The following is a 57,671-nucleotide window of genomic DNA, read 5'->3' as shown; positions in this document are numbered from 1 at the left end:
TCCAAACCCCTGATCGAGTGGCTGAGGGCAGACCCGGAAACGCCGCGAAGCGCGGCGGCCTTTCGGAACCCCCCCGCACGCGCGATCGCGACGAAAGTTTCAAGGTCGGCCAGATCGGCCCGCGTTGATACCATGAGTTATGGATACTCGCACTTGTACTGAAAAAGATCGCCCTTGCCGGCGCCGACCTTGCTTCAGGCCGGCCGGCACCTTCAATCCTTATTTAACTGGCCCTGTATTTGGTATGTGATGGCCGAGGAAGCAGTCAAAAATTTGACCTAGTGATCCATGTTGGATCCTGCGAAGGACGGCGGAGATGGCCCGGTCGCTGAAAAACGAAAACGTCCGGGATTAGATCGTCATGCAATGAAGATCTTCGTGTCCACAGCCACGAGAGACGGCACCGGTTGGTTCCGCGAGGCGGTCTAACAGTCCCGGAGGTTCTAGTTCTGAGCTCTCGAAAACGCGGGCTACCAGTCCTGCCGGGTTGGATGGACGAAATGTCGTTGATCGTGATCTCCGGGGGCTGGTCTAGTGCATAGACCACGGCTTCAGCCACCGACGACGGCGGAATACCCTGCTTGTTGAGCTCTCCGGCGATCTTTCTGCCCGTCTCGTCATGAACCTTGTCGGCCCAGCCGGTATCGATCACGCCAGGGCTGATCATAGACACTTGGATCCCGCTACCCACGCCCACCTCCTTCCTGAGGCTTTCGGTAATACCGCGTATGAAGAACTTCGTGGCTCCGTAAACCCCTGCCGCCTCGCCGACATGAACGCCGGCGATAGAGCTCATATTCAGGATGCGGCCGGACCGGCGCTCCAACATCGACGGCAGCACCGCGGCGATCGCATGCAGATAGCCACGCAGGTTGGTATCGATCATCTTGTTCCAATCGCCGACGGCGGCATCCTTCCAATAGGAAAAGAGCATGAGGCCGGCATTGTTGACCAATATATCGACCGGGCCGTACGTCGTTGTGGCGAACGCGACGAGGGCCTTGGTACTCTCAAAATCCGTGGCATCAGCAACCTTGTAGCTGGCAATACCTCCCGAACCGGTGATGTCTTCGACGATCTGACTGAGGCGTTCCTCATTGCGGCCGGCAAGGACGACGCGCGCACCTTTTTCCGCCAATCCTCTGGCGGTCGCCGCTCCAATGCCCGAGGAAGCCCCTGTGACGATGGCGACCTTGTTTTTCAGATGTGACATGACGTGCTCCTTCACTGCGGTTGGGTCAATTCGGCTTGCCGCGCGGCTTTGACGGGCTCGGGGGTCGTCCGGTTTTCCAACACCTGCCGCTTGGTTTTCTGATCTCCGCCGACGATATGGTCGATGCCGTTCATGAGGGCCTCGAAGCCCTGCTTGGCGACGAGCGTCTTGTCGTTTTTTTGTTGGCCACCGAGCTTCGTACCGCCCATTCCAGCGTTCGCGTGGAAGTCGCTGTTGGTGGCGCCCGGAAGGAGTGCCGTCACCGTGACCCCGGTCGAGCGCAACTCCTCGCGCAGAGATTCCGCGACCATGTAACCGAATGCCTTCGACGGGCCGTAAACGGTTTCGTATGGCGTGGGCAGGGTCGCCGAAACCGAGGAGGTGATGAGAATCCTGCCGCGGCCGTTCTTGACCATATGTTGGACGACGCGTTTGGCCATATGGACGGTCCCGGTTACATTGATCGCAAGCAGGCGAAGCTCATCCTCGAGATCGTTATCGACAAAGGCGCCGCCAATACCGATACCGACGTTCAGAGCCGCGGCTTCCAAGGGGCGCCCCAGCCCCTGCGTAAAGGTCCAGAACCTCTCGACGCCATCGTACGTCGAGGCATCCGCTTTGAACGGATATGCTTCGGCATCAAGGCTTCGTAGCGCATCGGCGGCCTCGTTCACCTTGTCGCTTGAGCCTGAAATGGCGACATCGAATCCATTCTTGGCGAATTGTTTGGCAAGCTCGAAGCCTATTCCAGATGAGCCGCCCGTGATCATTGCGAGTGGTTTATTCCCTGTCATGATTTCACTCCTTTGGTTTGGTCAGCACCACGATCGTCTCGAGGCGCTGGTGACCAAATGCCCGTGGAGCCGATTGGTTACATGAGCAAAATTGATCGGGGCGGCGAGTGAAAATCATCCACCGATCTGGCAGGGACCAGGAGTGCGTTACCTTTTTGGTCCCGTCCGCGGTCGAACTGGCCAGGCATTCCCTACGTCACGAAGGCCCTTGAGTGAACACGGCTCATCGGTGCGTGCGATCCCGCTCACTTCAAGTAGCCGTCGCGCTACCCTATTCTTATAGTGCGATCGAACGGTCGTTCGCAGCCCGCGGATATGATCCGACGACCCAAGCGCCCGAGTAGCGTTGATGGACTTCTCTGCGCTGGTGCCATCGGCCGGCACGCTTCTCGGAGAAAAATTCCACGGCGACGGCTTGTCCGGCACACCTTCCAGCGGTGACGGTCCAATGACGGGAAAGACAAAAAATGAGCGAGAGAATGAACAGCGTCGTTGCTCCTGGCCGCGTTGCGGTCATCACGGGAGCTGCGAAGGGCATCGGCTTGGCAATCGCGAGGGCTCTCGCGGCCCGCGGCATGAAGCTCGCGCTGCTGGATCTCGACGCCGACGCACTTGAGGATGTTACTTCGACACTCGACACGGACATCCTGATCGTGAGCGGCGACGTATCAGATTTGTCGGCACTGACCAGGTTGCGGGACGAAACGATTTCGCGGTTTGGCGACGTGGCCGTCCTAGTAAACAACGCGGGCATAACGCAAGGAGCCGGCCCTTGGGACAATCCTGCAAAGTGGCGACGCCAGATCGATGTAAACTTCGGAGGTGTTCTGGCCGCGCAACACGTCTTCGTGCCCTACATGATCGAAGCCGGTCGCCAGTCGGCCGTTGTCAACCTCGGCTCCAAGGAAGGTATTACGACTCCTCCAGGTAACGCCGCATATTCGGTGGCAAAGGCAGCTGTCAAAGTCCTGACCGAACAGCTGTCGCACGAGCTTCTGAAGGAGACGGGAGGTCGTGTTTCGGCTCATCTCCTCGTCCCTGGCTACACGTGGACACCCATGAACATCGCACTCAAGCCGCAGGGCATTGCGAAACCCGATGAGGCATGGACCGCAGAGCAACTGGTGGAATACTTCCTGGTCCGTCTGCTCGACGAGAATTTTTACATCATCTGTCCGGATAACGCGGTTACGTCTGCGATAGATGCCAGACGGATCCGCTGGGCGGCCGATGACATGATTCTGAACCGACCCGCGCTTTCACGTTGGCACCCCGACTGGATGGATAAATTCGCAGCCTGGTTGAAGGCAGGCCACTGACGGTGGAATGTTTGTAGAGGAGAGTAATCCAATGCCCAGACCCTATGTAATCTGTCACATGATGTCGCCGCTGGATGGCCGATTGATCGTCAATGATTGGGCCGAGGCAACCGGCCATTCGGTCGATGAGCTCGTGAAGATCTATGACGGCCTGCATGAGAAGATCGGTGCCGACGCCTGGCTTTCGGGAAGAGCGACGGGAGAAGAGTTCGCGGACGCCGTCGACCGCCCCTATCAAGCAACCGGCACAGCCGCGCGACCGATCCATATCGCCAACCCGGACGCCGGCGAGTTCGCTGTCATCGTGGATAAGGACGGTCGGCTACGCTGGGACAAGAGCGACATTGAGGGAGCTCACCTTGTGGTCCTGACAGGATCTGACGTGGATGATGCTTACCTGGCGGGCCTCACCCAGGCTGGCGTTTCCTATATCGTCTCGGAGAAAGATGGCGTCGATCTGAAAAACGCGCTTGACCTTCTTGGAACCGAGTTCGGTGTGAAGCGCTTGATGCTGGAAGGCGGGGCGCAAACCAATGGCCATTTCTTGAAGGCGGGTCTTGTTGACGAGGTCAGCCTGGTCATCTTCCCTGCGATCGGAGGCAAGTCGAATACACCGGCCATATTCGAGGGCGGCGAGGATGGGCTTGCCGGCAGGGCGAGGCTCACGTTTATCAGCGCCGAAGCCGCTGGCCTCGGCTCCGTGCATCTGAGATATCGCGTTGGACGTCCATAAGAGACGTCCGTAGGAGAAGATTGTGGAAGGGCTCCCTCCTGCCGTCGTCGAAATGATCGTCGAGGAGCAGGGCGCGATACTCCTGAGCAAGCAACCTTGTTTCGAGATCATCGCGCAGCGCAGAGAGCCGGAAGAACTGGCGTAGTCTGCCCGTGGTGTCTCTCCGATTAGGCGGTGTGATGAACGGTATGTGACGCCGACATTAATGCCCGCGGCGGTGACCGCGATATGAGCGTCAAGGCGTTGCTCGAGTGCAGCTCGACAAACAAACAAGGTGAGACGCGTATTGCCGCACGTAACGATGCTCCCCACAAAAATGTCGGGCCTACTACACCTGCTGTCAGGTTTGTCAGGTGCGCGCCATGGTGCTGTTCCGCCCGACTTCCTACCGCGCTCTCGTGGAAGTCCTTGAAGCATAGGCACAAGATTCCTTCTGAGGCTCGATCCGGCCAGAGTGGCATGAGTCTTGAAACTTTCTCGTCGCGCGGCGGCAGCTGTCTTCTCCCGAGAAAGCGCGCGAGTCAAAGTCGAATTGCAGGTGAACGCATGGTGACGCAGTAGAACTTTGTGGATGCGGTTCGACCCGGGGAGAACAAAACTCCGGGCAGAGGTTTGGGAGGGTTGTTTGTCTGTGTCTGACAAAATTGCGATCTTCGGTATGGCGAGCGTTTTTTCGGTCACCCATGCGCTATTCGCAGTCGCTCAAGAGGCCAGGGCCGTGACTAACCCCCTGGCCTATATGCTGCAACCTATCACAAAATCCCAGGGGATGCTGAAAACCTTCGAACAAAGCCGGGAGACATTTCCGGGCGAGGTTCTGCTCGATATGAACGCTACCTATCTCGACCGACAGATCTACAATCCGGCCACGGCGCGCTACGACCACGTTAAACTGCGCGGCTATCAAGACGCCCGCCAGACCGGCTTATCCGGTGCCGACACGCCATTGGTTGGACCGACCATCGATCTACGGCCCGGTCAGACGGTGCGGGTAACGCTTCACAACCTGTTCCCTCAGGATTCCACCTGCGGCATCGGCGGTGGCAGTGCCAATACCCCCCATTGCTTCAACGGTACCAACCTGCATTCGCACGGTCTCTGGGTAAATCCGTCTGGCAATGGCGATAATGTGCTGATCTCAATCCGTCCCGGCGTTTCGTTCCAATATGAATACAACATCGCCGTTGAGCATCCCGCCGGCACCTTCTGGTATCACCCACACCTACACGGATCAACCGCATTGCAGGTGTCGAGTGGCATGTCCGGGGCGTTGATCATCCGTGGCGATCGCATGCCGACACCGACCGAGACTGGCGATATCGACCGCCTATTGAAGCAGCCGGGCGGCTCCGATATCGCCGAACGGGTTTTGGTGCTACAGCAGATTCAATATGCTTGCACCGATAACAATGGCGACATCACTTATGATTGCCAGCCAGGACAGGTGGGCGGCATCGAAAGCTACGATCAGTTCGGACCTGGCAGTTGGCCGGCTTCGGGCCGCTTCACCAGCGTCAACGGCCAGGTGCTTGGTCAGTTGGCATTAGCGGAGGCTGGCTCGGTCGAGCGGTGGCGGATGATACACGCCGGGGTTCGCGACACCATCAATTTCGAAATCCGGCGCAAGACCGGGACGACCGCGTTCCGCACGCTTGCGGCAGCGGACACCGACAGATGGATCGATCAGAATTGCGGCAAGGATACTATTCCGTATGGGGTGGTGGCCCAGGACGGGCTGACAATGGCGCAGGTGCAGATGCGGCAGCAAGCGATCCTGCAACCGGGCTACCGCGTTGACGCGCTGGTGGTGTTGCCAGGAGCGGGTGACTACTGCATCATCGATGGCGCCGCACCGGCAGCGGCCAGCGTCAACCAGGAGGCTCCAAGCCGACGGCTTCTCGGCATAGTCACTGCAGTAGGCGGCCATGCCGTCAATGGCGAGATCGGCACCTATCTGCAGGATTGGCTGATTTCGGCGGCTGAGCGCACGATGTCACAGAATGTCGCCGGCAAGGTTATCGATGACCTCAAGAACGAGATGTCGCTCTCAAGCTTTATTCCCCATCCGGACATCGACGCGGGCGAGGTCACCGGCGAGCAGCAACTGGTGTTTAACATCGATGTGAAACAGCCGGGTGCCACCTTCTTCGAGGTTGACGGCAAACCTTATGATCCCAACCGCATCGACCGGACGTTGCCGCTGAGCGGAGTCGACGAATGGACGCTCCGCTCGGATTTCGTCAGCCACCCATTCCATATCCATGTCAATCCGTTTCAGATCATCAAAATTGTCGATGCGGCCGGCAACGATGTCAGCGCGCTTGGCGCCGATGACGACGGCGATCCGCAATATCCAGGCTTGAAAAATGTCTGGAAGGACACGCTGTGGATCAAGAATCCCGGCACCGATCCGTCGGCGCGCTACACGATCACCGTGCGGACGCACTACCAGCGCTATATCGGCGAGTTCGTTCTGCATTGCCACATCCTCGATCATGAGGACCAGGGCATGATGCAGAACATCAGGATCACCCTGCCGGACGGCCAGGGTGGCACCGTTTCCGGCCATCATTAGGGCGTCGATCGCCATTGGGAGGAACTATGAGCTTCACTGGCACTTGGAGTTATCGCAGCCTGATCAACAATCCCGATTTATCGGTTGATTTCAATGCACTGGAATTTGGCCAGGGAACGCTGGTGCTGACCGAGTTGGCTCGGCGCAAGGTCGGCGGAACCATTGGTGGGCCCGGGTGGTCGCTGGAATTGACCGGTACGGTGCGTCCGGGAGACCCTGTCGAGCTGCAATTCACTGGAAAGGGCGATGTGGCCGGCGAGACCTGGATCTACAGCTATCGCGGCTACATCGTGCCGAACTGGCCGAATGGCGTCGATCAAAGGGACGCCATTGTCGGTAGCATCGTCCGCGACGTCCCGCATTCGCATGGGGTCGCCGCAGCCGGCTACGTTGCCTCCTGGTATGCCGTGCGACAGTGATGCTCCAGCATTTGCCGCAGCTCGAAGACATTCGGATCAACATTCACCGGCCAGGGTCTGGGTCGACGGACCGATGCCTCACATTTGAACCGCGTGCTCTGGCGGTTCAGCGGGATGTGCTGCCCGAACTTGTCGAACACGATCGTCGCCAGCAACTGAGGGCCGATGAAGCCGCGCGGGCGTCGCATGGAACGGTGCGGGAGCCTGACTGATCGCCTCGCAATCGCGGCAGGTAAATTTCTCGCGCACCGTCTCGATCACCTTGAATCGGCGCGGGATATCCTCCAGCGTTTCCGTCACGTCCTCGCCCAGCTTCGACAGCCGCGAGCCGCCACAGCAGGCACATGCCGTCGGCGCTTCGATGACGATGCGTGCGCGCTCGACGTCTTTGGGCCACGCCTTGCGCACTGGACGCTTGCGGGCGAAGGCGCGCACGGACTGCGTTCTGGCCGCGGCCTCTTGGACGCTCAGTTCGTCCTCGGCGGCCTACGCCACGAGCTCTTCGAGCTGCAAATTCCAACTGATCGATCAGCCGCTGCGTGCGCTCGCGGCGCGGCCCGTGCTTCTCGCGCTCCAGCTTGCCGATCAGCAACTGCAAATGCACGTTGAGCGCCTCAATGTTCGACAGCCGCGCCTTCGCGTTGGCCGCTTCCGCCTCAGCTTGCAGCCGCGCAGCAGGTTCGGCCAGCAGCGCCGGATGAGCGCTGGCAAGGTCCGATGGCAGGGTAAGCGGCGGCAATGTCATAACGACATTGAATCAGATTTCTCAACAATCTCAATGTAAAAATTCAGTCAAACCCGGCTGGGGCGCCAGGTTTCCTGCCGTGCGCGCCAGTCAATTCCCTCCAGCGACAACGGATGTTGATGCCCCTCCTGGTGAGGCTGAATGATTCTCAGATCGAGTTGATGAATGGTACGGTTGCGAAGGTCGCGAACCGCGTTGACGACCGCCGGGGAATTTTGGAACAAATATGCTCCGGTTGATTGCTGGTCGATGAGCAGGCGCTTCCGCCTGATTTGAACGTAAATCCAATTGACGGGAATATCGAGCCTGGCGGCAAGTTGTACGGCGCTGAGCAAACTAGGTTCGTGTGTCCATCTGTTGCGCTGTGCCTTTACCTAGATGCCCGCTGCAAGGCGGAGGCGTTGCACAGTGATTGGCAAAACCTTCTCCTCACAATTGGGCGAATGGTGTCCTTTGCGCGTCAGTATTTCAGGCTTCGACATATCCCTGTGTCGCAGACACGGGTATCAGCAAGGTCGATCCACCACGATGTTCAACCTCATACGACGGCGCGAAGTTGCCGCCTCTACGTCCCACCTCACGGATCACATTAAAGGAGCGTCCAAATAACGGATGGCTCGGATCCAGCACCTCGATCTTGTCCGGTGATGATTCGTCAGACTCACAAGCAGGGATATTTCTGTAGACCTTCGAGCAGATAACCGAGCTGCGCCGGTGTGATCACCACCGTGCCGTCAGCGGCTGACGGCCAGATGAAGCGGCCGCGCTCCAGCTTCTTCGTGAACAGACAAGCGCCCTGGCCGTCACGCTAGATAAACCTTCCTCGCTCCAATTTTTTCGTGAACAGGCAGGCCCCCTGGCCATCGTGCCAAACGACCTTGATCAGATCGCCGCGTTTGCCCCAAGGCGGCGCATCCTCGGATGCTTACTTTTGTCCGGAAAGCTTGCCGTTTTGGCCGCATTGAACTCATCAAATAAGGATTTGCGCCGCGCGGACGAGCACGCGGCGCTTTTATTCGGCAGGGAAAGCAGCTTCGTCTAAGCCTTTGGCCATATTCGATGAATTCTTGCTCCACAATCTCTGACGGGCCAGCGCCGGCAGGGCAGAGGAGATTAATCCTTCAAGAGGCTTTTGTTCTCAGTCGTCGGCACGTACTGGAAAGTGTCTTGTCCTTGCTCAATGGCCGGACCGGAGCCGCCTTCGTAAGCGAGGTTCCAGCTCGTGACTATCTCAGTGTTGTTGCCGTTGACCTGTGCGTAGCCGGTCCATCCGGTTGCGGAATTGCAGTTCTCCGTCGAATTGTTCCAGCCGACCGAAAATGCGATGAACGTCCCGTTTACCCTTCCTGTTAGCGGATAGGGCGAGTTCTGGCATCCGGTGCCCTGGGCTCTGTTTACATATTGGCCGGAGACGTTTCCGAACGAGTCGACTTGAATGATCATCGTCGAGCCGGACTGGTTCTGCCAACTGCTGGAAGCCGATGCGATGCTTGAAAAATCCTTGAAGTTGCTTGCATCGAAAGCAAGAGCTGAGGTTGCTACAGCAAACACAAGTGCTGCAACTGCATTAGTACGGATCATGGTTTTTCCTCCTGATGTGCGCCGACCGTCGGCGATCGTACCGAAGGTTGCATATAAACTCGTAATAATCAATCAATCCGAGTAGCAATTTCCCGGGTTGAGAAAACCGAAAGACGGGCCGCGCGTTGCGTGGCGCGGCCCGAGAACGAGCATCAGGAGTGAAGACTTACACGATGCAAATTACGAACGGGATAGCGCAACGCTAATATCTTGACCATCATTGGAACGGACAAACTGCATGGCCGCAACCCCGAGAGCTACCTCACGGACGTCCTAACCCAGATCAAAGATTAACCGGTAGATAGGCTTGAAGACCTGTTGCCGTGGAATATGCTTCCGACGGTCTCCACTGCGCAAAAGGCCGCCTGATGGCTCGTTCGATGCATATCTGCACGATCGAAGACGTGGCCACCATGACCGGCGAGAACCTCGAACTGCTCAGAGAGATCGTATCCATCCGAGCAGGGCCGCGGGATTTTGGGCGCCGCGCGTAGTAACTTCGGTTCATGGAGATCGGATCGAACTGCACGGAGATCGGGTGAGAATCGGCGCCGACGGTACGCCATCACATGACCGCGACAGACCCGATCATCCGCCAACACTTGCCGATCGTGCATGAGGCGATGCATCACGTCACCCATATGACCGTGCGCAACCGCGGCACCTTCGGCGGCAGCGTCGCGCATGCGGATCCAGCGACCGAGATGCCGATGATGACACGGTTCCTCGGTGGGACGGTCATCGCCTCCTCTCAGCGCGGCAGACGCGAAATACCTGCAGCCGATTTTTTTGTCGGATCGCTGGTCAACTCGTTGGAACCGGACGAGTTTGTAATTCGCGTCGAGCTCGACGCGATGAGACCGGATGCCGGATGGGGATTTGAGGAGTTTGCAAAACGCCACGGGGACTTCGCACTCGCTTGCTTTGCGACGACGCTGCATTGTGTAGATGGCAGGGCGTCTGACGTTCGCGTTGGCATGATGGGCGTTGGTGAAACCCCGCTGCGGCTTGAAGAGATCGAGGGCATCATCGAGGGGACGGATGTTTCCGAGCCGGTTCTCGATACGGTGGCGGATCGCCTGGCTGGAATCCTCACGCCCAACACGGATATCCATGCCTCTGCAGATTACCGCAGGCATCTCTCAGGCGTCCTTGCCAAACGGGCCCTTCGCGCCGCCTGGAGCCGCGCGAACCACGAAAGGCTTCAAGCAAGATGAGTGAGAAGACGATCACCGTCAGCGTCAACGAAGCGTATATGACGCGCACGATCGAAGCACGAACGCTGCTGAGCCACTTCCTGCGCCAGGATCCTTTGCCTGACCGGAACCCATGTCGGGTGCGAACATGGCGTTTGCGGTGCCTGCACCGTCATTCTCGATGGAAGGAGCGCACGCTCCTGTCTGATGCTTGCAGTGCAGGCAGACGGGAGCGAAATCGAAACCATGGCCAGGGAAGCGTCGATACTCGGACGAATCCAAGAAGCGTTCCGCCAGCATCATGGCCTGCAATGCGAATTTGTAGGCCCAGTTTCATCGTTGGCGATCATCGACCTTCTTCGCCACCATCCGCTGGAAACCGATGATAAGATCAGGGAAGCGCTCTCAGGAAACATCTGTCGTTGTACGGGCTATGAAAACATCGTCAACGCCGTCCGCGAACTGGCTAGCAAGAGAGGACCTTTAAGATGAAGATGCATTTTCTCGAGGCCGGCCGGCTTCGTATGCGCCGGTCCATTTACGTCCCTGGGGCGCTGAAGGAAGAAGCGATTGAATTGCCGGTTCACGCCACCCTGATGCGCCATCCCCAAGGCAACGCGCTGTTCGATAGCGGATGCAATCCAGAGGCCGCCATCGATCCAGGCGCGCGATGGGGTGGGTTAAGCAAGGTTATGACCCCGATCTTTTCGCCAGAGCGGACGGTCGTTCATCAGTTGAAGACTCTTGCTCTCGATCCCGAGGACATAGATGTTGTGATCTGTTCACATCTGCATCCCGATCATTGCGGCTGCAACGCGTACTTTCGGCGCGCAACGATCCTCTGCCACGAAGCGGAGGCGCAGGCCGCCACGGCAAGCGGTGCAGAAAATCAAGGCTATCTTCGAGGAGAATGGGACCAGCCCCAGGGTTTCCAGACCTTCAATGCCGAGCATGACGTCTTTGGCGACGGGCGCATCGTCTTGCTGCCCATGCCGGGTCATACCCCCGGAATGACCGTCGCCCGTGTCGAGCTGGAAAAAGATGGTTCATTTATACTCGCTTCAGATGCTGCCCCGCTCCAGGCGAGCGTCGACACCGGTATCGCTCCGAGAAATACTTGGAACATCGAACTCGCCGCAGAGGCACTCGCTCGCCTGAAAGCTCTTCGGGAGCGGGGAGCTTCTATCATTTTCGGCCACGACGACGCGCAATGGCAAGAGTTGCGAAAGGGTGTGGAGTTCTACGAATGAGCCAGCAGGACCATTCCGTCGAGCTGCGGCCCAAACTTGTCGGCAAGCGGGACAAGCGCACCGAAGATCCACGTCTGCTGACGGGTGTTGGTCAGTATGTCGATACATGGCGCCGCGGTATGTTGCATATCGCATTGCGACGCTCCGACCAGCCACATGCCCGAATCCTGAACATCGATGTCGGCGATGCGTTCTCGGTGCCCGGCGTCGTCGCGATCTATGACGCGAGCGACCTGGAAGGAGAGATCAAACCTGCCATACCGACCTCGCGTATGCCTGGTTATTACGCCACCCCCATATGGCCACTTGCACGCGGGAAAAGGTGGCCGTTCTACTGGATCGTGTCCCAGTACGTGGCGTAGGTGACGGTAGGGAGTAAAGCCGAGCGCCCGCGCGTTTCATTGCGCTGTAGCGGGTGATCGGCTTTGCGGGCGGCCATCCTCATCAGCGGCTGGAGATAGATCAGATAACCGCCCACGGTGACAAGGATGCCGATCTGGAGTAGCGGCTCGGAGATGCTGGTCCCAACGAAACTGCCCACCGGTTCCGCTTCCGCAAAGATGATCGACAGCTCAACCCCCTCGAGCGTGGATTCCGATGGCGGCGTCTCGGCCCGATGCAGAACGCGCGCCCCGAGCCAAAGCGTGCTTTTTTCGCCCACCCAGCTTCTTTAGAGGTTGGAGGTGAATTTTATCGCGCCCTTCAACACTGCGACCGCGAGATAGAGGGATACGAGAAAGAGAAGAGACCGGTATGACGCTTGCTCGGTCGCCTCATTGACGATCCGGCGCTGGAGTTCGAGAGGCGCCGCGCCGATAACGAAAAGAGCCAGGGACAGCCCTGCGACCAACGCCTGATGACGCCTTCCCATCAGCCAGATGAAGCCGAATAGTTCGGAGAGCATCGAATCCGTCGCGCCTCCGGTCTTTTGCGGGACGCGGCCGGACAATTAAATCCTGGAGGGCCAGATGTTCATCGCGCACTCACGGGTCAGAGAGAGCGCTCGACGCGCCCGGTTCGGGAGTCGTGGGATGGCCTCACCAGTAGGACGCTCACGACCGTCCCCACCATGAGGATCAGGATGATGAGGAGAAGCCTCGACACGACGGCGTCTGCGATGACCCTGACAAACATGACGGAAACTCCAGGGACGATTTCATAGTTTGAGAGAGCTCACCATGCGGTAGCCAGGGTGATGTTGTTTACCACGCCGCCGACGCCGCGGATGCTTTCCGCCGCCACCCTGGCCGCCGAGCATTCCAGCTCCGTCTCGACCTCTCCCCTCAGGGTGACTGCCCCGTTGGAGACGGTCGCATTGACGATGGGGAACCTTATTTCGAACTCGGTTTCCAGGCGGCCACGAACGGCCGTCCCTAGGGCCTCGTCGCCGGAAGCAGTACACTGCCGTCGAACATCGAGAAGCGCTCGCATCAAGTCGTGACGGCTGATTATGCCGGCGAGTCTGCCGTTCGGTGTTTGATGTCGTGGGCCTGCAGGAGTTCTGCGAGCTGGCTCGCGGTTGCGCTCGGGGCGGCGCTGACGACGGGCGTCGACATCACGTCCTTGACGCGCCAGCTTCGGGCCTTCACATAGTCCGCCAGTGCATCTTCGCGGTCGCGCGTATGCGGTACCGCCCGTCTCGCCCAGGATGACGCCACCCGGCGCAGCAGGTCTCCCCGGTGACGATGCCGGTGAGCCGCCCTTCGCCATCGATGACGGGCACCGCGCCGATCTTGCTGGCGTTGACGATCTCGACGGCTTCCCTGACGTTGTGTCCCTCGTCGAGCGTCGTCACGGGGTCGTCATGATGTCTCTAGCAAGCATCGCGCTGTCTCCTTTTCGATCGGACAATTACGGAGCCAACTTGTTGAGCGCATTGACGTGGATCAAGGCAGACACGAAGCCGCGGGAGGCATTCTTCACGCGTCGTCGTCTCTGAAGCCTTCCGACGAAGTGCGGCGTCAGGCTCGCCCGCATTGCAACTTATTGAGGATCGAGGCGTTACGGTTCGGTCTCGTCCTCGCGCGGCGTACCAAATTCTTCCCGCGCCGTCGCAAGGAGTCTTATGCAGCAACCCGTCAAGCTGGTATCCGTCGGCACCGCCGTTCCGCCACATGTCATCGACCAGCGTGACGCGGCGCGAGCCTCGCACACCGCGTTCTCATCGCGATTTGACGATTTCGAAAAGCTGGCAAGGGTGTTCGAAACCTCGGGAATTCGGCGCCGCTATGCCGTCCGGCCGATCGAGTGGTATCTCGAGACGTCGGGATGGCCCGAACGAAACCTCGCTCATATCGAGGGCGCGGGTGCAATGTTCGTCGCCGCCGCCAGCAAAGCTCTCGTGTCGGCGGGCATTGCAGCAGGCGATGTCGACACGATCGTAACCGTCTCCTCGACTGGTATTGCGACACCTAGTCTGGAAGCGAGGGTAAGCCGAGAACTGGGCTTCCGGGACGATGTCGAACGGGTTCCCGTGTTTGGCCTCGGCTGTGCCGGCGGAGTCTCTGGGCTTTCAATCGGGTCACGGCTGGCGGCATCCCGGCCAGGCTCAGTCGTGCTGGTGGTCGCCGTCGAGACCTGCACGTTGGCATTTCGCATGGACAAGCTTACGAAGGCGAACATCGTGGCGACCGCCCTCTTCGGCGACGGGGCCGCCGCCTGCGTGGTGCGTGCTAGTGAGACCGGTCTGGCCGAGGTCGAACTTGCAGGCCAGCATACGTGGCCCGACACGCTAGACATCATGGGATGGAGCGTCGATCCGGAGGGTCTGGGCGTGATCTTCGATCGTGCGATACCACCGTTCGCCGAAACTCATGTGCTGAAGGGCGTAACGTCCATACTCGCCCGATCAGATCTTGCTCCTGCCGACGTTGACCGGTTTGCGTGCCACCCCGGTGGATCAAAGGTTATCACCGCCTTGGAATCGGCGCTTAAACTAAGCCAGGGAACCCTCGACCAGGAACGTGAGGTTCTCTCGGACTATGGGAACATGTCCTCGCCAACCGCGCTGTTCGTACTCGAGAAGCTTCTTGCGCAAGGACTACCCAGGAGAACTGTCCTGACGGCGATGGGACCGGGCTTCACCCTTAGCTGCCTCTCGTTGACGGCTGCAGCATGACCCGGCGATCATTCTCCAGGACGTATTAAGATCGCATCGTTTGCAGAACGAACAGGACTCGAAACAGATAGCTGACGCTGCAAAGGCTGCGATTGCCGTGGGACACCCCAAGTCGAAGGCGAGGTTGCCACCTCGCACTCGAATCCTTTCTCCTGCGTGCCGGCGTAGCTGCGGCAGTATGGCTGGTGGTAGTCGCTACCCAATCCGGTCCTCTGTCGCACTAGGAGGAGCGTGCCCAGCGCCAATTCTGGATTTCCGGCAAGTCTTCTCCACGCTCCCGTACGAACGCCCGGTGCTCGTCGAGCTTTGCATGCAAGGCTGCCGTCACATCTGGCACCTTTTCGGCGAGGCCGGGCACGCGCGCGATCGGTCGCGATGTCTATCTGCGTGTATCTGAACCATGCGATCCAGCCATGGCACTGAATGTGCATCGGCAAACAAAAGCGGATTTACAACCAACGTTGTCAGATACGTCTCCCCCAAGCGGCATTGATGTCTCGGGGCCAGTGTCTCTCGATTACGCCTGTCATCGATCGCCGACCTCGGCAGGCCACAAGGAGTGGGAAACTTTGATCTCCTACGCACTTTGCTCATCGCTTCCCATTCCTAGCTGCATTGAAGCGTGGGGCAGAGTGACTTCAAATAGGCGCTTCAGCGGAGTCCACCGACCGAGGCACTGGATGTTCGCAACCAACTGCCGCTTTTCCGGAAGATGATGAGTTAAGGTGGCAGGAAACGGAATAAGACTGGTTGACGAGAAGCCCGGGAAAAACAACAGAAACTGGTTCGAAAGTTCTTGTTCGTTCATCAGCGCTTTTTGTTGGATTGTGAGAGCACGGATCCTGCCAACTGCTTGGTAGCAGTGCTGTATTTCGTGCTCGATAGAACCTGCGAAGCCTTGTCCTCCATCGCAGCTCCTGTCTGCTTTGAGGTGCCCGCCTGCAAGGGCTCTGTTGCAAGATCGACTCCGACTATGTCCTGATGTACCCGGCGATCCGCCCCGGCAGCTACGTCCTCATTTCCGTGACCGACACCGGCACCGGAATGACGTCCGATGTGATGGAGAGGGCTTTCGACCGTTCTTCACCGCGAAACCGACGGGCTCGGGAACGGGGCTTGGGCTGAGCATGGTCTACGGTTTCGCAAAGCAATCCGCAGGGCACCTGCAGCTCTACAGCGAACTTGGCGAAGGGACGACGGTGCGCCTCTTTCTTCCACGCGCCGACGCCGGAAAGGATTCTCATCCGAACGAGCAGCGGGCTGAGGAAGCCCCGCCTCGGGGCACGGAAACTATCCTGGTGGTCGAGGACGACGCGAGAGTTCGCCGAGTGACGGTCAGCCGCCTGCAGACGCTTGCCTACTTCGTGATCGAAGCTACGAACGGGATCGACGCGTTGAAGGAGCTGGAGGCGGGGCATGACGTAGCGCTCCTGTTCAGTGATGTGGCCATGCCGGGAATGAACGACGACGAACTGGCCCGGAATGTCCGGGAGCGCTGGCCGAGGGTGAAAATTCTCCTGACGTCGGGCTTTTCTGAACCCCATGCCGCGGACAAGGAGATCGAAGCGGGCGCCGGCTGGCTGAAGAAGCCGTACACTGCATCGGAGATGTCGACCCGTCTCAGGCTGCTGCTCGCCGCGAGGCCTAATAGCGATTCTGCTCGACAGCAGGATTTCAATTTAGAAAAATCAAACCCGAACCTCAATCGCGCTGCCGTTGCGGGGACTCATATCTTTCTTCGCGGAAGATCCCAGCCTACGTCGCCACCCAAGGTCGCTCTCCAAGAACATCAATGGTCGCCTTGTGCTCGCGACGGAGGCTCTGCAACGGGTGGTGCGGAATTTCGTTCCGAAGACGAGATCTGCGCGCAAGTCGATCAAGGAAATTGGGCTCTATGCGAAGGGCGCTCAGCGGCGCCCTTGCTGCTGAGTGTGGGCAGAGCAGTAATGTCTAGCCAATCCCGATATTCGATCACCCGACCGTCAGTCGGTCGTCGAGAGTGCTGATCCCTGGAGCGGACCATGCAGCGCGCTCCGCCGCCTGCCGTTCCGACCAGGTCTTCACCTTGCCGGAGAGGATTACCTTTCTGCCTTGGACGTCGATTCTGATTGCATCGGCCTCAAGAGCGGCGTCGCGCTGGAAAGCATCCTCGATGCGTTTCTTGACATCCACCGCCGTAATATGCGGCTTCAGCTCCACTAGGTTGGACACCCCTACTACGCCGGCGAGATCCCGCACGGCGTCGTAGGCCGCGTTCTTTTGATATTGCCACTCGACCTCTCCCCGCAAGGTGATCCACCCTTTGAGGACCCGCACCTGCACCGAATCCTTTGGCACGGAAACGTTCCAGTCGAGCATTTTGACAGCGCGCCGGGCGATGTAGTCGTCGTCTGTTTCCTTCGGCCCGAAAATCCGGACCTCGATATCGGCAGCTATTCCGCGCACGCCCTTGACGCGACTAACCACGCGCTCTGCGGCTTCTTTCTCCGCGTAGGTGCGCACGTGACCAGTCAGTGTGACGATCCCGCTATCGACCGCGACGCCGATATCAGCCGCGTCGATGCTGGGCTCGAATTCCATTTCGTCGAGAATGTTCTGTCTGAGTTGAATGTCGTTCATGACAACCTCCTTCAGGTTTGCGACGTGCCGATCGTGACAGCGCCGCAGATTTTCGTCGTTGATCTTCATCAAGCACGAGAGCGACCTTGGAATTTCAGCGGACAGAACACGGTCTGCGGGCTGCTACTGGGTCTGCACGTCAGCGGCCACGAAGAGGCGGTGGCCGTTCCTCACGACGGTGATGAGAGCACGGGCATGCTCCTTCACGAGTATTGAGAGGAGTTGCCCGACGTCCGTCACCGGCTGCTGGTCGAGAGCGACGATAACGTCGTCCGGCTGCAGGCCGGCCTGTGCCGATGATTGCACTGTGGCGTTATAACATATTGCCAAAGTCTATTTATGGGAACTGCAGTATCGAAGCCAGAAGTGCACCTGTGTTGTGGAGTCGTTAGCGGCCGTAGCCGCGCCATGACCAATTCAAAATCAGCATCGAAGGTCACCATTCCGCCTTTAGCGTCATCACTGGCACAGATATTCCTGATACTCTGTGAAGCACATCTCGCCGCTCAGTTAGAAGCGTATAAGCGGATACGGCGGAATGGCGGGGACTCCATATAGTGCGGGATCAGGCGTTGTTACACACGTGGAACCAGGATGCTGAGCGCGAACGATTCGTACGGCGCGATGAGCCTGCGCCATTAGTGCACGTCGCGCGAGGCCCGCCGCTTTATTTGATATTCAAGAGCAACGGCACCTAAGACTTATGTTCGAAAAGGTAATGACGCTAACGTGATATCGACGATCGACATAAGATGGGATCGCGATGCGCCATCGCGTGCGAGGGTCGACATGCCCTGCGCAACAGCCATGATGAGCCCCGCAAGCGCTACCGGATTTACGTCTGGGCCTATTTCGCCTTTATCTATGGCGTAGGAAATTCGAATCAGTAGCTGTGCCTCAAGATGGCGCCTGATGCCGGCAAGCATCTCCTGCAGATCCATCGAGTCTTGTGAACAGCTTATGACCGACGTTGCCAGCAAGCAGCCCCGAGGGGTTTCCTCTCCGGTAAACTTGGTAGCCGCATTGACAAGCAACTCGTGGACGACCTCCGTGAGCGACTTTCCGTCGCTGACCACGTCCTCAACTGCCGGCCCGCTCGCGAGATAGAGTTCGACAGCCTCCAGAAACAACCGCTTCTTGTCTCCGAAGGCGGTGTAGATGCTCGACGGTTTGACCCCGAGCGCGGCGGTCAATGTGGCGAGAGATGTCCCTTCATAGCCGTACCGCCAGAACAGCACCATCGCCTTTTGGAGAGCAGCATCCCGGTCAAAGGACAGGGGCCGTCCACCCTTCCTAGGCGCATGATAAAGGTCGTCAATCATAGTGATCATTATTAAACTCTTGACGGCTGTGTTCAAGTCCCATAAATGTGTTTCCTAGTGATTGATAGGAAATTAAGATATGCAAAAGCTTACTGGGAAAGTCGCGATCGTGACCGGGTCGTCGAAGGGCATTGGCGCTGGCATTGCTGAGCGCTTGGCTGCGGATGGCGCCTCTGTAATCGTGAACTACGCCCGATCGTCGGACATGGCGCAGGCCGTCGTCGATAGAATTACGGCGGCTGGCGGCTCCGCATTCGCAATCAAAGCCGACATCTCCAACCCGGCCGAAATTTCGTCCCTCGTTCGCGCTACCATCGAGAAGTTCGGAAAGTTGGACATTCTCATCAACAATGCGGCTGTCTATAAAATGGACAGCCTTGAAAGCCTAACCGCTGCGAGCATCGACGAGCACTTTGCTCTTAACGTGCGCGGCCTTCTTCTTATGACGCAGGCCGCGGCTCGCGAATTGGGTGAAGGAGGCGTGATCGTTAATATCAGCTCCGGAATGGCGCAAAGTCCTTATCCTACTGTGCACGCTTACTGCTCAACGAAGGGAGCGGTCAACACGCTCACGCGGTCTCTCGCGCTTGAGCTGGGATCTCGCAAGATTCGGGTAGTAGGGATCGCCCCCGGTTTCACCGCCACGGAAGGCAACGCCGATATCCGAGACGTTGCGTCCGATGGCTACTTGATCGGTAAAACGCCGCTAGGTCGAATAGGCGAGCCTACTGACATCGCCGCAGCAGTCTCCTTCGCGGTATCTAGCGACGCGGATTGGATAACGGGAAGCACGATCGACGTCGCGGGCGGCATGATCTTTTAGATATTACCATCGAGCGACCGCGCAACGGTCGTTCTCAATGCGATCGAATTCTATTATCCTGGGTCAAGGGATAGCACGCAGTTAAACTCATGGGGTCGTCCAATCGCAGCCGGGCGCGTCAATAGTAAGTTGTGTCGAAGCAGCGCTTCCGGGTGCATTGTTGTCATCGCGTTCCATATCGCTCGCCGCATGAAGGAGCTTGCCGGCCCGAGCGAGATCACCTTCACCGTCTTCGACGAGATCGGCTATGCCGAAGCGGCTCCGGCTCAGTGAGCCGGCCGTACACTCATGTATGATCGCCCGGATATGTCCGGGTCGATCTTAGGGACGCTTGAGTTCGCCAGCCGGTGCAAGATTTATGGTGAAAAATACAATAATAATGTGCACCATTGTGGCAACCTGGGGGAACGACATGAGGAAACTTTTAATTGGACTTGCCGCCATCGTCGTGTTGGTCTGCGGTGTAGCTGGGACATATCTTTATCATCTGTTTGAAGAGCGGAGACTCGAAGAGACACTTGCGTTGCAAGAGCGCTCGCTGGCCCTCACCGAAGCCATTCTACAAACCGGGGCCAAGCCAGACGACTGGAGCAACCGCATCTTTCTACCCGAGCGCGCGCTGAGAGGACTTGTAAGCGGGCTCAATGGGATCGAACGCGTCGTTCGCCTCGGCGATAAGGATCCCGAAGGACACTATGATGGCGCAGTCATAGTGCGGGTCGAAGAAGCGGTGCTGAGCACGAACGATGGCTCATTTCATGCCAAATTATCGCTTTCCGCTCATTATCAAGCCGATAAAAAGACGTCTTGGTGGGCAGGAACGACAGCATTTGCTGAACTCGATACCATGCTCCTTCCGCTGCCCGACAAGGACGACAAAGGCCGGAACGCAATCCGCCTTCATCTCGTCCCGTACGCAGTTAAGCCTAAATTCAATTGGGGAAATTTATCATTAAGTTCGGGGGACCTCTTAGCCGAACTAATCGCCGACGGAGCTTTTACGGGTTGGGGCAAGGAACTCGTTATTCCGGGGCCAAGCATTGTGAGTGACTTAGAACTGGACATTGGCAAAGCGAATTCCAGTCACAACAAGTTCGAAGTGAGCGGCGGGTATGATCTTGCGATTAAGATCAATCGCGACAAGCTTCATAGAAGCATTGCAGCCGAAATCCCCGTATCGACGACAAACGGCATTTGGATGCTCGGCGGAAAAACTATCGACGAGGTCTTCTCGCACTTGGCCGAAACAAAAGAAACGACTTCTGAAGCGCTTGAGCGCCGCAGGAAATCGGTTTCCGACCGTCTGCGCCCTTTCCGCGACGATCGCGATCTCGTCTATGTCCGAATCCACAATACTCCGATTTTAGAGATGGCTTCAGAGCTCCGTCAGGCAACGACGGGCTCGATCAGCAGTTCCAATGCGAGCGGAGAGATCGCTCACCCAGCCTTGCTGAAGGACGACCTCTTAGGTGAGGTCAGCCTTGTCGTCACGCCACGTGGGCCGTCATTTCTCTCCGGATTGTTCGACGTTCAGCCACCAGACATCAAGTGGGTGCCTGGGGTTGGCCTTCAAACCGCACTTCGAGTAGATGCAAGCCTGAAAGTGGAACTGCACACCCACACGAATGCCGCCTTTGTTGGAGGAGGTTTTGGCAATGATATCGATCTTCACGCCAAAACGTCACTCGATCTTCCAGTCTCGATAAAAGTGGCGAAGCAAACGGTCGCCGCCGGCTCGGCGATTGTTCTGATACCCGAGCTTGCCTGCCGACGTATAACCATTGGCGTTACCCCGAGCGCGCCTAGCGACATCGCGGCGAATGCGTGGCTTACCATTCATCAGTTGAGGATTGACGTTGAGCGCAACATCGGCGGCGGGAAACAAGCGCCTTCAATTTTGATCTCCAGCCTCCCGACATTCTACCCCTTCGGCAAAAACGAGGAGCCAAGGCCCGACGAACGCGAGTATACGAACTTCGGTCGCAGAGGTGTTGAGGTCGCATGGGATCCGAAGGACGTCGTGGTGGGGGCGGATTATCTTGAGCTCTCCGCAGGTTACTCGATAGTTCCAAAAACGGGTGATGCGGGTCCGGTTTCGAAGGAACAGTTTGACGCTTTCAAGACAGCCCTTAACGAAGCCGTTCCCGCTATTGCCTGCGAGCCCGATGACAACTTCATTCTTAAGTCTTGGAATGTCACGCTACTAGATAAGAACTTGCTTGCCAAAGCAATCATGGACGCCGTTCGGGCGGGGCAGCATGTGGCGGAGGAAACGAAAAAAGAATTGACCAAGCTCTACGAGCGGCCTTTCGACTCCCTCAAAGATCTTCCTGACAACGCCTGGCGGGAGGGGACGAAAGGCGTTCAGGGCGCAGTCGACAACGCCAAAGCTGCAGCAGATGCCGCCGCGAAGGCTGCCGCCGATCTCGCGAAGGGGATCGCCGATGCCGCTCAGAAAGCAAAGGATGATCTTGAGCGTTCCGATCTTAACCCTGGGAATTGGCATTGGTGACACTATCAGTTCCGCGAAACTTCGACCAAGTTCTCTTTGTCTGAACGCCGATGTAACTGCACCACCCGAAGAGAGCGAAATAGACGTATATTTGTATCGGTTGATAGATCCACGGCATATTCCCGGTGACGTCTCCGATACAAAACATGCTCGGTGATCCGGAAGCATACCTAAGAGCCCGTCTCGAAAGGGTTGAGTAGCTGGCGCGGTCGTGATTCCGAATTGGGTGTCGAAGCCTAATCGGAGAGACCTGATGTGGACGCCAGCTACCCGTCGCCAGCATAACCGAGAAAGCCTGCGTTATGAAACCGATCTGACGGATCGCGAGTGGAATTTGATTGCGCCGATGATGCCGGCTGCGGCGAAGACGGGACGTCCGCGCGGATGGCCGCTGCGCGAGATCATGAATGCAATCTTCTATGTCATGCGCGGCGGCATCGGCTGGCGGCTTCTGCCGTCCGACTTTCCGCCGAGAAGCACGGTGTTCCGGTGGTTCTGCCGGTTCCGCGACGACTGCCTGTTCGAGAAGATCAATCACCAGCTTCTGATGCAGGATCGGCAGCGATGCGGACGCGAGGCCTCGCCCACGGCCTCGGTCATCGACAGCCAGACGGTCAAGACCTGCGAGAGCGGCGGGCCGCGCGGCTATGATGCGGGCAAGAAGATCAAGGGCCGCAAGCGCCATGCACTGGTCGACACCGACGGTCGGGCGCTGGTGCTGTTCCCGCATCCGGCCAATATCCAGGACCGCGACGGAGCGGGCCCGGTGCTGCAAGCCTCGCGGCGGCCATTTCCATTTGTCGGCAAGGTCTTCGCCGATGCAGGCTACCAAGGCCCGCGCGTGGCCGAAGCCACGTCCATTGCAGTCGAAATTGTCAGGCGAAAGCCCGATCAGATCGGCTTCGCCGTGCAGCCGAGGCGATGGGTGGTCGAGCGCTTCTTCGCCTGGATCAGCCGTAACCGCAGGCTATGGAAGGACGCCGAGGCGACCATCGAATCCGCCACCGCTTTCCTCTACGCGGCAGCCGTCATGATCCTCGTCAGACGCATCGCACGCCAATCATGACCAGTTTCGGCACGGACTCTTAGTGGCACGGTTTTTTACCTGCTCAGTGCCGACCATAGCTCTGTCGAGGTTTTTAGACGCAAATGCTCGTCACCCTTGAGATCTCCATGATCTCTTTGAAAAGTACCCGATTGCCCTATCGTCCAAGAGGTCAGCTTCAATATTGAAAGCCGCCGCCACGATGTCGTCCATTTCCTTGGCTCGATCAACCGTTGCGTAACGCGCTTCGAGCCTTTGCTGTTGCAGGTCTATGGTGTCCTTCCAATAGCGGGTGCCTTTTATATCTGCGTGTGTGTCAACGAAGCGGGCAAGGGGTCCCCCGGCCCCCCAGCCAACGAAACCTGGACATGCGCGGCAGAACTCGTAGAGTTTTTCGTCACGAGTCGCGATCCACACATCGTGCTCGATCACTCCAAACATGAACTGCTCTCGTGAATTATTCACGATATCAGCGGCGGAGATCAGTTTTAGGTCATTAGCACCGTTCAGCGCGATACGGTGTAGCTCTTGGACCCGGGTCAAGCCTTTGGCGCCGCCCTTCTTCAGTTTCGTGAAATTGTTCACAGTGGCCGACTTCCGCGTCCTCACAACGTCAGTCATACCCTTTTCAGGAGCGAATACGTATCGCGCGATCGACAATTCCTTCAGGCTGATGAGGTTAAGGACTTCCTCGCAGTAGTCGATGTAGAGCGTGAATTTTTCAAACCCGTCCAACGCTTCCAGGCGATAAATAATGTTTAAGGCCAGCAGTGACGCATAAGAGCAGGCGATGGTCGTCTGACGCTCCGGTGATAGTGCACTGAAGGCCTCGGGCTCAAAACTTTCGCCGGCGAAAGGAACCTTCACTGAGTTAGGGTCATCCCGGAACTTGGGCAGGTAGTCTCTGCAAAACCTTTCGAACGCAGCCTCGACCGGAGCCCGTCGCCCCGGCGGAAGCTCCTGGTAGGCAGCAGCAGGCGATATGAAAACGCCGTATTTTGACGTCGTCTCGATCAACCTTGCCAGATCGACAATGCCTGCGTCTTTCAAGTCCTTATGCCGCTGCGATCCGTTATACGCGATTTCAATCGTCAGCAGGATGTTGGTGTCCACCATCACATTTGTCTGCCTTCGGTTCCGGTAATTCTCGCGGATTAAGCCTTTGTTGATCTTAATTATTTCGGGAGAGCTGGAAGAGGATTTGAAAGTGTGTACGGTCATATTCTCTGTTTCTGCATTGAGCGTCTATTCATTTGCCCGGTCGCCATACATTCGCCACCGCCAATACACCTAAGTAACAACCTTACGTTACTAATTCTCTAGGTTCTTGGGCGACGAGACGAGCTTCGCTCGCAGGTCCGGACTAATCATCACAGTGCCTGAACACTGCGCGACGTTCTCAGCGAGAGCGTCGCATTGCGGGAGCCTAAATTCTCATTCCGTTCGCCCTTAGCGTATGCTTCGCACGCCTCTTGTTCCCCCAATAAACGACGAGTTTGGTGAGTGGTACACGACGCTGATCGAGGCCGTTCAGGACGATATTGTAAGGGCAGTCGGGGCTTCTAGAAGCCAAACGGCAGCAACTTCCTTTCCCTCCCCTTCTCATCCGACACCTTGCACAACAGAATGGCCCAGAAGGCCGTGCCCGCAAGATGAAGCGACAAAGACAATTCTCGAAGACTTGGCGCTACACGAGCTGCGCGTGGCCCGAAAAAACTCAGCAGGATCTGGCACGCGCACTCTATGTGAAGCAGCCGGCTGTCGCAAAGCTGGAGCAGCGTGGCGATATCTATGTCAGCAGCCTGCGACGCTATATGGAGGCTTTGGGCGGCACGTTCGAGATCACCGCGAAATTCCCCGACGCCTCGGTCAACATCTAGATTTTCAGCGAAGTGGCCACTGAGAAGTAACATCGCTTTGAACCAATAGCGCCTCCGACCAGACATTTACCCAGATCGCTCAATGAAAATTCCGGCTCTTCACCTTCAGCGTATCGATATGAAGATCGGGTGTGAACATGTCCCGCGGAACGACCGGCTTTAGCCGATCACGTGAATCCGGCCCACCCCCATGGGCAAACTCGTCGCCTCTCCCGGTCGGCAGCCTGAACTCCGTATCTCGATCGGCAAGGCCAACCAGATCGGCTGAGAGATCGAAGAGTTGCTGGGCGACGAGATGGACCACCTCCCCTTCTCGCTGGATCCGCCCGTTGATCGCCATCATTGAGGATCCCAGTACGATACGCCGACGCTTCTCGAATAGCGACGGCCACACAACGACGTTGGCCGGACCCGTCTCGTCCTCGATGGTGATGAACATCACACCCTTGGCCGATCCCGGCTTCTGCCGCACCAGCACGAGTCCAGCGGTGTAAACCCATCGGCCATCCCGAGCATTCATCGCCTCGGCACAGGTGATGATATTGCGTACCGACAGGCCCTTGCGCAGAAAGGCGACCGGATGCTGGCGCAAAGTCAGCCCGATGTGGCTGTAGTCCTCGATCACGTTGTGGCCGTCGTTCATCTGCCGAAGTGCCACCTCCGGCTCCTGTTGCTCGGCAATTGCTGTTGCCTCACGTTCGGCGGCGGCGGCAAACAGGGGTAACGGCTCGTCGCGCAGCGCCTTGATCGCCCAAAGCGCATCGCGTCGTTCGAGTTTCAGCGATGGCAGAAAGGCGTCGGCCTCCGCGAGTTGAACAAGCGCTTCGGTCGGCACGCTAGACCGGCGCCACATGTCATCGACTGAGGCGAACGGGTTGTTCATGCGCGCTGCAACGATCCGTGCGGCGTCCGCGACAGCCAGCCCTTTCACCTGCCGAAACCCGAGGCGCACAGCATGACGATCGCTGCCTCCAATCCTTTCCAGCGTGCAGTCCCATCGCGAGCGGTTGACGCAGACCGGCCGCACCTCGACGCCATGCTTGATCGCGTCCCCGACGATCTGGGCCGGAGCATAAAATCCCATTGGCTGGCTGTTGAGAAGGGCTGCACAAAAGACGTCGGGGCAATGGCACTTGATGTAGTTCGAAGCGTAGGCAATCAACGCAAAGGAGGCCGCATGACTTTCCGGAAAGCCGTATGAGCCAAAGCCCTCCAACTGCGAAAAGGTCTTTTCGGCGAACTCGGCCGAATATCCGTTCTTGACCATGCCTGACACCAGCTTGTCCTTGAAGCGCGAGACGCCGCCGGTGAACTTGAAGGTCGCCATGGATTTGCGCAGCTGGTCGGCCTCACCACCGGTAAAGCCGGCACAGACCATGGCGACGCGCATCGCTGACTCTTGAAACAGCGGCACGCCAAGTGTCTTGCCGAGCACCGCCTCCAACTCGGGTGTCGGATACTCGACGGGCTCCTTGCCTTCGCGACGACGGAGATAGGGATGCACCATGTCGCCCTGGATTGGGCCCGGCCGCACGATCGCCACCTGAACAACGAGATCGTAGAACGTGCGCGGTTTTAACCGCGGCAGCATCGCCATCTGCGCACGGCTTTCGATCTGGAAGGTGCCGAGCGTGTCAGCCTTGCGGATCATTGCATAGGTCGCCGCATCCTCTTGGCTGATTTTCGAGAGATCAAGATCCTGCCCTTTGTGCTCGCGGATGAGATCAAAAGCCTTGGCCATGCAGGTGAGCATCCCGAGCGCCAAGACATCCACCTTCATGAACTTCAGAGCCTCGACATCGTCCTTGTCCCATTCGATGATCTGCCGGTCTTTCATCGTCGCCGGCTCGATCGGTACAAGATCGTCCAGCCGGTCATGGGTGAGGACAAAGCCGCCGGGGTGCTGGCCGAGATGACGCGGCGCGCCCATCAGCTGCTGTGCCAGTTTCAGGGTGAGCGCTAAGCGCCGGTCGTCCGGGTTGAGATTGAGTTCCCTGATGTTTCGGTCGGGAATTTCTTCCGACCAGGACCACATGCCTGACGACAGCGCCTTGATGACATCTTCAGGCAGGCCAAGCGCCTTGCCGACATCGCGGATTGCGCCCTTGGCCCGGTATCGGGTGACGGTCGCACAAAGTGCCGCCTTCTCCTTGGTATAAGTCTTGTAGATCCACTGGATGACCTCCTCGCGCCGTTCGTGCTCGAAGTCGACATCGATATCCGGCGGCTCGTCGCGTTCCTGGCTGACGAAACGCTCGAAGAGGAGATCATTGGTCGAGGGGTCGATCGATGTGATGCCGAGAATATAGCAGACGGCGCTGTTGGCCGCCGATCCCCTGCCCTGACAGAGAATGCCCTGGCTTCTGGCAAAGCGCACGATCGAAAACACCGTCAGGAAGTACGGCGCGTATTTCATGGTGCGGATGAGATCGAGCTCGTGGCGTACGGTCTTCAACACGTCCGGCGGCAGACCTTCCGGGTACCGGTCCGGCGCACATTCCCAGACATAATGCTCGAGAGACGCCTGGGCGTCCTTGCCCGGAACGATGGCTTCCTCCGGGTACTGGTAGGTCAGCTCCTCAAGCGAGAACTTGCAGCGATGCACGATTTCCAGGGTTCGCGCGAGTGCTTGCGCGTAGCGCGGAAACAGGCGTGCCATTTCCTCCGGTGGCTTGAGGTAGCGGTCGGCGTGGCGTTCGCGCTCGAAACCGACATCGTCGATCGTGGTGTTGTGCCGGATACAGGTAACGATGTCCTGCAATTGCCGCCGGCCCGGCTCATGAAACAGCACATCATTGGTGACGACGGTTCTGACCTTGAACCGAGCCGCCATGTTGGAAATCTCATGCAGCCGCAACTGGTCGTTCGGTCGCCGACGCAGACAGAGAGAGACGTAAGCGCGATCACCAAACAGCTCAGCCATTTTTCGAAGCTGGATCGCGCAAAGATCATCCGGCAGATCCGGCACCAAAATGCCGATCATCCCCTCGGAGTAAGCGACGATATCGTCCCAGTGCAGGATGCAGTTGTTCTTGCCGCCGCGCGATTTGCCCAGCGTGATGAGGCGCGTCAGGCGCGAATAGGCGGATCGGTCCATCGGATAGACCAGCACAGACATCCCATCCGCGAGATCGAGCCGACAGCCGACGACCAGGCGCAGACCCGTGGCGCGAGATGCTTCCAGGGCGCGGACGATCCCGGCCAGCGAATTGCGATCGACGACGCCGAGTGCTTCGATGCCGAGCTGTTTCGCCGTCTCGAACAATTCCTGTGCAGAGGAGGCGCCGCGCAGAAAGGAAAAGTGGGTCGTGACCTGCAGCTCGGCGTAGCTCATGCGAAGATCCCGTGGCAGAACCAGCGATGGGACCCGGTCTCGGGATCCACTCCGTCGCCGGAGCGGAACACCCACAGGCGCTCGCCTGCCTCGTCCTCGATGAGAAAGTAGTCCCGCACCGCCTCCATCTCGGCGTCACGCTGCCACCACTCCCCGAAGATGCGTTCCGGGCCGTCGGCGCGTTTGACCTTACGGCGCTTGCCGCGCCAGACGATGGAAACAGGCGGCCGGTCCGGCATCAGCGCAATCGCCTCGATCAGTTCGGGTCGTGGCAAAAGCCGGACTGGACGGCGCCAATGGCTCACCCAGGCAACAGGGATCGGTTCAGCAACGGGACTGATCCGCCGGACGGAACGTTCCGGCACATCGGATGCAACCGGCGCGACGCGATAGACCCGCTGGCCCCGATTTCCATAGATATCGATGAGCGGTGTCACATCGGTGATGTCATCCTCGACCAGAGCAGAGACTTTCTGCGCCTCCTCCAATGGCTCTACCATGACGGCGACAAGGGTGAGCCTCTCGATCCCGAAACCCGGCTCGATCTTTTCCGTCCGGTCCCGAAACAGTTTCGTCAGCCAGGCAACGTCGCGGGCAGGTTTGGCAGTGCCTGCGCGAATGGCTTGTCTGGTGCCGTCGACCTTCTCGACGATCAGGTCGGCGCGGCGCACCCCAAGGCCGCGCTTCTGAAGCTCATCGACCAGTTGGACGACGAGGCGGCCGACATATTTGTTGATCGTTTCGGCAGCGCCAATTGGTTCAGCGAAGGCTTTCGAGACTTCGACCAGCTCAGGCGTCCGGATTGGCTTGATCGGCTCGGCGATGCGACAGAGCATCTGGTCGAGACGGCGCCCAACCTCCGGCCCAAAGCGCAACGTCAGCGGCGCGCGCGGGGTATTGGCAAGCTCCCCGATCGTCTGAAATCCGAGAATGCGGAGATCGCTGACAATCGTTGCCGGCAGGCGCAGGAGCGATATAGGCAGCTTTTCGACGGCCCGCACTGTCTCACCCGGCGGAATGACAATCGTCTCGCGCTTGATTGCGCGGGCGCAGGCATGGGCTGCACCCCAGCTGTCGGCGACCGCCACGCGGGCAGTCAGCTTCCTGCCCAGAAACTGGTTGGCGATCTTTGTCACCATTGGCAGCTCGCCGCCCTGCAGGTGGTCGGCGCCTTCGGTGTCCATCACGATGCCGTCGATCCCGTCAATCGCGACGATCGGCGAATAGATTGTTAGTGCCCACAGTGTGATGCGTTCGAGGGCTACCCGATCGGCTTCGATATCCGCGTCGACCATCATCAGGCCATGAAACAGCGACTGCGCCTTTGCCGCCGGCATGCCGACATGCACGCCTGCCACCCGGGCAGCCGGGTCGGCAGCCGAAACCCATCGCTTCGACCCGCTTCTTGCGATCACGGCAATTGGCTGTTCAGGCGAAATGGAGGGATCCGCCCGCCGAATACGATCCGTCGGCAGATCCGGAAGATAGATCGAGACGACCCTTGTCATCACACGCCCTCACGAGAAACTCAGCACACTCACCCGCTTTCACGCGCATCAATTCAAGAAACCATTGAGGCCTGCCCACCCCCGGTACCGGCAGCTCTTCCGATGGCATCACACTGACCCGCCATCTGGTTGTTGACGCCGTCGGCTGGCCAAAATCATTCGCCTCGGTCTGCCGTCGCCATCGCCGGACGGCAAGAGCCATCGTCCCGGTTCGCTCGGCGGCTAGCTGCAATCGGCGGGAACTGACCATCGGCAGGCGGACAAGTTCGCCGACGACCGCTCCGAGACCGCCGAACGACAGTCCCTCCTCCATATTGGCCAGAACATCCTCTTCCCTGTCGGACTCGACAAAAATCACCCGGTCGGGATGGAGGCCCACCTGGGCAAGCGCCGGAAAGAATAGATCCGGTCGGGTCAAACACCAAACGACGGGGCCTTTGGTTCGCGCGGCAATGCCGGCCACACAGAGTGCCGCCGCCGCGCCATCAACAGTACCGGAACCGCCGCCCGCGAACTCATGCAGCGCTCCATGGGCGAGACCACCGCCCGGCAGGACCGCATCGATCTCCGACAGACCGAAGGGCAGACAGCCGGCACGTCTGGCCTGCGCACCCTCCATTGATGCGATGCGCTCGCGCAGATTGGCGATCACATCGGAAACCTCCTCAGGGGCCCTCGTGGCACGGGCAGCATTCATCGTTCACGGCTCCCTTCAAGGTCGCGTTGGCGGGATCGACATCATGTCGGGCGGGCGATATGTTCACTATCTGTTCTTGTGCCAGCAAAGAGTCAAGACACATTGAGCGTAGGAATATTCGCCTAGCATTAGCGATCTTGAAGATTGCGAACGGAATCAATCGCGTAAGGCCGAAAAGAATTTTTGGCGCAGTTTCCGGGCGTTTGGGCCCTGCCGGTGGATAGCGGGGAAAGAAGTCAGTTCGTCGCAATGTTCTTAAGCTTTTTGTGCTGCACTTCAGCCATGACAAAGCCTCCCAGGTCAAACCCACCTAGAACAAAGCCGCTTCTTCGTGACGGCGAAGCTCCGATCCGCTCGAAGCCACGCAGGAAACGCAATCCGGCACAGCCACAGCTGCTTTTCGATCCCATGCCCGATCGGGTTGAGCCAGCGCTGGCTGAGCTGAAGGCACATCCGCCAAAAGGTGATCAGTGGAGCTGGGAGCTGAAATGGGACGGCTATCGCCTGGCGGTCCATATCGAGCCGCAAGGTGTGCGCATCCTTACACGTGGTGGCCATGATTGGACGCATCGCTTTCCTGATATAGCAGAGGCCGCTCGGGCGCTCGGGCCGGCGACGATGATCATCGATGGCGAGGCGGTGGTGCTTGACCAAGAAGGGCGACCGGATTTTGAGCTGCTGCAGCAATCGCTCGGCGCTTCTGGAAAGGCCGCTGGCAACCGCGCCTCGGACGCCATTCTCTACGCCTTCGATCTAATTTATCTCGACGGCCATGATCTGCGCGGGATCGAATACCGCTCGCGCCGGCATCTTCTTGAGGATACGCTCACCGAGAAAGATGGCGCCATCCGTCTTTCGGAGACGTTCGACGCGGATCCCGCTGTCCTGCTTGAGAACGTTTGCCGCCTTGGTCTCGAAGGCATCGTCGGCAAGAACCTCGATCAGCCCTATCGCTCCGGCCGCACCGGCGACTGGGTGAAGGTCAAATGCGTTGAGAGCGAAGCCTTCATGATCGTCGGCTATGAGCCATCCACGGCGTCGCTTGGCGGCTTCGGGTCTCTCGTGCTTGCCGCCTACCGCGACCATGATCTTGTTCATGTTGGGAGCGTCGGCACGGGCTTCAAGCAAGCCGAGATGGATAGGCTGCGCAAGACGCTCGACAATCTGCGCTGGAAGCAAAAGCAGCCACCTGTGTCCTTCGCCGGGAAAGCTGACATCGTCTGGGTCGCGCCGACCTTGATCGCCGAGATCGAGTTTCGGGCCTGGACCGGAGACGGCAAACTGCGGCATCCATCCTACAAGGGCTTGCGGGAACGTCAGGACAATGCCGACGTCTTCACGCTCGACTAGCGAAATCGGTATCGTCCGTTAGATTGTCTTCCACGACCTTGCGAACGTGGATGGCGTTGGATGTGCAATCTCTACCGGATGGAAGACAAGGACTGGGTCGCGAAGTGGGCCCAGGATGCCGAAAGCCTGATCAATCTGATGCCGGCCTATCAGATGAACCCCGACCAGATGGGGCCGGTCGTCCGCAACACGGCTGACGGAAGAAAGCAGCTCGTGCATGCGCGCTGGGGCCTGCCATCGCCGATTTTCGTGCAAAAGAAGGCTGCGGAAGCTCGGGCGGAGAAACTGAGAGCCAAGGGTCAGGCAGTCGAAATGGACGAGCTCATCCGCATGGAACCGGACCGGGGCGTGACCAATGTCCGCAAGCTTAACCTTCCCCACTGGACACGATGGTTTGGCATCGAGCATCGATGCCTGGTCCCGGTCACAAGCTTTGCCGAACCGGATCCGGCAAGCCAGGAAACCGGCGGCAAGGTACCCAATACCTGGTTTGCCCGCGATGAGGCGAAATCGCTGATGTTCTTTGCGGGCATTCATGTGCCGCAGTGGAAAAGCGTGCGGAAGGTCAGGGACGGCCTGACCACTGACGACCTCTATGGGTTTCTCACCACGGATCCCAACGATCTCGTCAAGCCCATCCACGAGAAGGCCATGCCGGTACTGTTGCTGACAAAGGAAGAAACCGACATCTGGATGCGGGCGCCTTGGGACGAGGCAAAGCACCTCGCTCGACCACTACAGAATGATGCGCTCATCATTTCTTCACGCGAACCATACGGATCTACGATCGTGTCGAAATCCGGAGAGCCGGTGGAACAGGGTAGTCTGCTTTGACGCCTGATCTCAGACCACGAATCTGTCGTAAAACGAAAAAGCCTGCAGCGGGAGGAGGTGCGGCAGGCTTTTCGAAAGAATTGAACAACGGCTGGGAGGAGGAGTGCCGCTGTTCCGTCAGACGTCCCTTGGGAGGAGGGGTGGGTCGCCTGAAACACGAAGCCCTGCGGGAGGAGGTGCATTGCTTCGATGCCCTGAGGATACCAGAGGCTTCTTTGATCGCCAGCATTCAGATCGCAATGCAGCCATGCGTATGCTGCATTGCAACATAAATCTTTTGCTTATTTTTCGGCCACTATGATGAAGGCACAGCTTTCTGCGTACTCGGCTCAAAGCCGAGAACGAACTCGATCACCTTGGTGGATGACATTTCGCACGGCTTCAGCAGCGAGCCTGATGCAGCCAATCGATAGAAGTTGAAGCTGATGATATCTGTTCCGCCAAGCTCCTCGCCATAGAGCCAAGTCCGCTTTCCGTCCTCCGACCGCTTGACGGTCACGCCCCATGCTCGACCACCGAAATTCCCGTGAATATAGCCGTCAGATAGTCTGGCAAGCGCGGCTTCAAATGAGGCAGAAACAGCAGACGCTTCTTTGCTGGAGGTCAGGGCGCCAGGCATTCGTCACAAATCCCACAGCCATCGTCATCCATGCTCGATGCCGGGCGCAACTTTCGACAGCAGGGACAGATTGCTGCGTCCGGAGTGCAGGTGTCTTCCCGTTCCGGCGGAAGAATTTCGATGCACACCTTCGACACCATATCGGCCGCGCTTTGATCCATGGCGATGCTCCAATTCAGGCCCATACCAGAGATAGTGAGCATCGACGCCTGCACAAGCCGGCAGGTTGCTGCCAGGAGCGTGCCGATCCCAGCCATATCGTCGAGCGACCTTCTTGACGATCTCCTTGCGACCTTGTTCATTCCTGTCATGTTCAAGCCCGCAAACGCCGTGCAGATCAAAGTTTCCATCGACGAGATCCAGCCGCAAGTCTGGCGTCGGTTAGTCCTGCCCATCGACTGGAATCTTCAGCACCTGCATCTCGGAATTCAGGCTGCCTTCAACTGGTGGAACTATCATCTCTACGAGTTTCGGATTGGTGGTCTACGCTATGGTGATATCGAGGTCCTCACAGAGGACGCGACCGACGACGATCCTCGCGTCTTCGATCAGACAGAGGTTCGCTTGCTGGACTTTGAAGAAGGTTCTGTCTTCAGCTATAACTATGATTTCGGGGATGGCTGGCGGCACACCGTTGCGGTCGAGGAATTCCTGACACTCGCGCCTTCGCCAAAACAGGGAAGCTGCATTGCTGGCGAAAGGGCGCGGCCACCCGAAGATGTTGGCGGCGTTTCCGGCTATGAGCGCTTCCTGGAGATCATCGCCGACAAGGAAGATCCGGAATATACTGAAACTATCCGGTGGTGCGGCGGCTACTTCGATCCGGAATGGCTCGATCTTGCGGTGGTGGACAAGGATCTCCGCAACGCTTTGCGCTCGTCAAACGGCGCCTGTACCAACCAAAACCCAAACCCATGTCCACGAAATGAATTGGATGAGGTTCAAGATAGACGCCTTGAAGGGATATGAACCAACGACCCGCCAGAATTTCGGATGCAAGGCGGTAAATAAATCAGCCAGATCAAGCATCTGGTCTGCTATGGGCTGTCCGGAAGGGGACCGCAACCTGTCAGGCCGTTTGTTGGAGTGCAGCGGGTAAAGCAAACGTTCCGCGTTGAGAGCGGCTCGCTCACGCTCCTCAGGGGCCATTTGCGACAACCCTCGATGCTGCGCTAGAGCTTCGCCGAAGCGACCATTCGCATACTTGCTCGCTTTATGATCTTCAGTCGGGCATCAGGAAATAGAATTCCTAGGTGCAAACGGACAACCGGCGCGATAGGTAATGAAGAACAAGACCGTTTATGAGTTCCTGGCCCCATGTCCGATATTTCCAATCTAATCCTGTCCCTGACACCCGAAGATGGCTCCACCATTGGCAACGGGGCGATGCTTGCGCTGCTGCGCGAGCACATGCCGGACCTTGCCGAAGACGACTACATCGCCGCGCGCGATGCGCTGATCGATGAGGGCGTGCTGGGGAGTGGCCAGGGACGTGGCGGGTCGATCTTCCGTGTCACGGATGAACCGGACGATGATAAAGACGACCTAGACGAGGATGAGAGTGACGAGGACGACCAGTTCGAACTGATCCACACCGAAGAGGCCGCCTCGCGTCAGCGAAGGGCCAAGGCCGGGAAGAAGGTCGCGCGCAGGGCGGACGGGCTCGTGGAGGTGCTGTCCTACCGCCACGGCGAGACGCGGGTGAACAACCCCGAGGTCGGGATGGTCCATGCCGGTACAGATCCAGATGGCGACAAGACGGTCTGGGCCTATGACCCGCATCTCGACCCGGTGCTGAATTTTGACTCTGCGCGCGCGGGAATCGAGAAGCTGATCGACGACGCGCTGGCCAGCGAAGATCCCGAGCGGATGGAGGACGCGCTGCGGGAACTGAAGCGGCTGCAGGCGCCCTATTTGAACTGGACTGGCAAGGCAGAGCGATTGAGCTTCGAGGTCGATACCGTCTCGCTCCATGTCCATGAACGGGTGGACCCGGCGACGATCCTCGCCAATGCGGCGAAGCGGCTGAAGGGCAAGGATGCGCCGACCCAGTGGCGGCAGCCGGACCTGTTCGCCGCACCGTTCGAGAACCTGCCGCTGCGCCAAGCACTGGATTTCTATCACCATGAAAAGGGCTGGTCGAACCGGCTGGTGGCGGGCGACAGCCTTCTGGTCATGAACTCGCTTCTGGCCAAGGAGAGCATGCGCGGCAAGGTGCAGATGATCTACATCGATCCGCCCTATGGCATCAAATACGGATCAAACTTCCAGCCCTTCACGAACAAAAGAAAGCTGTCAGACTCGGATAAAGATGAGGACCTCAACCAAGAACCCGAGATGATCAAGGCCTTTCGGGACACGTGGGAACTCGGCATCCATTCATACCTCACCTATTTGCGTGACCGCTTAATATTGGCAAGAGAGCTGCTGAACGATAGTGGAGCAGTCTTCGTGCAGATATCTGATGAGAATGTACATTTGGTCAGGGGAGTGCTTGACGAAATATTCGGCGTTACAAATTTTGTCTCGCAGATATCATTCTCGAAAACAGGATCTGTGACTGGCAGCCACCTCGGAAAGGTTTGCGACATCCTGTTGTTTTACGCGAAGAACAAAGATCGCCTGAAGTACCGAACTCTCTATGAAAAAAAGCCGGATATGGATGGCGACTATTCTGAAGACCCGCTGAAATCGGATGGCTTCAGAAGTACGACCACCTGCCCATACAATTTCATGGGAAAGAGCTGGCCGTGCGGCGCGAATGAACATTGGAAGGTGCCGATCGAAGGACTTGATCGCGCGGCTAAAGCTGGGCGGATAGTTCCGAAAACTACGTCGCTTCGTTTGAAGAAATTTGCGACTGATTTCGAATACAAGGTGTTTCACTCAGTTTGGCTTGGGTTTGGTGGCGCATCCAACATGCAATACGTCGTCGAAACCAACACCCGCATTGTAGAGCGCTGCATATTGATGACGACAGATCCAGGTGATCTAGTGTTAGATATTACCTGCGGCTCCGGAACTACGGCGTTTACAGCTGAAAAATGGGGGCGCCGCTGGATCACTTGCGATACCTCACGTATTGCCATCACGCTCGCAAAGCAGCGGCTGATGACTGCCAGCTTTGACTACTACATTCTAAAATACCCGCACGAAGGATTGAAGGGCGGATTTGATCATGAAACTGCAAAGCGCATTAGCCTGGGGTCGATTGGCAGCAATACGGATATCGACAAGATATTTGATGAAGACCATCCCAAAATCGCCGCGGCGCTGGCCGATCTGATCAGTGCGCTGGCCGCCACTCCACCAAAGCCACTCAAGCCCAGCCAAGGCGTGCGCAAGGGTGAGCCAGTAGACTTCGCCAAAGGTGACACCCTGCACGAATGGGAAGTGCCGTTAGACTGGCCCGACGCATGGCCCGATACAGCCCGTGCGCCCTTCGAAAGCTTCCACAAAGCCCGGCAGGCGATGCTGCGCCGCATGGACCAGAGCATAAGTGACCACGCCGAGCAGGAAACGCTTTACGACAAGCCGCGCATCGACAAATCCAAATTGCGCATCTGCGGGCCATTCTCAGTCGAGGCGGTGCCGGCGCCTACCGTCCTGTCGCTGGACGACAGCTTGCCCCCACAAGAGGCCGACGAAACCGTCGCCCGCTCCGGCGAGACGTCGCGCCAAGCGCTCTGGCGCGACGAACTGCTGAAGACCGGCGTGCGTGGCAAGGGCGGCGCCATGCTCCGCTTCGCCGAATTCGAGACGCTGCCGGGGCTGAAACACATACACGCCAGCGGATTGCTGGCCGAGACGGGCGAACGCGTCGTCGTCAGCTTCGGCCCCGAGCACGCGGCGCTGGAGCAGCGGCAGGTGGAACTGGCGCTGACCGAAGCCGAGACCCTGCGCCCGTCGCCGAAATTCATCCTATTCTGCGCCTTCACCTTTGACCCTGAGGCTGCGAAAGACATCGCCGAGGTGAACTGGCCGGGCGTAACGCTGCTCAAGGCGCAGATGAACACCGACCTTTTGACCGAAGACTTGAAGAAGGGCCGCAGTTCCAACCAGTCCTTCTGGCTGATGGGCCAGCCCGATGTGGACCTGCGCAAGCGCAAGGACGGGCTGTGGGAGGTTCAGGTCAACGGTTTCGACTATTTCGATCCGCGCAAGGGCGATCTGGTCTCGGGCGGCACCAAGCAGATCGCCATGTGGTCGCTTGACGTGGATTACGACAACCGATCCTTGATGCCGCATCAGGTGTTCTTCCCGATAGCGGATGCGAAGGGCGGCTGGAACCGCCTGCGCAAAACCGTGAGGGCAGAGCTGGACGAAGACCTGCTGGAGCAGTTCCACGGCACCGTCTCGCTGCCCTTCGAAGCGGGCGAGAACCGACGCATCGCGGTCAAGATCGTGGACGACCGCGGGATCGAGTCGCTCAAGATCATGTCGCTGGAGGGATAAGCCCATGTCCCTCATCATCAATTCGCCCTTCGTTTGCCCGGCGCAGCATTGGGTCGAGGCCAAGGGCGGCAAGCTGGAGATCAAGCCCGAGCGGCGGCCGGCAAGCTACGAGGTCTTTGACGCGCGCAACAACACCAAACGCACAGAGGTGCTGGATCTGGTGAACACGATCCGCATCCGCGTGGATCAGTGGCGCGAAGACGGCTGGCCCGGCGTGACCATCGTCACCCGCAAGCTGTTGGAGCACTGGCACGACCACGAAGCGCGACAGCATCCGTTCTATTTCTGCCAGCTTGAGGCCATCGAGACGCTGATCTGGTGGGTCGAGGGTGCGGCAGGCTACAAGCAGGGCATCGCGATCCCCGGCGATGGCGGAGTATGGGAGCGTCTCTGCAACAAGATGGCGACGGGCGCGGGAAAGACCACGGTGATGGCGATGATCATCACCTGGCAGGTGCTGAACGCGCTGACCTATCCGAAGCGGAACAAGGATTTCAGCCGTGCGGTGTTCATCGTGGCGCCCGGCCTAACCGTGAAGGAACGGCTGCAGGTGCTATTGCCCAGCGAGGGCAGCTATTACGACGAGTTCAACCTGTGCCCGTCCGAGGCCCTGCGCCAGAAACTGAACCAGGCGGAGGTGATGATCGAGAACTGGCACACGCTAATGCCGCTGAAGGAAGCGGACCGCTCGGTGGTGAAGAAGGGGCGCGAATCCGACGAAGCCTTCACACGGCGCGTGCTGGGCAAGCTGGCGGCGCACAAGGACATCATCGTCATCAACGACGAGGCACACCACGCCTATCGCAAGCCGCCCGAGGTGAAGATCAGCAAGAAGCATGCCGAGGAGCATGGCATCGACCTCGACGAGGCAACGCGCTGGATCGAGGGGCTCGACCGCATCCACAAGACCCGGCGCATCCAGCGCTGCTTCGACCTGTCGGCAACGCCCTTCGCGCCGACGGGTAAGAAGAGCACCGATACTGCGCTGTTCGACTGGATCATCTCGGATTTCGGCCTAAACGACGCGATCGAGGCCGGGCTGGTGAAGACCCCGCGCGTGGTGGTCAGGGACGATGCGGTTCCGGATGCTAAGACGCTGCGCTCGAAACTCTACCACATTTACCGCGACCCGACCGTTTCCGAAGATCTGAACCGCAAGGCCGAAGCGCATGAAGCGCTGCCGAAGCTGGTCCAGGACGCCTATACGCTGCTCGGCGCCGACTGGCGGGAAACTCGGGCGCAATGGCAGGAGGCCGGGCATCATTCCCCGCCGGTCATGCTGACGGTCTGCAACCGCACCGAAACCGCAGCCCGCATCGAGACCTATTTCAACAAGGGCGATGCGCACTGGCCGGAATTGCACGCACCGACCCGAACGCTCCGGGTCGATTCCAAGGTGCTGGAGAAGGCTGAGATCGGCGAGACCGCGACCTCCGACAAGGATTACGAGGCGCGGCTGAAGGCAATCATCGACGCTGCGACCATCCCCGAGACCCGCCGCCAGCAGTTCCGCGCCCTGAAGAAGGAAGAACTGCTGCGTGAGATCGTGGACAACGTCGGAAAGCGGGATGGGGCCGGACAGGATCTGCAGAACGTCATATCGGTTGCGATGCTGTCGGAGGGATGGGACGCCAAGAACGTCACGCACATCATGGGTCTCCGGGCCTTCACCTCGCAGCTGCTCTGCGAACAGGTCGTCGGGCGCGGATTGCGTCGGGTGTCCTATGACACGGACGAGAATGGCCTGTTCCTGCCCGAATACGTCAACGTTTTCGGTGTGCCGCTTTCCATTTCGGAAACAGGCGAAGGCGGGGAAGCTCCACCGCCTCCGAAACCGACCACTCAGATCGAAGTCCTGCCCGAGCGGGCCCACCTGGAACTTCGCTGGCCGAACGTGCTGCGGGTTGAAACGGTCGTGAGACCACAACTTGCCATGGACTGGGGCAAGGTAACACCGCTCGTGCTCGACCCTGCCAGCACGCCAATCAGCGCGGAATTGGCCCCCGCGCTCGGCGGCGCGACCGACATGGGCAAGGTGACAGCCATCGACCTCGAGAAACTGCCTGACGGCTTTCGTCTGCAACGTCTCGTCTTTCAGGCAGCACGGAAGGCCTTCGCCGAACTCAGCCACGGTTTTTCGGGTAACTACGAGTATCTCGCAGCGCAGCTGGTCAAGATCGTTGAGGCGTTCCTCAACTCCGACCGCCTCGACATCCCGTCGCTGTTCCACTCCGACCCGCTTCGGCGGCGGATTCTGATCGCACTCAACATCGACCTCGTCGTTCAGCATGTGCTGAGCAACGTGACAGAGCAGAACACGGAACGTCTGACGCCGGTGTTCGACGAGGAAAACCCGATCGGCGCCACCGGCCAGATGCGGACCTGGTACACCACCAAGCCGTGCTTTCCGACAACCAAGTCGCATATCAGCCACCTGGTTGGGGATTCATCCTGGGAGGGACATGCAGCGAACATCTTCGAGAAGCGCGACGACGTCATCGCTTATGCCAAGAACGATCATCTCGGCTTCCAGATCTACTACATGTGGGCGGGTTCGCGGCGACGCTATGTTCCGGACTTCCTTGTGCGCCTCACAGGTGGGACGATGCTGGCGCTGGAAGTCAAGGGCACTGACAGCCCTCAGGACAAGGCAAAAAGGCTCGCGCTCGACGAGTGGATCGGGGCAATCAATGCTTCAGGTGGCTTCGGTCGCTGGGATTGGGACGTAGCGTTCGCGCCCCATCAGATTGAGGACATTATCCGTAGGACAGCGGGCCATCGGTTTGCCGCACATTCCCTAGTCAGGCTGCGGCGTGCTTTCACGGCCGCGAGAATCGATATTCCCGCAGGCACAGAAGGAGTCATCGTCGATAGCTATCCGTCGCGAGATGCATACGAGGTTGAGGTTTCGCTTGCCCCGGCTTTGACAGTAACGGTCTTCGGGAGTGATCTGGAGCCGATCGATGCATGACACCCCGCCTTGGCAGCCATTGGGCGAGCAATCGTGGATTGAGAACCCCCAAGACCTTCGCATTGCCGACAATAAGGTCGCTGACTACCTTCTCAACAACAACCATTCAATAGGAGCAGCGAAGGCCAAATTTTTTGAAGGCGTTGGCCACAAACGTGAAGACATTGAGTCATTTAAGGAAACGATGCGAGAGCACGCTGCTTGCAATCCTGTCGCTTCAGTAGAGAAACATGCCTTCGGAATGAAGCTAGTCGTTGACTGCTTTGTCGGGATGCCGAATGGCCGCAGTTATTGCATTAGGACGGTTTGGAATGATCACGGAGACGGCCTACCACCTATTTTGATTACCGCGCATCCAATCGATTTAGCCTAAGCAGGCGCTATTTCGGGACGAGGAATCAAACCAACATCCACGCTGGGTGACTCGAATGAGTGCGCAATGGAGACCAATGACTAGGCGGGACCTCAAGGGTTCCATCTGGCTGAACAAACTGCCATTCACTGACGGAAGCATACGGGCGTAATGAACCTATAGAAACAGACAGAGATTACTGAAACGAACGGCTGATCTTGGAATTGGAGACCAGGCACCCTTTGGGCCCGGAGACGGACCAACCGGTCTTGGCGTGACGGTCGAGATCTGCAGATCTCGATAGAGATGCGGCCTGTAATCAAGCAGCCCTAACGATTTCCATACAGAGTCCCACGGAGCGATATTCAACCCGGACGTTTTTGACGGGCCGGCCCGCACTGCAGGTGGGGCTCGAAGCGCTTTATCGCATGTGGTTACCTGCGCTGGCTCAGCACCTTAGTCGTGTCAGGTAGTCCGCGCATAACCCTTCGTGCAGCCGCTGGTACTCCTTGTCAGTTGCTTGATGCTGAAGGCATTGGGATATCCCAGACGACCTCCGCCAGTTTACTCAGAAACTCCTGACGCTCTGTGACAGCTACCGCATTCCAAGTTTGCCAGCTTTCAAGCTTGCGCACGGTTGCCGTAATCCTGTCGTCCTTGCCCACCTCGTGCGCTGCAGCATCCGCCTGACACTTCGTTAGCAGAAATTTCGACTGCTCATACGCTACGATTTTTCCGGAATACCGGCCGTTCTGAAGCGCCCTGTTGATCGCTTTCTCGATGAGTAACAGGTTGCCGAGACACTGGCGAATATGAATATCGGCGGCACCCTCGCCAAACTCTTCCATAGCCTCGAAAGAAGCATTCGATGCCAAGATGTGCTCAATGTCGTTGCCGCCGGCCGTGTAGTCGGACAGGCGGTCGCGCGATGCACTCGAGCCGTATGCCTGCAGGTCGATATACTGCGTGAGCTTTGCCAGTAGATAGCGGAGACGGAAGCCGCGGAGCTGCCAGGTCTTCAAACCAAGCAACGTCCTCCGGAATTCAAGGGCCAGCGTTTGACGCTCGGCACGCAAGGTTTTCTCCAAAAACAGTTCAAGCTGCGCATCAGAGATTTTGTTGAGCTGATGCGCAGCTTCGATAATACGTCTCTCATACTCTTTACCTGACGTGCCGGTCAGTAGCCAAACGAACATGGTTTTCTCCAGATCGTCGGCAAGTTTGCTGAAATTCGCAGGGGACAGGGAGCGACCAGCAAGCAGGAGAATAAAGTGCTGCTTTATGGACTTTCCTCCGAGCAGACGGGTGTTGATGATTCCTGCCTCTTCTTCGCCAGCGACGTTCTGTCCCTTCGCGAAGTGAGCATACGCCTTGGCAGCGTCAAGCAGCTTTCCGGCAAAAGCGAGCGGTTTTTTTTCGTGATTGGTTTGCTCCGCGTTCTTCCGAAACCAATCGTAGATCGCGTCTTCACGAAGCCTTCCGTCTACGTCATGCGCCGCAAGCAGATAGTACCTCAAGAACCGTAGCGGCTTTTCGTTCGCCTGATAGATAGCATCGGTGAGCTGTTTCCACACAGCTTTCAGCTTGCTAAACTCCTCACCTTTTGCGTTCATGAAAAGGAGGTTCTTGAGCAAGTCCATGGCGTCGAGGCCGACGCCACGATCATTGATCGTCTCAAATATTTTCAACGCCACGGCTACGGTCGGAGTTTCGATCCGGATGATCTTCACCTTGTTGGTGAAGTAGCCGTAGAAACGGCGTACTTCGGCTGGATCGTTTTTAAGCGTGGTCTCAATAAATTCCTTGATTGTCAGATATGCATTGTAGAGATTTCGGATTGACCTCGTTCCATCGCTGGGGGCGTCGGTGCCTGCACCTTCCGCATACCTTCTTAGGACGTCGCCCGCATCTTCGTATTGAAGGTCGAGCCTTAGACTTTGCGTTGTCTCGCCCTGCCAGTTGGTGGAGCTGTAAATTATCTGTCCGGGAAGTTCCTCTGGAACATCTGCCTTTAAAGCGACCAGCTTATCGCGGAGCGCGCATAATGTGAGATAGGCGGTTGTAGTTCGCTGCTGACCGTCGATGAGGTCGAAAACATCGCCGGCCTCGCGACAAACAACAACGGTCCCGATGAAATACTCAGGCGCGTCGTTCTTACTGGCATTCTGGTACTCGCTGTAGATGTCGCTCAGAAATTGTTCGACCTCTTCGCCACCCTCACCGCGAGGGTCCGTCTCACCCCAAACGTACTCCCGCTGATAATCGGGAACGCGGTAAAAGTCTTGGAAAAGAGATTTAATGTTTCGGTCTTGCGGATCGATCTGTTTGTTCATGCATAAAGCCCCGTGTGATAATCTGCTTGTTCCCTTTCAGGACAAGATTAGTCAACTCCCCTACGCGTTAGCGCGCCCAGGCATTTCAAAAGCCCTTGGACGCAGAGTCACCGTGAATCAATGTGCCGACTAGCTCGGCCGGTGTTCCGGGTTGAGGGTGGAACCACAACTCTATGGGAGTGATCGGCCCGTTGACTTTTGTGACAATCTCGATCGCTTGGGTGATCAGACGTTCTGGAAGTTCGCCATAGAACAGGTAAATAGCGCGATGGTAGCCTACGAGGCGACAGTATTCAGATAGCGTTAGAATATCCTTACATATGCCGCCAAGCCGCGCAGAACCAGGTTTCACCTCAATGATGGCATGATTGTTGTCCATCGATCCGGGGATGTGAACAAGCAGATCCGGCGACGCGAGACGGGCGCCGGTTGCCTTGATCAGAGCGTGTCCTTGTTTGTCTACTTCACCGTTCAACACGAACGCAGTGTCCGACGGCCAGATCTGCCGAAGTTGGTGATATAATTCATAGCAATATACGCGTTCGCGAAATTTGGGATCGCTTCCATGGACTGGTAGATGAAAGTAGAGGCCTCCGATGGAAGCCGTAGCCTGACAAAAAACGTCGTTAAGTTGCTGCACCTTAACCTCAACACTTTCGAGGAGATTGGCCGGCGTTGCGCCGGCGGCCATGGCTTATGTTTCAGGGATCGCGCGTCACTGGAGCCAATCGGAACATTGTGCCAACTACGGGCATATGGATCCAGAGTTCAGAGCAACGCCGTCCGGTGATTGATTCCACCGCACCTGCATAGGCAGCAAGTTGCGGCGCGTGGCCAACGGCTCGTTCTTCCCAAAGCTCGAAACGGCCGGGAAAGCTCTTGTGGTCGATAATAGCGAAATCAATCCCGGTTTCGACCAGCATATCAATACGGCCCTTGAGAAGCTGATCGGCTGCGGGTGACGTGACGGGCACTTCAGCAATGCACCTGGTCACCGGCCATCGGCCGCGGCGCCAGGTTGCTAGTCGGTCACTGGCGATAAGCGCATCATCTGCTTTGAAGCCAATCACGTTCCAACGCGTCAGGATAGACGACGCGTCGGCAAGGCGCTGACTTCGGTCGCGGTCTGGATCATCATAGCCGATGATGGAATGGAGCGCTTCGCCTAGCGCTGCAATGTCGGCGATCCCGTGTATCGGGAGCCTTCCGCCAAGGTCAACCCTTTCGACGACCTTCCAGCTTCCACCTACCGCCTCGCTTGGTTTCAGAAACAAGGGCGGACGGACCTGCGGCTCGGTCGTTCGCGCTCGCACGTAGGTGGGCAGCCTGCCACGCTCCGTCAATTCGCCACTCGTCGCAAGCGCCTTCACATTGACTGTGAAATTCTGGTTCCCAACCCCAAGCTGGTTATCGTCGTTCTGGGGAGGAACGACATGCGCTGCGGCCTCCGGCGCATTGAGCAGGCTCAGCCAATTGAGCGGGCCTTTCGCCGGCGGAGCAAAGATCAGATAGTCGCGGGCTCGCGTGGCGCCAACATAGAGAAGCCTGGTGTCTTCCTCGACAGCGCGTTGCAAAGCACGCCGCCCCGTCTCTGAGTTCGCTACCTCAACATCGATCGTGCCGCCTTTTCCACTCTGACCATACGGCCACGGCCAGAAGCGAATCCACCGCTCCGCCAGAGGGTTGCGCCAATCAAGCTCGCCGGTCGTCTCGGCGACCGGCTCGAACAGCCGCGCCTTCGATTCCCAGGCAAGTCCGGTCAAGATCGTCATTGGCCATTCAAGGCCTTTCGATCCGTGATAGGTCATGACCTGGATCGCATCACTGGCAAGGCTTGGGGGGCGCTTCGGCTCCGCTCCGTCGAGCGCAAGCAGCAGCCCCTGCAGGGTCGCAGGCGAGCCGGATGCAGCGCACTCTTCCTCATAGGCGCGTGAGAAACCGCGCAACGCCTCGAGGTCGTCGAAGCGCATCGCGGTATCGCCCCAGCTCTCGATATGGCTCAACAGTGCTGGCAACGCGAGTACGGCGTCGACCAGTTCGGCCGGCGTGAAATTGAGCAATTGACCTGCGAGCCTATCAAGCGCATCCGATATCGGCACGGCTGCCCGGAGCGCTGCGTCGGCATCATCAGAGGTAGCAGCCTGCAGCCATGCATTGGAACCGGCATCATCAGCGAAGAAGCGGGCGAGCTCCGCGAGGGCAAGGCGATCCGTCGCGTCAGCCACGCGCCGACAAGCGGCGAGCACGAATTCCACATGGGGTGTACGCGCAAGTCCCGATCGTTCAACTGCCACCGGAAGTCCAGCACGGCTAAGGGCGAGGGCAAAACGTCCGACATCGGTATTGGAACGGCAGAGAATGGCGATGTCACCTGGCGTGATTGGCCTGTGATCGTGCTTGTCGTCTTCGACAAGCCAGTTGTCGGCTTCGGCCAGACATTGCCGGATTCCCTCCGCGAGGGCTTGTGCCTGCTCGTCGACTTTGCCCATCAGCCACCACCATCCTGCTGAAGGCTTGTCAAAGCCAGCGTCGGATCGCGCCGCATCCGAAAACGCGTGCTTCGCCGCCGGCAGTCCCATCCGTTCGAAGACCGGCGTAAACATGGCATTGAAGAGATCGACCAGGCTTTTGCGGCTTCGCCATGATTTGGACAGGACCGGATTGTCCTCGGGCTTCCCCCCAGCGCCGAGAAACGCAGCCTGGGTCAGCTCGGTGTCGGCGCCGCGAAAGCCGTAGATGGCCTGCTTCGGATCACCAACCCAGGTGCTCTCGTCGACCAGCTCCCCAAGAAGTGTGAACACGGCAAGCTGCAAGGGACTCGAATCCTGGAACTCATCGACGAAGACACGGCTGACACGTTCCTTGAGCCTTGCGGCCAGGTGAGGTGTTTTGAGGATCTCTAGCGCGAGAGCTTCCTGATCCGTAAAATCCAATAGCCCACGCTCGGCCTTCCAATCCTGGTAAGCGGTCAACGCCTCGGCGGCGCAATGAAACGTCTCCGTGATGAACTGCTCGCATTCGAACCGGAGCCGCGGATGCTCGCTGTGCCGCCCCGCCGCGGCGATAAGATGGATCAACGCCTGATTATAAGGCTGTCCGTCCTTGGTGGGCGCGCATTTCACCTTGGTCAAACGCGCCCAAGTCGACCAACTGAGCGTTTCGCCGCGTAAAATGCGTTCATGCGCCGCCCTGATCGTCTCGACCGAATCCGCTCCCGTGCTGCTCACGATGGCCGGGCGCATTTCGAAGGCATCCTTCAACGCGTTGGCCAGTGCTGCGTCGAGGTCCGCGGCGTCTGCCGCGGGAGGTGGAAAGCATGCCAGAAAGGCCTCAATTGATCGCTGCGCCGACGAGGCTAACTGGTCAGCCTCAATTCCATTTGCCCGCGCGAGGGTCGCGATACTGCGCACAGTCCGGCGCCAGTCAGGCGGTTCTCCCGTCCCCGGCGCACGAGGATCATTGTAGCCGAAGTGGTCCGCGAGTTCGTTCAGGACCTCGGCACGTGCGGCGATTGCACCGTCCGCGGCCACGCTGAACACCAGCGACATGTTGGATTCACCGATGACAGCGGTCGACGGCGAGCGCCCCAGGTCGATGACAAATTCGCTGACGATTTGGCTGCAAACGGCGTTGACAGTGCCGAAGCGCGCACCGAGCAACTGGGCAGCTGCGTCCGCCTTGCCTTGCTCAAATAGTTTGGCACGGGCGCGTTCGACAAGTTCATCCGCCGCCTTGATGGTGAACGTCGTCGCAAGGATCTGTTCGGGCGTACGCACCAGAACCTCGTCGGCGATGTCATTGACGATCCTCGTCGTCTTTCCGGCGCCAGCGGCGGCGGTAATGGTCGTCAGTCGCGACATCAAACAAGCTCCTCGTAGACGCGACAGAGGCCGCGCAAATTGCAGAAGCGGCAGGGTTCTTTCGCTGCATCAATCGCAAGCCCAGCAGGTCGCAGATCACCTGTATCGGGGAAGCCGGCCGCAATCAGAGTCCCCTTCGTGGTGAGATCGTGCCAGAGACGCCAATCGTTTTTCACATGGCCAAGCGTAGCGAGGTCATCTATATCCGCTTCAATAGGATTGCCGGTCAGAATGGAGCCCGGACCCGCTACTATGCGTCGCTGGCGCAGCAGAAAATAGCCTCCCGGAGCACCCGTCCCGTCGCTGGCCGAAAGCCCGCGATAGATGGCTAGCTGGATGGCACGCCCGGACGCGACTTCCTCCCTATATCGCCGTTCGGAGCGGGTCCATTTGAGGTCCAGAACTGCGATCCGGTCGCCGCGACGAACCAGGAGGTCGAGTCTGCCCTGAAGCAGGAGCTGCCCCTGGATACCTTCCCGATCGAGCTCCGACCCGACGATCTCCAGACCTTGAGCATGGAGCAGGCGAACAAGCGCCTCCAAGGCACGTGGCACCATTTCGCGAGCGGCCGCGAGTTCTCCGGCATGTTCGGGCTGGAGGAGCGGAGCTGCGATCTCGGGAAGCAGGCTTTCGAAATGCCTGATTGCTTCCGTCCTGATACCGGCTTCGGCCGGTGGTGCGCCCGGAAGGAGCAGCCGGCGGGCGATCTCGTGGGCGAGATTTCCGAAGAGCTGGTCGGTGCCTGGGATTTCTGCAAAACGACCCGGCCGAAGATTGAGAATATCCTGGGCGAACCAGCTCAATTGACAGTTCAACATCCGTGTCAGCGAAGTCGCGCTCTCACGACGGGTGTCGGTAAGGCGTGTCGTTCCCGGCGGTATTGTCCAGACTGGAACCCCTGCTGGCGGCTGCACTTGCCGTCCAACAAGCTGGCGAGGAAGTATCCTGCCGGCGAGCATGGCATCGGGTTCACGCAGCAGCCGTTCCGCCTTGAAGGTGATCGCCGCCCCGCTTTCTTTCAGCAGAGGCCGCAAACGATGCGCCATTGGATGAAGGGTCGTCTGCGCGTCGCGCGCAAGCGCTGGGCGCACGAGAATGAGGTTTCCGTGGCAACGCCGGATGACACTGCTATGGGCGGCCTCGATCCGACGCGCAATCGCTGGTGAAGCATCGATCTCCACTCCATTGGCAATGAGCGCTTCACGCTCGGCATTGTCCCATGGTGTGATGGCAATCTTTTCGCCAGGACCGACAAAGTTCCACCAGATGACACGCAGGGCCGAGGACCACAATGCTCCTGGCGCCTTGATGGCACGAACAGCACCAGCTTCCGCAAAATGGTCCGGATTGGGAACGCCCTCCGACAGGACTTGCAAGACAACCCGCTCGAGAAGGAGGGCGGGAATGACCGAAAGCTCCAGGCGGCTCAGGGCGTCAGACACAGCAGCCGCAGCATTCGAAACTGCCATCAGCAAGCGGTCGCCATCGCCACCGTCCGAACGCATCGCCCAAGCGGCCACTCTCCCGCAGATCGCCAACGCCTCCGACAGTGGCATCCCCTCGCCTCTCGCAAAGCGCCCGACCTCCGTCCATGCGCGCCATTCCGCAAGCGTCGTGTCGGTTTTACGGCGCGCTGTATCCGCGTCGGATCGCGTATTGATTTCGAGCAGGCGATCCTCGATTTGGACCCATGCTTCGCGCCAGACGCGGCCACCGACCCCCGGCTCTTCGCTGAGCGCGCGTGCGAGCCGACGCGCGGCCCAGGCCGCAACAGGTGGCCTGGGAAGGAGAAAGAGGTTTAATAGCGCGCGGGGATCGAACGGCTGCCACGCGGCGGCGAAAGCCAGAGGAAGAACCTGCAGTGCTCCACGCCAGGGTGATGAGGCGGAGAGCCCGAGGGCTGGAATGCCCCTCGCCCGCAAAGCATGGTCCAGGAGCGCCGTATCGCCGTCGGAAGCGAGAATGACGCTTCCGCGCAGGTCCTCCGACGGCAAGGCTGCTAACCAGTCGGCGATCGTTTCAGCAGCCATGAGCTCCGTATCGGCTTCCACCATTGTAAGAGTGCCGTCGCCTGCCAGTGGCTGGACGGGCTCCCCTGATAGAACCCTCTGCACTATGCGCAGGTCAGAGCCCTCTGCCGCCAGGTCGGGCTGCTCGTGTTGGAAGATCGTGACCCCGACGGATTCGAGAGCCTTAACAATGCGTGCCCACAGTGGCGGCAAAAGATCCCGCCGGTCTGCCAAACCGAGTTGGTGAATTCTTAGGCCAGGCCTTGTCTTAAGGACGTCGAGCAAAGCTATGGCGCGATCTTCCAAGCCCGCCGGCAATGTTGGCTCGACTGCCTCTGCGGCAGCGAGATCGTCTAGGCGATTGCTACCGGTCGCGGTACCGTGCCAGCCACCGCCCACCAGCGTATCGCGCCACTCAAGGAGGGTGGCGGCCGTAGACCAGGGATCCCTCGAAAATGACGAGGCCCAGAAACGATCGCCACCGCAAGCACGGAGCTTTGCGAGATAAGTCGAAATGCGCACCGCCTTCGAAACGCTCGGTGCAAGCATTCCTAGCTGGGTTTCAAGCGTCTGAACCAGACCCAAGGGTCCAACGACATCCTCATCCAAACTTCCGGATGCGTCGTGCGCGTCGGGATAAACTCGACCATCTGCTGCCAAGCCGAAGATGAGATGCATGTCCTACCCCTGATTCCCCCTACCCCAGATTGCACTATGCCGGCTCTCGACGCGAGTCATTATCACTGGAGCCCGACGGTGGACCGATTGGGTAGCCCGAGCGAGAACTTTCCGCCTTCCCGTCACCGCAAGCCACTAAATGTCAGAAGGACGCAGGTCTTTGTTCGCCTGCGTCCGCCGCCTGTCAGTTGAAGAACTTTCGGAAGATGGACTTGAACCAGCCAAATAGACCTCCGGCTGTTGGTCCCATCGTTTCTGCAATAGGGGAAGGCGCGGGCGGTCGCTTAAGAAGCCGATCCTTCTCTCGGCCGGCCTCGATTGCAGCCCGTGACATCTTGTTGGCCCAAACTATCATCCCTTGATCGATGACGTAGTGCGAAGCACAGGCAAAGTCGTGATTGCCGATCGATGGCCAGAGCGATGCGTTGTCGCCGTGCATAGTTAACTTGTATTCGGTCGCGACCAGAGGCGTCGATACTTCCTCACCGCACCCGCACGCGCAATTGTGGAGTGCGACGCGACACTCCCGCGAAACATACAAAACCCCGTCGTCGAGAGTTTCAGGTATCTCCGCTGTGAAGACTGTTCTCAGCCTTTTAATCCGCGTCATATCGCAGCCCTGTTCGAGATATTGTTCCCCTCGATCATGTAAACCGAATTCATCTCATTACGCTCATCACGAAAATAGTCCGCCCACCGCTGCCAGCGCATGATGGCCATGATTGCGTTTAGCGAGTTGATGGCCGCGATCTGGATATCCGTTCGGTAGACATCGTCATCTTCTACGTCATCGCCGAAGGGAAGCAGCCTCTCGACCTCGCTCCAGTCGGTGCCTGGGCGGATGAACGTCGCCCTCGCGCATCCGTCCAGCCTGCCATCCTCCAGGCCAACGCCGATCCCGGTGTCGATAAACGGGATCGCCAACCGGACCAGTCCCTCAGCGATTTCGCGCCGCGACGAGCCCTTATCGATGCAGACAAAGACGAAGTCGAAGCCCGAGAGCTCGTCAACATTGCCATATGTAACGCGGACCGGGTGGGAAACGATGCCCTTGTGAATACGCGCGTAAACCTGCGTGTAGTAGTTCACCTTGAAAGGGAACTCCTTGAGCAATTCCCTTTCAGGCGAGCCAGGCGACCGGAACAAATTGTGATTAAGAAGCTGATCCCCGTCATACAGGTGGATCTCCGTGACCCATGTCTTGGCAAGAAGGTCGAGCAGGTAGGACCCGGTCCCGCCAAGGCCTATGATGGCGACCCGTCCCATAAGCTTTCGGTTTACCGCGCCTATACGGTATCGGGCCGAGGCAGAGTCAGGAATTGCGAATGGACTGTCGTCATTTGAGATCAACCCGCGGGCATGCGTCCTGGCGTTAGCCGTTCGGTCCAAAGATCTCGCGGCACCGCCGATCAATCCCTCGTAAGCTACTACCTTGTCGTAGATAGTCTCGTAGCGATGAGTGATCTCCGGCTTCGACGACAAATAATAGCTAACATCAATATCAGCGAAGCGCTGCTGAACGGCACCGTTGACGATATTGTTCATCGGCTTTCCATCGCGATGACATGGCATCCCACCTGCGAAATACATGGTGTGATCGCCCTGCGGCGTCGAGGTCAACCCAGAGGACGCTTCAAGCGAAAGGGCACAGGTGAGGACGCCGCGGGCCAAGGAGCCATCGACCGTCACATAAGGAATGCTACGGACAATCAAATGACCGTTGCTCACCTCAAGCTCGAAGCCTTCGTCTTCGAGTTGCTTCAGAAACGGGTCACGACTTATCAGATCGACGGACATTGAACACCATCCCATTCTTGACCATGATAGATTCACCTTCAACGAGATCACCCTCTGCACCACCGACCCCATGAAGGTAGGTCGTGGTGTAGTTGAAGTTTTCGAAGTCGGGATTCGGGTAAGCAATCGCGGCGATTTCGCGATAGCTATGGCGACGCTTCTCAACGGTCCGCGGCCGCCCGTTGACTTTAATTGTCACGGTTTTGGGTTCGCGGCTACGGACGCGCTCGACGCCCTTACCGCTCAAATCGATTTTGCCATCGACCGGGATGATTGTGTCACCATCACTATCGAGGACCAGTTCGCGGTCCTCATCAATGTCCGCGTAACGATAGAGATCGGCGGCAGCGATTGCTCCCTCGCCCCACTCCCAACCGCGTTCGTCAACAGTGAAGTTGTAAACCCGATCGCTTTCGAAAGTCCGGAATACCGCAGTTTCACCCGGGGCGAACTTCACCTCATCCTCAAGGCCAATCGAGCGCCCGGATTTCTCAACGATCTGTATGAGGACAAACTCGCTCGCAGGCACTTTGCCCGCGGTCTCCCGAATCTGACTGCCGTCCATGACTTTATCGCCGATGCTATAAATCGCGCCATCGACAGTGAACTCGAATTTCTTGTTGTCTTTTACCATAACTGCGCTCCGTTCTCCGGCGACTCTTGATCGTGATTCGTCAGTGGACTACACTGCGATTCTAGTCCCGATATGGACTAATCTATATCGGGACTTATTTGAAATACAAGTCCATATTGGGACTTTTCGGGAGATTCATGCGTGGCTAATATCGAACCCGTCGCCGCAGCGGCCGAAGGGCGATCATCGATTCCGGCAGTCATGGAGGCATTTCAAGGACTTGCGGAGTTGTGGGAGCTTTCAACCGAAGACCAACTTCTCCTGCTGGGATCGCCTGGCCGATCGACCTTCTTTAAGTGGAAGAAAGAAGGAGGCTCAATTCCAAGAGACACCGTCGAGCGAGTCTCTCACCTACTCGCGATCCATAAGGCCCTTGAGATTCTACTCCCGGACAGCAGAGCTGCTGACACTTGGATCCGAAGACCTAACCAGTTTTTCCGCGGGCAGAGTGCTCTCGACGTTATGCGCGGCGGCCAAGTGATGGATATATTCCGTGTCAGACAATATGTGGACGCGCAGCGTGGCGGCTAACTCTTTCACTGTGATCGACGTCAAGCAAACGTTCTTTACTCTCATTCCGTCGCGATTTCCGACGATTGATGTTTTTGCGCGGGTAGCGAATGGTCGGAGTAAGGAACTGGCTGAGATTGAGTCCCTAACCAATCCGCGCCTGAAAGACCGAGAGCGCATTCTCCGAGGTGGAGCTACGATTGTTGATGATAACGCCCCACTTCTTCAGAACTGGAATCATGCCCCATTCACATATCACAACCCGGAGGGCTCGCGGTTTTTCGGCCCCGAAAATCCGGTGCTAGAACTATTTAGCGACATTCAGACAGCCCTTTCTGTTTCCATTTGGAAACGAGAGAGGTTCCTGTCTCGCACTAGCGAGGCACCGATTGGACTTGAGATGCGAGAATTGTCGCGCACCGTGAAAGGCCGCTTCGTTGATGGTCGCGATTGGGATCCGGACCTTGATATTGACACGAGATACAAGCGCGGTCGGCATATCATGGATGCCGGTTTCGACGGCCTGCTCTATAGGCCGCCAGAGCGAGGTGCCGGCTTTTGTGTCTGCGTACTTCGGGGTGAGGTCCTAGATCGGGCCGTTCAGGGCAACCACTTCAAGTTCGTCTGGGACGGAAAACTTATCAGTCGGATCTATTCCTTTGGTTCCGGGAAAGAATATGTACCTGACGATCTGCGGGGTAGCGAGAACGTGATAGCGGCTTAAGCTCGATGCCCCAACCAGGTCATCAATTGTGCAGCGCTTGTAGCAATCCTTGTCGTTGCGTTCATAGTGGTCTAGGATAGCCTTGCTTGCTAGCCGATACTATCTATCGCACTTTTCGAAACACTCAATGACGTCTGCCTTTGTTAGACGCACGCTCATCGTCCCTTTGCCTCAGTCGCTTACACTAGCGGCCCACGACCCTGCACGGAATGCCAACAATCGCCCGGTGACCTTAGACCTTAGTGCACTCCCCATGCCCGAAACCTCCCCCTCCCGGTCATCTCCCTGAGGCCAAGCTCCAAAACAATCCGCCGCGCCGCCTGCGGTGTGACGTCGAGCGTCTTCGCAACCATCCCGGCAGAGACCAGCGGTTTTGCCATGACCAGCTCGACCAGTTCTGGCAATTTTGAAGAGGTTCGGCGTCCCTCCAGCTTTCGCTCCATCATTTTTCGCGCCAGCGTCAACCGGTCATGTTCTTTCATGCCAATCTCCGCGGCCGCGATCAGCCCCTGGGCAATCGCGAGCAGTCGAGTCTTCCGATCGCGACTGCGGCGCCGATCGACGGGTATCGTTTTGAGCCCGAGATTGACGGCGGCAAGATGGGCGCCGGTAGTGATGCCGGCCTGGCGCAGGATCGAGGCGGCAAACAGCCGGCCAAGCCAGGGCGCGTGCTGCAGCACCGACAACTCATTCCAGGCATCGAGGGCGACGATCGCCTGCAGCACGGCCGGCAAGTTTTCGGCCTGGCGCAGCGCGCCGCGCCATTCGTCGAGCCGAGCATCTTCGTCCCAGTCGAGATCATAGACGAGAGGGTCTCGCTCGCGGTTATTGGCCGGGGTCCGACCGGGCTTTTTGGCTCGTTCGATTGCGGCGTCCGAGCGCGCGAGCAGCGCATCGATTGCAGCATAGTCGACGCCCGGCAGATCTTTGACGTCATCACCATCATCACCCTCCCCTTCTGGCTCGATCGGGGCCTTGGGCCTGATGACTCCGGCCGTCTCCGCCTCGCCCGCGGCGGCCGACGTGGTTTCCGATGTCTGCCTCAGCGTCCGCAAACCTTCGGCGGATAGCGCCCAGTCAGGCGCCTGGCCGCAAATGCGTCGGCGAGTGCGCAGCACGTCGCGGGCGATGGTCAGTTCGTGAGTGGGGGTGCGGATATCGCGGGTGGCGTCGTGGAGGACGAGGTCTTCGAGATGGACGAGTTCTCCGTCGATCCACAGCGAGGCGCAGGCGTCGGCAAAGTTTTGGCGTTCTAGCCAGCCTGATCCTACCACGGAGCGCTCAATGCGCTCGTCCAGACGCGTCAGAGCGACAACAGCGTCGAAAGCCGGCCGCATTAAGACACTCAGGCTGATTTTCGAGAGATCGTAAGCCATTGAAATTATGGTAAATGATGTCTTAAACGAAAGCTATAAGGTCACTGCGGTTCCCCACATGCTATAAAAGAGCCCGTGGCGGCTCGCCACCGATAAGTACCGCTTATCGGAAGTGATTGCTATAACGCCGCAAATTAGGGTGTCGGTCACCATGGATCGCAGGAAATGCGCGGTTTTCCAGGCTTTTCGGCCGATTTCGTCTGGGATGACCGGACTCCCCGAGACAGAATTCGGCCGCCGCAGTTGCCCCGCATAATCCCGACCCTTCTTCCGGCATAATGTGCCGGCGACCTCCCGAGGGCCCCTGCTCTCGCGGCATCTCCAAAACGGTTGTTTTTCCGGCCTTTCCGCCACAGGAGCCCGCTGGCGCGGGTTTGTCAGTGCGGACGCTCCGTTGCTTATCTCGGGCGGCGATTTGAGTCTGGCGGGCCGCTATTTGATGCCTAAAACACGCTTGCAACTGTTCGATTTCTAACGCATGCCTTATCTGTACAAACTACTTCGAGACAGGGCCGTTACAAGCGCGATGGCAAAGCCACAAACATTTGACAACCAACAATCTCCCAAGCGGCTGATCGGTTATGCCCGGGTGTCGACGGATGAACAGGTCCACGATGCCCAGTTGGACGAGCTGCGTGCAGCCGGCTGCGATCGGATCCATCAGGAGCATGGTTCCGGAGCATCGCGGGCTCGACCGGTGCTGACGCGATTACTCGCTGAACTTAGCGCCGGCGACGTCCTCATTGTCGTGCGCCTCGATCGACTGGCCCGATCCGTCAGTCATCTCTTGTCGGTGATCGAGGACCTCGAGGCCCGCGGCGTGCATTTCCGGTCGATCCGCGATCCAATCGATACGTCGACCCCGCAGGGCATGTTTTCCCTTCAGGTCCTCGGCGCCGTCGCGCAGCTCGAGCGGGCGCTAATCGCTGAGCGTACCAAAGCCGGCATTAAGGCGGCGAAGGCACGCGGCAAGCTTCCTGGAAATCCCGGTCTGCGAGAACGACGGCCGGAGGCGATCAAGGCAATCTCGCAGGCACGGGAGAAGCTCTATCTCGATGAACTCATTGCATCGGCGCAGACGTGGCTGCCGATGGTGCGTCAACTCCGGCCGCAGCACAGTTGGGACAATGTCGTGCGGGTTCTCAATCGCCGTGGCCACGACTGGACCGTCGAACGCCTTCGTCGCGCTGTTCATCGCATGGTACGCGAAAAGCTCGCGGAGAAGGAACTCCTTGCTCGATCCCCTCGCCGGGCTCCCGAAGACTATCTGATGAAGCTGGTGGCGGCAATTGCCATTGCCGATCCCAACCTGTCGCTGCGCGACATTGCCGCGCAACTGGACCAGATGGGAGAACGGCCTGTGCGCAGCGGCAAGAACTGGCAACCGTCCTCGGTGCGGGTCCTGCTGGACGAAGCCCACCGATTTGGCCTCATTCGCCGTTGAGGGCATGGTTCATCCGACGCCCGATGGCAGAGAGTCTTTTCTTGTCGCTATTCGACTGCATAGCCGTCAGGTCCGGCCTTTGGGGATCTGTAGCGCCAGGACCGCTAGTCGCTATCGCTCCGCGGTTTCAGCTCAGCGCCTACATCCTCGCCGCGGAGCCGGCTTCCTCCGCCTGCTCGCCCCCTCCCCCGGAACGTGCTGAAGGCTTCAGCCGCGGTGATTATGATCCGCAGAGGCGCGCGGGCCATGACCCTCGGCGGCGCGGGTAAAAGCAGAGGACAGCCGCTCCCCTCGCTACCAAAAAGCCGTCTCGGCTGCACGACGAATTCGGGCGCGAGCCGGAACTCAGTCAGACAGTATTTGTTTCTTTTACAATCCGTCCGCGTTTCGGCGTTCTTTCAAGGATGCTCGACAATTTGATTGAGCCATTTGTCCGCGCCGCCAGCTATATTTCCTACAAGAATGATTACGGCCGAAGATCTGCAAACATTCGTTTTACGACCAGCAAATTTCGACTGTCCTCGAAGCCTGGGAGGTCTTCGTCCTGAAGCATCCTGCGGAGACCGCCGTTAAGATTACAAAGCAATGTCTCCTTTCAGTCGTGACAAACACCGCGATTGTTCGTTCGAACACGAAGCCGCTCAATCGGCTCCGTGCATCAACTGACCTTACTACACCAGCCGCATAGAAGGGCTGTCGGCCATTCTACCCGGGCAACCATGACCAATGCCCTTAGAACGTCATGTACGATCAAAAATGACCGCCAAGACCCCGCGACCCATGGCGGCGACAGGACGGTACCTATCTCTACACAACCGATCTTGTGAGAGGTGGCGCGAGGAGCGGGTCATGCGCCGTCCATAGTAGCGCCCGAAAATGTCGCTTCTTTTCAGAGTGTTGTAGCTGTGGTCAGCTGACCACCGGAAAAGCAGCTGTTGGCAGTGCGTCCCACCCCAAAAGACTTGCTGGCCCACGACAGCAGAGTCTGGCGAAAAACCTCGATCAGTGGACCCGCTGACCTAGCACTCAATCCTCTCCGGCA

General features: G+C 58.4%; 52 protein-coding genes and 4 pseudogenes (1 of these 56 running past the window's edge). 26 read left to right on the top strand and 30 right to left on the bottom strand.

All coding sequences use genetic code 11. The annotated features are described in order from the left end of the window. The 3 genes and pseudogenes from K6N12_RS34480 to K6N12_RS31275 form a co-directional block, all read right to left on the bottom strand. Positions 1-134 (bottom strand): annotated as a pseudogene (locus tag K6N12_RS34480) (LysR family transcriptional regulator) (its annotated part extends 55 nt beyond the left edge of the window); the annotation flags it as partial. Between the two features lie 131 nt (positions 135-265). Beyond that, on the bottom strand, positions 266-1,213 hold the full coding sequence (locus K6N12_RS31280) for an SDR family oxidoreductase (protein ID WP_004674385.1): 948 nt from the start codon (positions 1,211-1,213) through the stop codon (positions 266-268). Between the two features lie 11 nt (positions 1,214-1,224). Beyond that, positions 1,225-2,007, bottom strand: coding sequence for an SDR family NAD(P)-dependent oxidoreductase (locus K6N12_RS31275; protein WP_004674384.1), 783 nt, complete (start codon positions 2,005-2,007; stop codon positions 1,225-1,227). 467 nt (positions 2,008-2,474) lie between these two features. Between K6N12_RS31275 and K6N12_RS31270 the strand changes: the two genes are divergently transcribed. The 5 genes from K6N12_RS31270 (at position 2,475) to K6N12_RS31255 (ending at position 7,053) form a co-directional block, all read left to right on the top strand. Further along, on the top strand, positions 2,475-3,326 hold the full coding sequence (locus tag K6N12_RS31270; protein WP_004674382.1) for an SDR family NAD(P)-dependent oxidoreductase: 852 nt from the start codon (positions 2,475-2,477) through the stop codon (positions 3,324-3,326). A 7-nt stretch (positions 3,327-3,333) separates the two neighbouring features. After that, entirely contained in the window at positions 3,334-4,059 is a 726-nt protein-coding gene (locus K6N12_RS31265) for a RibD family protein (protein ID WP_225881321.1), read from the top strand. Between the two features lie 22 nt (positions 4,060-4,081). Further along, positions 4,082-4,204, top strand: a complete 123-nt coding sequence (locus K6N12_RS34705; RefSeq protein WP_009982859.1) for a hypothetical protein — start codon at positions 4,082-4,084, stop codon at positions 4,202-4,204. Positions 4,205-4,684: 480 nt separating this feature from the next. Next, on the top strand, positions 4,685-6,634 hold the full coding sequence (locus K6N12_RS31260; protein ID WP_018446454.1) for a multicopper oxidase family protein: 1,950 nt from the start codon (positions 4,685-4,687) through the stop codon (positions 6,632-6,634). 26 nt (positions 6,635-6,660) lie between these two features. Next, positions 6,661-7,053 (top strand): hypothetical protein, encoded by a 393-nt coding sequence (locus tag K6N12_RS31255; RefSeq protein ID WP_004674379.1) that lies wholly within the window; start codon positions 6,661-6,663, stop codon positions 7,051-7,053. Between the two features lie 42 nt (positions 7,054-7,095). Here the strand turns inward: K6N12_RS31255 and K6N12_RS31250 are convergent. The 4 genes and pseudogenes from K6N12_RS31250 to K6N12_RS31230 form a co-directional block, all read right to left on the bottom strand. Further along, positions 7,096-7,798: pseudogene (locus K6N12_RS31250) on the bottom strand (transposase domain-containing protein); the annotation flags it as partial. 47 nt (positions 7,799-7,845) lie between these two features. Continuing rightward, entirely contained in the window at positions 7,846-8,133 is a 288-nt protein-coding gene (locus K6N12_RS31245; RefSeq protein ID WP_010031604.1) for a hypothetical protein, read from the bottom strand. 326 nt (positions 8,134-8,459) lie between these two features. Further along, positions 8,460-8,687 (bottom strand): annotated as a pseudogene (gene tnpB, locus K6N12_RS34700) (IS66 family insertion sequence element accessory protein TnpB); the annotation flags it as partial. A gap of 224 nt (positions 8,688-8,911) precedes the next feature. Then, positions 8,912-9,379, bottom strand: a complete 468-nt coding sequence (locus tag K6N12_RS31230; RefSeq protein ID WP_004674376.1) for an avidin/streptavidin family protein — start codon at positions 9,377-9,379, stop codon at positions 8,912-8,914. Positions 9,380-9,574: 195 nt separating this feature from the next. On the opposite strand from K6N12_RS31230, the pseudogene K6N12_RS35100 reads away from it, so the two are divergent. The 5 genes and pseudogenes from K6N12_RS35100 to K6N12_RS31205 all read left to right on the top strand — a co-directional run. Continuing rightward, positions 9,575-9,748 (top strand): annotated as a pseudogene (locus tag K6N12_RS35100) (transposase domain-containing protein); the annotation flags it as partial. 200 nt (positions 9,749-9,948) lie between these two features. Beyond that, positions 9,949-10,596: an FAD binding domain-containing protein gene (locus tag K6N12_RS31220; RefSeq protein ID WP_004674374.1), complete on the top strand. Its 648-nt coding sequence runs from the start codon at positions 9,949-9,951 to the stop codon at positions 10,594-10,596. 186 nt (positions 10,597-10,782) lie between these two features. Next, positions 10,783-11,067 carry a (2Fe-2S)-binding protein gene (locus tag K6N12_RS34890; RefSeq protein WP_004674373.1) on the top strand — a complete coding sequence of 95 codons (285 nt, stop codon included), beginning with the start codon at positions 10,783-10,785 and terminating at the stop codon, positions 11,065-11,067. Next, entirely contained in the window at positions 11,064-11,825 is a 762-nt protein-coding gene (locus K6N12_RS31210) for an N-acyl homoserine lactonase family protein (RefSeq protein WP_004674371.1), read from the top strand. Before K6N12_RS34890 ends, K6N12_RS31210 begins: the two co-directional genes overlap by 4 nt. After that, positions 11,822-12,187: an aldehyde dehydrogenase large subunit gene (locus tag K6N12_RS31205; protein ID WP_004674370.1), complete on the top strand. Its 366-nt coding sequence runs from the start codon at positions 11,822-11,824 to the stop codon at positions 12,185-12,187. Before K6N12_RS31210 ends, K6N12_RS31205 begins: the two co-directional genes overlap by 4 nt. Here the strand turns inward: K6N12_RS31205 and K6N12_RS31200 are convergent. The 5 genes from K6N12_RS31200 to K6N12_RS31180 form a co-directional block, all read right to left on the bottom strand. Then, positions 12,157-12,486 (bottom strand): hypothetical protein, encoded by a 330-nt coding sequence (locus K6N12_RS31200; RefSeq protein WP_009992643.1) that lies wholly within the window; start codon positions 12,484-12,486, stop codon positions 12,157-12,159. The two genes, K6N12_RS31205 and K6N12_RS31200, sit on opposite strands and share 31 nt — an antisense overlap. Before the next feature lie 9 nt (positions 12,487-12,495). Next, positions 12,496-12,729, bottom strand: coding sequence for a hypothetical protein (locus tag K6N12_RS31195; protein ID WP_004674368.1), 234 nt, complete (start codon positions 12,727-12,729; stop codon positions 12,496-12,498). An 86-nt stretch (positions 12,730-12,815) separates the two neighbouring features. Further along, positions 12,816-12,959 (bottom strand): hypothetical protein, encoded by a 144-nt coding sequence (locus K6N12_RS31190; RefSeq protein WP_010033181.1) that lies wholly within the window; start codon positions 12,957-12,959, stop codon positions 12,816-12,818. A 39-nt stretch (positions 12,960-12,998) separates the two neighbouring features. Further along, positions 12,999-13,256 carry a BON domain-containing protein gene (locus K6N12_RS31185; RefSeq protein WP_004674366.1) on the bottom strand — a complete coding sequence of 86 codons (258 nt, stop codon included), beginning with the start codon at positions 13,254-13,256 and terminating at the stop codon, positions 12,999-13,001. A 154-nt stretch (positions 13,257-13,410) separates the two neighbouring features. Further along, positions 13,411-13,620 (bottom strand): CBS domain-containing protein, encoded by a 210-nt coding sequence (locus K6N12_RS31180; RefSeq protein WP_008534154.1) that lies wholly within the window; start codon positions 13,618-13,620, stop codon positions 13,411-13,413. A 270-nt stretch (positions 13,621-13,890) separates the two neighbouring features. Here K6N12_RS31180 and K6N12_RS31175 point away from each other — a divergent pair, with 270 nt between their 5' ends. Next, on the top strand, positions 13,891-14,943 hold the full coding sequence (locus K6N12_RS31175; RefSeq protein WP_004674362.1) for a type III polyketide synthase: 1,053 nt from the start codon (positions 13,891-13,893) through the stop codon (positions 14,941-14,943). A gap of 220 nt (positions 14,944-15,163) precedes the next feature. On the opposite strand, the gene K6N12_RS31170 is transcribed toward K6N12_RS31175, so the two are convergent. Both K6N12_RS31170 and K6N12_RS31165 read right to left on the bottom strand, forming a co-directional pair. Next, positions 15,164-15,301, bottom strand: coding sequence for a hypothetical protein (locus K6N12_RS31170; protein WP_257784652.1), 138 nt, complete (start codon positions 15,299-15,301; stop codon positions 15,164-15,166). 219 nt (positions 15,302-15,520) lie between these two features. Further along, complete coding sequence (locus K6N12_RS31165; protein ID WP_004674360.1) at positions 15,521-15,751, bottom strand: hypothetical protein; 231 nt, start codon at positions 15,749-15,751, stop codon at positions 15,521-15,523. Between the two features lie 319 nt (positions 15,752-16,070). Here K6N12_RS31165 and K6N12_RS31160 point away from each other — a divergent pair, with 319 nt between their 5' ends. After that, positions 16,071-16,949 (top strand): response regulator, encoded by an 879-nt coding sequence (locus K6N12_RS31160; protein WP_004674359.1) that lies wholly within the window; start codon positions 16,071-16,073, stop codon positions 16,947-16,949. Here the strand turns inward: K6N12_RS31160 and K6N12_RS31155 are convergent. The 3 genes from K6N12_RS31155 to K6N12_RS31145 all read right to left on the bottom strand — a co-directional run bounded on the left by K6N12_RS31155 (position 16,915) and on the right by K6N12_RS31145 (position 18,893). Next, on the bottom strand, positions 16,915-17,562 hold the full coding sequence (locus K6N12_RS31155; RefSeq protein ID WP_004674356.1) for a BON domain-containing protein: 648 nt from the start codon (positions 17,560-17,562) through the stop codon (positions 16,915-16,917). The genes K6N12_RS31160 and K6N12_RS31155 overlap by 35 nt on opposite strands. Positions 17,563-17,685: 123 nt before the next feature. Further along, the gene (locus K6N12_RS31150; RefSeq protein ID WP_010030806.1) at positions 17,686-17,868 is read right to left on the bottom strand and encodes a PDZ domain-containing protein; all 183 of its coding nucleotides are present in this window, start codon (positions 17,866-17,868) and stop codon (positions 17,686-17,688) included. Positions 17,869-18,263: 395 nt separating this feature from the next. Next, entirely contained in the window at positions 18,264-18,893 is a 630-nt protein-coding gene (locus K6N12_RS31145) for a TetR/AcrR family transcriptional regulator (protein ID WP_010030804.1), read from the bottom strand. Positions 18,894-18,963: 70 nt separating this feature from the next. Between K6N12_RS31145 and K6N12_RS31140 the strand changes: the two genes are divergently transcribed. The 4 genes from K6N12_RS31140 (at position 18,964) to K6N12_RS31125 (ending at position 23,285) form a co-directional block, all read left to right on the top strand. Further along, the gene (locus K6N12_RS31140) at positions 18,964-19,707 is read left to right on the top strand and encodes an SDR family NAD(P)-dependent oxidoreductase (RefSeq protein ID WP_018247133.1); all 744 of its coding nucleotides are present in this window, start codon (positions 18,964-18,966) and stop codon (positions 19,705-19,707) included. Positions 19,708-19,836: 129 nt separating this feature from the next. Then, the gene (locus K6N12_RS31135; protein ID WP_155774532.1) at positions 19,837-19,980 is read left to right on the top strand and encodes a hypothetical protein; all 144 of its coding nucleotides are present in this window, start codon (positions 19,837-19,839) and stop codon (positions 19,978-19,980) included. A gap of 139 nt (positions 19,981-20,119) precedes the next feature. Continuing rightward, positions 20,120-22,219, top strand: coding sequence for a hypothetical protein (locus K6N12_RS31130; protein ID WP_225881307.1), 2,100 nt, complete (start codon positions 20,120-20,122; stop codon positions 22,217-22,219). Between the two features lie 253 nt (positions 22,220-22,472). After that, entirely contained in the window at positions 22,473-23,285 is an 813-nt protein-coding gene (locus K6N12_RS31125; RefSeq protein WP_018247132.1) for an IS5 family transposase, read from the top strand. 90 nt (positions 23,286-23,375) lie between these two features. Here the strand turns inward: K6N12_RS31125 and K6N12_RS31120 are convergent, their stop codons facing one another. Next, entirely contained in the window at positions 23,376-24,485 is a 1,110-nt protein-coding gene (locus K6N12_RS31120; protein ID WP_018247131.1) for a hypothetical protein, read from the bottom strand. A gap of 431 nt (positions 24,486-24,916) precedes the next feature. On the opposite strand from K6N12_RS31120, the gene K6N12_RS31115 reads away from it, so the two are divergent. Next, on the top strand, positions 24,917-25,144 hold the full coding sequence (locus K6N12_RS31115) for a helix-turn-helix domain-containing protein (protein WP_004680466.1): 228 nt from the start codon (positions 24,917-24,919) through the stop codon (positions 25,142-25,144). 79 nt (positions 25,145-25,223) lie between these two features. On the opposite strand, the gene K6N12_RS31110 is transcribed toward K6N12_RS31115, so the two are convergent. Genes K6N12_RS31110 through K6N12_RS31100 form a run of 3 tightly spaced genes read right to left on the bottom strand, consistent with a single transcriptional unit; the run spans position 25,224 to position 30,683 of the window. Continuing rightward, the gene (locus tag K6N12_RS31110; protein ID WP_004680467.1) at positions 25,224-28,478 is read right to left on the bottom strand and encodes an error-prone DNA polymerase; all 3,255 of its coding nucleotides are present in this window, start codon (positions 28,476-28,478) and stop codon (positions 25,224-25,226) included. Further along, on the bottom strand, positions 28,475-29,986 hold the full coding sequence (locus K6N12_RS31105; RefSeq protein WP_004680468.1) for a Y-family DNA polymerase: 1,512 nt from the start codon (positions 29,984-29,986) through the stop codon (positions 28,475-28,477). Before K6N12_RS31105 ends, K6N12_RS31110 begins: the two co-directional genes overlap by 4 nt. Next, on the bottom strand, positions 29,907-30,683 hold the full coding sequence (locus K6N12_RS31100; RefSeq protein ID WP_004680469.1) for an ImuA family protein: 777 nt from the start codon (positions 30,681-30,683) through the stop codon (positions 29,907-29,909). Before K6N12_RS31100 ends, K6N12_RS31105 begins: the two co-directional genes overlap by 80 nt. Positions 30,684-30,965: 282 nt before the next feature. On the opposite strand from K6N12_RS31100, the gene ligD reads away from it, so the two are divergent. Next, positions 30,966-32,033, top strand: a complete 1,068-nt coding sequence (gene ligD / locus K6N12_RS31095) for a non-homologous end-joining DNA ligase (protein WP_018247130.1) — start codon at positions 30,966-30,968, stop codon at positions 32,031-32,033. Between the two features lie 60 nt (positions 32,034-32,093). Next, on the top strand, positions 32,094-32,867 hold the full coding sequence (locus tag K6N12_RS31090) for an SOS response-associated peptidase family protein (protein ID WP_010031308.1): 774 nt from the start codon (positions 32,094-32,096) through the stop codon (positions 32,865-32,867). A 295-nt stretch (positions 32,868-33,162) separates the two neighbouring features. Here K6N12_RS31090 and K6N12_RS31085 read toward each other — a convergent pair whose 3' ends face one another. After that, a complete protein-coding gene (locus K6N12_RS31085; protein ID WP_004680472.1) occupies positions 33,163-33,486 on the bottom strand; it encodes a hypothetical protein in 324 nt (107 codons plus the stop codon). 195 nt (positions 33,487-33,681) lie between these two features. Here K6N12_RS31085 and K6N12_RS31080 point away from each other — a divergent pair, with 195 nt between their 5' ends. The 4 genes from K6N12_RS31080 (at position 33,682) to K6N12_RS31065 (ending at position 41,285) form a co-directional block, all read left to right on the top strand. Then, entirely contained in the window at positions 33,682-34,455 is a 774-nt protein-coding gene (locus K6N12_RS31080) for a plasmid pRiA4b ORF-3 family protein (RefSeq protein ID WP_244414447.1), read from the top strand. Between the two features lie 348 nt (positions 34,456-34,803). Continuing rightward, entirely contained in the window at positions 34,804-37,941 is a 3,138-nt protein-coding gene (locus K6N12_RS31075) for a site-specific DNA-methyltransferase (protein WP_004680475.1), read from the top strand. Positions 37,942-37,945: 4 nt separating this feature from the next. Next, positions 37,946-40,912, top strand: coding sequence for a BPTD_3080 family restriction endonuclease (locus tag K6N12_RS31070; RefSeq protein WP_004680476.1), 2,967 nt, complete (start codon positions 37,946-37,948; stop codon positions 40,910-40,912). Beyond that, entirely contained in the window at positions 40,905-41,285 is a 381-nt protein-coding gene (locus K6N12_RS31065) for a DUF6883 domain-containing protein (protein ID WP_004680477.1), read from the top strand. Before K6N12_RS31070 ends, K6N12_RS31065 begins: the two co-directional genes overlap by 8 nt. Before the next feature lie 491 nt (positions 41,286-41,776). On the opposite strand, the gene K6N12_RS31060 is transcribed toward K6N12_RS31065, so the two are convergent. From K6N12_RS31060 to K6N12_RS31030, 7 genes are all read right to left on the bottom strand, one after another. Then, positions 41,777-43,597 carry a DUF262 domain-containing protein gene (locus K6N12_RS31060; RefSeq protein ID WP_004680478.1) on the bottom strand — a complete coding sequence of 607 codons (1,821 nt, stop codon included), beginning with the start codon at positions 43,595-43,597 and terminating at the stop codon, positions 41,777-41,779. An 85-nt stretch (positions 43,598-43,682) separates the two neighbouring features. Then, the gene (locus K6N12_RS31055) at positions 43,683-44,288 is read right to left on the bottom strand and encodes a hypothetical protein (RefSeq protein WP_004680479.1); all 606 of its coding nucleotides are present in this window, start codon (positions 44,286-44,288) and stop codon (positions 43,683-43,685) included. Between the two features lie 10 nt (positions 44,289-44,298). Then, positions 44,299-47,457: a UvrD-helicase domain-containing protein gene (locus K6N12_RS31050; protein ID WP_004680480.1), complete on the bottom strand. Its 3,159-nt coding sequence runs from the start codon at positions 47,455-47,457 to the stop codon at positions 44,299-44,301. Beyond that, positions 47,457-50,144 carry a PD-(D/E)XK nuclease family protein gene (locus K6N12_RS31045; RefSeq protein ID WP_004680481.1) on the bottom strand — a complete coding sequence of 896 codons (2,688 nt, stop codon included), beginning with the start codon at positions 50,142-50,144 and terminating at the stop codon, positions 47,457-47,459. The genes K6N12_RS31050 and K6N12_RS31045 overlap by 1 nt, the downstream gene beginning before the upstream one ends. 184 nt (positions 50,145-50,328) lie before the next feature. After that, positions 50,329-50,754, bottom strand: a complete 426-nt coding sequence (locus K6N12_RS31040) for a ubiquitination-like system serine protease family protein (RefSeq protein WP_010034424.1) — start codon at positions 50,752-50,754, stop codon at positions 50,329-50,331. Continuing rightward, positions 50,751-51,941, bottom strand: coding sequence for a ThiF family adenylyltransferase (locus K6N12_RS31035; RefSeq protein ID WP_004680483.1), 1,191 nt, complete (start codon positions 51,939-51,941; stop codon positions 50,751-50,753). The genes K6N12_RS31040 and K6N12_RS31035 overlap by 4 nt, the downstream gene beginning before the upstream one ends. After that, positions 51,916-52,575: a multiubiquitin domain-containing protein gene (locus K6N12_RS31030; RefSeq protein ID WP_004680484.1), complete on the bottom strand. Its 660-nt coding sequence runs from the start codon at positions 52,573-52,575 to the stop codon at positions 51,916-51,918. The genes K6N12_RS31035 and K6N12_RS31030 overlap by 26 nt, the downstream gene beginning before the upstream one ends. A gap of 201 nt (positions 52,576-52,776) precedes the next feature. On the opposite strand from K6N12_RS31030, the gene K6N12_RS31025 reads away from it, so the two are divergent. Then, positions 52,777-53,106, top strand: coding sequence for an MbcA/ParS/Xre antitoxin family protein (locus K6N12_RS31025; RefSeq protein WP_010034430.1), 330 nt, complete (start codon positions 52,777-52,779; stop codon positions 53,104-53,106). Next, positions 53,069-53,809, top strand: coding sequence for an RES family NAD+ phosphorylase (locus tag K6N12_RS31020; RefSeq protein WP_237358602.1), 741 nt, complete (start codon positions 53,069-53,071; stop codon positions 53,807-53,809). Before K6N12_RS31025 ends, K6N12_RS31020 begins: the two co-directional genes overlap by 38 nt. Before the next feature lie 239 nt (positions 53,810-54,048). Here the strand turns inward: K6N12_RS31020 and K6N12_RS31015 are convergent, their stop codons facing one another. Further along, a complete protein-coding gene (locus K6N12_RS31015) occupies positions 54,049-55,194 on the bottom strand; it encodes an RHE_PE00001 family protein (protein WP_026188831.1) in 1,146 nt (381 codons plus the stop codon). A 517-nt stretch (positions 55,195-55,711) separates the two neighbouring features. On the opposite strand from K6N12_RS31015, the gene K6N12_RS31010 reads away from it, so the two are divergent. Then, entirely contained in the window at positions 55,712-56,629 is a 918-nt protein-coding gene (locus tag K6N12_RS31010) for a recombinase family protein (protein ID WP_008534020.1), read from the top strand. Positions 56,630-57,671: the final 1,042 nt, after the last annotated feature.

Source organism: Rhizobium redzepovicii (genome assembly GCF_019793435.1).
In the GTDB taxonomy this organism is placed as follows: domain Bacteria; phylum Pseudomonadota; class Alphaproteobacteria; order Rhizobiales; family Rhizobiaceae; genus Rhizobium; species Rhizobium redzepovicii.
This window is presented reverse-complemented; position numbering and strand designations above follow the sequence as displayed.

Coding starts and splice junctions, on each gene's coding strand:
- ligD (WP_018247130.1), top strand. CDS start 30,966: ATGACAAAGCCTCCCAGGTCAAACCCACCTAGAACAAAGCCGCTTCTT.
- K6N12_RS31115 (WP_004680466.1), top strand. CDS start 24,917: ATGAAGCGACAAAGACAATTCTCGAAGACTTGGCGCTACACGAGCTGC.
- K6N12_RS31140 (WP_018247133.1), top strand. CDS start 18,964: ATGCAAAAGCTTACTGGGAAAGTCGCGATCGTGACCGGGTCGTCGAAG.
- K6N12_RS31130 (WP_225881307.1), top strand. CDS start 20,120: ATGAGGAAACTTTTAATTGGACTTGCCGCCATCGTCGTGTTGGTCTGC.
- K6N12_RS31065 (WP_004680477.1), top strand. CDS start 40,905: ATGCATGACACCCCGCCTTGGCAGCCATTGGGCGAGCAATCGTGGATT.
- K6N12_RS31035 (WP_004680483.1), bottom strand. CDS start 51,941: ATGTCCGTCGATCTGATAAGTCGTGACCCGTTTCTGAAGCAACTCGAA.
- K6N12_RS31280 (WP_004674385.1), bottom strand. CDS start 1,213: ATGTCACATCTGAAAAACAAGGTCGCCATCGTCACAGGGGCTTCCTCG.
- K6N12_RS31075 (WP_004680475.1), top strand. CDS start 34,804: ATGTCCGATATTTCCAATCTAATCCTGTCCCTGACACCCGAAGATGGC.
- K6N12_RS31025 (WP_010034430.1), top strand. CDS start 52,777: ATGGAGGCATTTCAAGGACTTGCGGAGTTGTGGGAGCTTTCAACCGAA.
- K6N12_RS31255 (WP_004674379.1), top strand. CDS start 6,661: ATGAGCTTCACTGGCACTTGGAGTTATCGCAGCCTGATCAACAATCCC.
- K6N12_RS31160 (WP_004674359.1), top strand. CDS start 16,071: ATGGTCTACGGTTTCGCAAAGCAATCCGCAGGGCACCTGCAGCTCTAC.
- K6N12_RS31090 (WP_010031308.1), top strand. CDS start 32,094: ATGTGCAATCTCTACCGGATGGAAGACAAGGACTGGGTCGCGAAGTGG.
- K6N12_RS31050 (WP_004680480.1), bottom strand. CDS start 47,457: ATGTCGCGACTGACGACCATTACCGCCGCCGCTGGCGCCGGAAAGACG.
- K6N12_RS31205 (WP_004674370.1), top strand. CDS start 11,822: ATGAGCCAGCAGGACCATTCCGTCGAGCTGCGGCCCAAACTTGTCGGC.
- K6N12_RS31270 (WP_004674382.1), top strand. CDS start 2,475: ATGAGCGAGAGAATGAACAGCGTCGTTGCTCCTGGCCGCGTTGCGGTC.
- K6N12_RS31100 (WP_004680469.1), bottom strand. CDS start 30,683: ATGAATGCTGCCCGTGCCACGAGGGCCCCTGAGGAGGTTTCCGATGTG.
- K6N12_RS31010 (WP_008534020.1), top strand. CDS start 55,712: ATGGCAAAGCCACAAACATTTGACAACCAACAATCTCCCAAGCGGCTG.
- K6N12_RS31105 (WP_004680468.1), bottom strand. CDS start 29,986: ATGACAAGGGTCGTCTCGATCTATCTTCCGGATCTGCCGACGGATCGT.
- K6N12_RS31070 (WP_004680476.1), top strand. CDS start 37,946: ATGTCCCTCATCATCAATTCGCCCTTCGTTTGCCCGGCGCAGCATTGG.
- K6N12_RS31060 (WP_004680478.1), bottom strand. CDS start 43,597: ATGAACAAACAGATCGATCCGCAAGACCGAAACATTAAATCTCTTTTC.
- K6N12_RS31275 (WP_004674384.1), bottom strand. CDS start 2,007: ATGACAGGGAATAAACCACTCGCAATGATCACGGGCGGCTCATCTGGA.
- K6N12_RS31165 (WP_004674360.1), bottom strand. CDS start 15,751: ATGAACGAACAAGAACTTTCGAACCAGTTTCTGTTGTTTTTCCCGGGC.
- K6N12_RS31045 (WP_004680481.1), bottom strand. CDS start 50,144: ATGCATCTCATCTTCGGCTTGGCAGCAGATGGTCGAGTTTATCCCGAC.
- K6N12_RS31185 (WP_004674366.1), bottom strand. CDS start 13,256: ATGCGAGCGCTTCTCGATGTTCGACGGCAGTGTACTGCTTCCGGCGAC.
- K6N12_RS31145 (WP_010030804.1), bottom strand. CDS start 18,893: ATGATCACTATGATTGACGACCTTTATCATGCGCCTAGGAAGGGTGGA.
- K6N12_RS31040 (WP_010034424.1), bottom strand. CDS start 50,754: ATGACGCGGATTAAAAGGCTGAGAACAGTCTTCACAGCGGAGATACCT.
- K6N12_RS31055 (WP_004680479.1), bottom strand. CDS start 44,288: ATGGCCGCCGGCGCAACGCCGGCCAATCTCCTCGAAAGTGTTGAGGTT.
- K6N12_RS31190 (WP_010033181.1), bottom strand. CDS start 12,959: ATGTTTGTCAGGGTCATCGCAGACGCCGTCGTGTCGAGGCTTCTCCTC.
- K6N12_RS31085 (WP_004680472.1), bottom strand. CDS start 33,486: ATGCCTGGCGCCCTGACCTCCAGCAAAGAAGCGTCTGCTGTTTCTGCC.
- K6N12_RS34890 (WP_004674373.1), top strand. CDS start 10,783: ATGCTTGCAGTGCAGGCAGACGGGAGCGAAATCGAAACCATGGCCAGG.
- K6N12_RS31120 (WP_018247131.1), bottom strand. CDS start 24,485: ATGACCGTACACACTTTCAAATCCTCTTCCAGCTCTCCCGAAATAATT.
- K6N12_RS31155 (WP_004674356.1), bottom strand. CDS start 17,562: ATGAACGACATTCAACTCAGACAGAACATTCTCGACGAAATGGAATTC.
- K6N12_RS31210 (WP_004674371.1), top strand. CDS start 11,064: ATGAAGATGCATTTTCTCGAGGCCGGCCGGCTTCGTATGCGCCGGTCC.
- K6N12_RS31220 (WP_004674374.1), top strand. CDS start 9,949: ATGACCGCGACAGACCCGATCATCCGCCAACACTTGCCGATCGTGCAT.
- K6N12_RS31265 (WP_225881321.1), top strand. CDS start 3,334: ATGTTTGTAGAGGAGAGTAATCCAATGCCCAGACCCTATGTAATCTGT.
- K6N12_RS31175 (WP_004674362.1), top strand. CDS start 13,891: ATGCAGCAACCCGTCAAGCTGGTATCCGTCGGCACCGCCGTTCCGCCA.
- K6N12_RS31195 (WP_004674368.1), bottom strand. CDS start 12,729: ATGCTCTCCGAACTATTCGGCTTCATCTGGCTGATGGGAAGGCGTCAT.
- K6N12_RS31110 (WP_004680467.1), bottom strand. CDS start 28,478: ATGAGCTACGCCGAGCTGCAGGTCACGACCCACTTTTCCTTTCTGCGC.
- K6N12_RS31230 (WP_004674376.1), bottom strand. CDS start 9,379: ATGATCCGTACTAATGCAGTTGCAGCACTTGTGTTTGCTGTAGCAACC.
- K6N12_RS31030 (WP_004680484.1), bottom strand. CDS start 52,575: ATGGTAAAAGACAACAAGAAATTCGAGTTCACTGTCGATGGCGCGATT.
- K6N12_RS31125 (WP_018247132.1), top strand. CDS start 22,473: ATGTGGACGCCAGCTACCCGTCGCCAGCATAACCGAGAAAGCCTGCGT.